At 57.1% G+C, this 57,671-nt stretch carries 55 protein-coding genes (1 of these 55 only partly in view); 23 read left to right on the top strand and 32 right to left on the bottom strand.

The annotated features are described in order from the left end of the window. The 5 genes from E1297_RS38015 to E1297_RS37995 all read right to left on the bottom strand — a co-directional run. A protein-coding gene (locus E1297_RS38015) for a DUF3422 family protein (RefSeq protein ID WP_155147449.1) crosses the window boundary here: on the bottom strand, nucleotides 1-68 show its 5' end (the start). 1,210 nt of this gene lie to the left of the window's left edge; 68 of the gene's 1,278 nt are visible here — the first part of the coding sequence; its start codon is at nucleotides 66-68; the stop codon falls past the left edge of the window. Nucleotides 69-175: 107 nt separating this feature from the next. After that, the gene (locus E1297_RS38010) at nucleotides 176-532 is read right to left on the bottom strand and encodes a VOC family protein (protein WP_155147447.1); all 357 of its coding nucleotides are present in this window, start codon (nucleotides 530-532) and stop codon (nucleotides 176-178) included. Between the two features lie 84 nt (nucleotides 533-616). Continuing rightward, nucleotides 617-2,071, bottom strand: a complete 1,455-nt coding sequence (locus E1297_RS38005; RefSeq protein ID WP_155147445.1) for an NAD(P)(+) transhydrogenase (Re/Si-specific) subunit beta — start codon at nucleotides 2,069-2,071, stop codon at nucleotides 617-619. A gap of 13 nt (nucleotides 2,072-2,084) precedes the next feature. After that, nucleotides 2,085-3,656, bottom strand: coding sequence for a Re/Si-specific NAD(P)(+) transhydrogenase subunit alpha (locus tag E1297_RS38000; RefSeq protein ID WP_368669811.1), 1,572 nt, complete (start codon nucleotides 3,654-3,656; stop codon nucleotides 2,085-2,087). A gap of 131 nt (nucleotides 3,657-3,787) precedes the next feature. Beyond that, complete coding sequence (locus E1297_RS37995) at nucleotides 3,788-4,237, bottom strand: isoprenylcysteine carboxylmethyltransferase family protein (protein ID WP_155147441.1); 450 nt, start codon at nucleotides 4,235-4,237, stop codon at nucleotides 3,788-3,790. 297 nt (nucleotides 4,238-4,534) lie between these two features. On the opposite strand from E1297_RS37995, the gene kynU reads away from it, so the two are divergent. Then, nucleotides 4,535-5,728 carry a kynureninase gene (gene kynU / locus E1297_RS37990; RefSeq protein WP_155147439.1) on the top strand — a complete coding sequence of 398 codons (1,194 nt, stop codon included), beginning with the start codon at nucleotides 4,535-4,537 and terminating at the stop codon, nucleotides 5,726-5,728. On the opposite strand, the gene E1297_RS37985 is transcribed toward kynU, so the two are convergent. After that, a complete protein-coding gene (locus tag E1297_RS37985; protein ID WP_155147437.1) occupies nucleotides 5,721-6,299 on the bottom strand; it encodes a TetR/AcrR family transcriptional regulator in 579 nt (192 codons plus the stop codon). The genes kynU and E1297_RS37985 overlap by 8 nt on opposite strands. Before the next feature lie 99 nt (nucleotides 6,300-6,398). On the opposite strand from E1297_RS37985, the gene E1297_RS37980 reads away from it, so the two are divergent. Beyond that, complete coding sequence (locus E1297_RS37980) at nucleotides 6,399-6,863, top strand: (2Fe-2S)-binding protein (protein ID WP_155147435.1); 465 nt, start codon at nucleotides 6,399-6,401, stop codon at nucleotides 6,861-6,863. Nucleotides 6,864-6,866: 3 nt separating this feature from the next. Further along, nucleotides 6,867-9,107: a xanthine dehydrogenase family protein molybdopterin-binding subunit gene (locus E1297_RS37975; protein WP_155147433.1), complete on the top strand. Its 2,241-nt coding sequence runs from the start codon at nucleotides 6,867-6,869 to the stop codon at nucleotides 9,105-9,107. Nucleotides 9,108-9,179: 72 nt separating this feature from the next. Here E1297_RS37975 and E1297_RS37970 read toward each other — a convergent pair whose 3' ends face one another. Continuing rightward, complete coding sequence (locus E1297_RS37970; RefSeq protein ID WP_155147431.1) at nucleotides 9,180-9,959, bottom strand: gamma-glutamyl-gamma-aminobutyrate hydrolase family protein; 780 nt, start codon at nucleotides 9,957-9,959, stop codon at nucleotides 9,180-9,182. 175 nt (nucleotides 9,960-10,134) lie between these two features. Here E1297_RS37970 and E1297_RS37965 point away from each other — a divergent pair, with 175 nt between their 5' ends. Then, nucleotides 10,135-11,088: a phosphatase PAP2 family protein gene (locus E1297_RS37965; RefSeq protein WP_155147430.1), complete on the top strand. Its 954-nt coding sequence runs from the start codon at nucleotides 10,135-10,137 to the stop codon at nucleotides 11,086-11,088. 8 nt (nucleotides 11,089-11,096) lie between these two features. On the opposite strand, the gene E1297_RS37960 is transcribed toward E1297_RS37965, so the two are convergent. Next, nucleotides 11,097-11,522: a heme-binding protein gene (locus E1297_RS37960; protein ID WP_155147428.1), complete on the bottom strand. Its 426-nt coding sequence runs from the start codon at nucleotides 11,520-11,522 to the stop codon at nucleotides 11,097-11,099. 61 nt (nucleotides 11,523-11,583) lie between these two features. Next, a complete protein-coding gene (locus E1297_RS37955; RefSeq protein WP_155147426.1) occupies nucleotides 11,584-13,719 on the bottom strand; it encodes a malate synthase G in 2,136 nt (711 codons plus the stop codon). A 217-nt stretch (nucleotides 13,720-13,936) separates the two neighbouring features. Here E1297_RS37955 and pepN point away from each other — a divergent pair, with 217 nt between their 5' ends. From pepN to E1297_RS37940, 3 genes are all read left to right on the top strand, one after another. Further along, nucleotides 13,937-16,489, top strand: coding sequence for an aminopeptidase N (gene pepN, locus E1297_RS37950; RefSeq protein ID WP_155147425.1), 2,553 nt, complete (start codon nucleotides 13,937-13,939; stop codon nucleotides 16,487-16,489). 30 nt (nucleotides 16,490-16,519) lie between these two features. Continuing rightward, nucleotides 16,520-16,948, top strand: a complete 429-nt coding sequence (locus tag E1297_RS37945) for a hypothetical protein (RefSeq protein ID WP_155147423.1) — start codon at nucleotides 16,520-16,522, stop codon at nucleotides 16,946-16,948. A 130-nt stretch (nucleotides 16,949-17,078) separates the two neighbouring features. Then, nucleotides 17,079-18,338, top strand: a complete 1,260-nt coding sequence (locus tag E1297_RS37940) for a hypothetical protein (protein ID WP_155147421.1) — start codon at nucleotides 17,079-17,081, stop codon at nucleotides 18,336-18,338. On the opposite strand, the gene E1297_RS37935 is transcribed toward E1297_RS37940, so the two are convergent. Beyond that, nucleotides 18,325-19,206 carry an NAD-dependent epimerase/dehydratase family protein gene (locus E1297_RS37935; RefSeq protein ID WP_155147418.1) on the bottom strand — a complete coding sequence of 294 codons (882 nt, stop codon included), beginning with the start codon at nucleotides 19,204-19,206 and terminating at the stop codon, nucleotides 18,325-18,327. The two genes, E1297_RS37940 and E1297_RS37935, sit on opposite strands and share 14 nt — an antisense overlap. Nucleotides 19,207-19,356: 150 nt before the next feature. On the opposite strand from E1297_RS37935, the gene gatB reads away from it, so the two are divergent. The 3 genes from gatB (at nucleotide 19,357) to E1297_RS37920 (ending at nucleotide 22,816) form a co-directional block, all read left to right on the top strand. Next, entirely contained in the window at nucleotides 19,357-20,910 is a 1,554-nt protein-coding gene (gene gatB / locus E1297_RS37930) for an Asp-tRNA(Asn)/Glu-tRNA(Gln) amidotransferase subunit GatB (RefSeq protein ID WP_155147416.1), read from the top strand. Between the two features lie 148 nt (nucleotides 20,911-21,058). Next, nucleotides 21,059-22,315: a peptidase T gene (pepT, locus tag E1297_RS37925; protein ID WP_155147414.1), complete on the top strand. Its 1,257-nt coding sequence runs from the start codon at nucleotides 21,059-21,061 to the stop codon at nucleotides 22,313-22,315. An 81-nt stretch (nucleotides 22,316-22,396) separates the two neighbouring features. Beyond that, a complete protein-coding gene (locus E1297_RS37920; protein ID WP_155147412.1) occupies nucleotides 22,397-22,816 on the top strand; it encodes a DUF4177 domain-containing protein in 420 nt (139 codons plus the stop codon). Nucleotides 22,817-22,899: 83 nt separating this feature from the next. Here the strand turns inward: E1297_RS37920 and E1297_RS37915 are convergent, their stop codons facing one another. Genes E1297_RS37915 through E1297_RS37905 form a run of 3 tightly spaced genes read right to left on the bottom strand, consistent with a single transcriptional unit; the run spans nucleotide 22,900 to nucleotide 24,736 of the window. Further along, nucleotides 22,900-23,607 carry a hypothetical protein gene (locus tag E1297_RS37915; protein ID WP_155147410.1) on the bottom strand — a complete coding sequence of 236 codons (708 nt, stop codon included), beginning with the start codon at nucleotides 23,605-23,607 and terminating at the stop codon, nucleotides 22,900-22,902. Continuing rightward, complete coding sequence (locus E1297_RS37910) at nucleotides 23,607-24,482, bottom strand: hypothetical protein (RefSeq protein WP_155147408.1); 876 nt, start codon at nucleotides 24,480-24,482, stop codon at nucleotides 23,607-23,609. Before E1297_RS37910 ends, E1297_RS37915 begins: the two co-directional genes overlap by 1 nt. Then, complete coding sequence (locus E1297_RS37905) at nucleotides 24,482-24,736, bottom strand: BolA family transcriptional regulator (RefSeq protein ID WP_155147405.1); 255 nt, start codon at nucleotides 24,734-24,736, stop codon at nucleotides 24,482-24,484. The genes E1297_RS37910 and E1297_RS37905 overlap by 1 nt, the downstream gene beginning before the upstream one ends. Before the next feature lie 107 nt (nucleotides 24,737-24,843). On the opposite strand from E1297_RS37905, the gene E1297_RS37900 reads away from it, so the two are divergent. Then, nucleotides 24,844-25,470 carry a J domain-containing protein gene (locus tag E1297_RS37900; RefSeq protein WP_155147403.1) on the top strand — a complete coding sequence of 209 codons (627 nt, stop codon included), beginning with the start codon at nucleotides 24,844-24,846 and terminating at the stop codon, nucleotides 25,468-25,470. 22 nt (nucleotides 25,471-25,492) lie between these two features. On the opposite strand, the gene E1297_RS37895 is transcribed toward E1297_RS37900, so the two are convergent. Further along, nucleotides 25,493-26,137, bottom strand: a complete 645-nt coding sequence (locus E1297_RS37895; protein ID WP_155147401.1) for a cation transporter — start codon at nucleotides 26,135-26,137, stop codon at nucleotides 25,493-25,495. A 64-nt stretch (nucleotides 26,138-26,201) separates the two neighbouring features. Here E1297_RS37895 and E1297_RS37890 point away from each other — a divergent pair, with 64 nt between their 5' ends. Next, entirely contained in the window at nucleotides 26,202-26,612 is a 411-nt protein-coding gene (locus tag E1297_RS37890) for a helix-turn-helix domain-containing protein (protein ID WP_155147399.1), read from the top strand. Between the two features lie 51 nt (nucleotides 26,613-26,663). On the opposite strand, the gene E1297_RS37885 is transcribed toward E1297_RS37890, so the two are convergent. Both E1297_RS37885 and E1297_RS37880 read right to left on the bottom strand, forming a co-directional pair. Continuing rightward, on the bottom strand, nucleotides 26,664-27,761 hold the full coding sequence (locus tag E1297_RS37885) for a hypothetical protein (protein ID WP_155147397.1): 1,098 nt from the start codon (nucleotides 27,759-27,761) through the stop codon (nucleotides 26,664-26,666). 329 nt (nucleotides 27,762-28,090) lie between these two features. Continuing rightward, on the bottom strand, nucleotides 28,091-29,083 hold the full coding sequence (locus E1297_RS37880) for a Hint domain-containing protein (RefSeq protein ID WP_155147395.1): 993 nt from the start codon (nucleotides 29,081-29,083) through the stop codon (nucleotides 28,091-28,093). Between the two features lie 296 nt (nucleotides 29,084-29,379). Between E1297_RS37880 and E1297_RS37875 the strand changes: the two genes are divergently transcribed. The 10 genes from E1297_RS37875 (at nucleotide 29,380) to E1297_RS37830 (ending at nucleotide 38,946) form a co-directional block, all read left to right on the top strand. Further along, nucleotides 29,380-29,985 carry an isoprenylcysteine carboxylmethyltransferase family protein gene (locus E1297_RS37875; RefSeq protein WP_155147393.1) on the top strand — a complete coding sequence of 202 codons (606 nt, stop codon included), beginning with the start codon at nucleotides 29,380-29,382 and terminating at the stop codon, nucleotides 29,983-29,985. Nucleotides 29,986-30,133: 148 nt separating this feature from the next. Next, the gene (gene cobS, locus E1297_RS37870) at nucleotides 30,134-31,120 is read left to right on the top strand and encodes a cobaltochelatase subunit CobS (RefSeq protein WP_155147392.1); all 987 of its coding nucleotides are present in this window, start codon (nucleotides 30,134-30,136) and stop codon (nucleotides 31,118-31,120) included. 14 nt (nucleotides 31,121-31,134) lie between these two features. After that, complete coding sequence (locus E1297_RS37865; RefSeq protein WP_155147390.1) at nucleotides 31,135-31,617, top strand: hypothetical protein; 483 nt, start codon at nucleotides 31,135-31,137, stop codon at nucleotides 31,615-31,617. After that, on the top strand, nucleotides 31,610-33,487 hold the full coding sequence (gene cobT / locus E1297_RS37860) for a cobaltochelatase subunit CobT (RefSeq protein WP_155147388.1): 1,878 nt from the start codon (nucleotides 31,610-31,612) through the stop codon (nucleotides 33,485-33,487). Before E1297_RS37865 ends, cobT begins: the two co-directional genes overlap by 8 nt. 246 nt (nucleotides 33,488-33,733) lie before the next feature. Further along, nucleotides 33,734-34,951, top strand: coding sequence for a winged helix-turn-helix domain-containing protein (locus E1297_RS37855; protein ID WP_155147386.1), 1,218 nt, complete (start codon nucleotides 33,734-33,736; stop codon nucleotides 34,949-34,951). A 71-nt stretch (nucleotides 34,952-35,022) separates the two neighbouring features. Next, entirely contained in the window at nucleotides 35,023-36,813 is a 1,791-nt protein-coding gene (locus E1297_RS37850) for an aminopeptidase P family protein (protein WP_155147384.1), read from the top strand. A gap of 63 nt (nucleotides 36,814-36,876) precedes the next feature. Beyond that, nucleotides 36,877-37,221, top strand: a complete 345-nt coding sequence (locus tag E1297_RS37845) for a DUF427 domain-containing protein (RefSeq protein ID WP_155147382.1) — start codon at nucleotides 36,877-36,879, stop codon at nucleotides 37,219-37,221. 55 nt (nucleotides 37,222-37,276) lie between these two features. Next, nucleotides 37,277-37,708 (top strand): hypothetical protein, encoded by a 432-nt coding sequence (locus E1297_RS37840; RefSeq protein ID WP_155147380.1) that lies wholly within the window; start codon nucleotides 37,277-37,279, stop codon nucleotides 37,706-37,708. A 39-nt stretch (nucleotides 37,709-37,747) separates the two neighbouring features. Next, nucleotides 37,748-38,203: a macro domain-containing protein gene (locus tag E1297_RS37835; protein ID WP_155147378.1), complete on the top strand. Its 456-nt coding sequence runs from the start codon at nucleotides 37,748-37,750 to the stop codon at nucleotides 38,201-38,203. Nucleotides 38,204-38,508: 305 nt separating this feature from the next. Continuing rightward, on the top strand, nucleotides 38,509-38,946 hold the full coding sequence (locus E1297_RS37830; protein WP_155147376.1) for a hypothetical protein: 438 nt from the start codon (nucleotides 38,509-38,511) through the stop codon (nucleotides 38,944-38,946). Nucleotides 38,947-38,984: 38 nt separating this feature from the next. Here E1297_RS37830 and E1297_RS37825 read toward each other — a convergent pair whose 3' ends face one another. From E1297_RS37825 to E1297_RS37750, 16 genes are all read right to left on the bottom strand, one after another. Continuing rightward, entirely contained in the window at nucleotides 38,985-40,670 is a 1,686-nt protein-coding gene (locus E1297_RS37825; protein WP_155147374.1) for a chloride channel protein, read from the bottom strand. An 89-nt stretch (nucleotides 40,671-40,759) separates the two neighbouring features. After that, on the bottom strand, nucleotides 40,760-42,409 hold the full coding sequence (gene recN, locus E1297_RS37820) for a DNA repair protein RecN (RefSeq protein WP_155147372.1): 1,650 nt from the start codon (nucleotides 42,407-42,409) through the stop codon (nucleotides 40,760-40,762). 36 nt (nucleotides 42,410-42,445) lie between these two features. Next, on the bottom strand, nucleotides 42,446-43,309 hold the full coding sequence (locus tag E1297_RS37815; RefSeq protein ID WP_155147370.1) for an outer membrane protein assembly factor BamD: 864 nt from the start codon (nucleotides 43,307-43,309) through the stop codon (nucleotides 42,446-42,448). A 125-nt stretch (nucleotides 43,310-43,434) separates the two neighbouring features. Then, nucleotides 43,435-44,355 carry a UDP-3-O-acyl-N-acetylglucosamine deacetylase gene (gene lpxC, locus E1297_RS37810; RefSeq protein WP_155147368.1) on the bottom strand — a complete coding sequence of 307 codons (921 nt, stop codon included), beginning with the start codon at nucleotides 44,353-44,355 and terminating at the stop codon, nucleotides 43,435-43,437. A 212-nt stretch (nucleotides 44,356-44,567) separates the two neighbouring features. Next, nucleotides 44,568-46,193 carry a cell division protein FtsZ gene (ftsZ, locus tag E1297_RS37805; RefSeq protein WP_155147366.1) on the bottom strand — a complete coding sequence of 542 codons (1,626 nt, stop codon included), beginning with the start codon at nucleotides 46,191-46,193 and terminating at the stop codon, nucleotides 44,568-44,570. Nucleotides 46,194-46,541: 348 nt separating this feature from the next. After that, complete coding sequence (locus E1297_RS37800; protein ID WP_209016245.1) at nucleotides 46,542-46,967, bottom strand: hypothetical protein; 426 nt, start codon at nucleotides 46,965-46,967, stop codon at nucleotides 46,542-46,544. Beyond that, the gene (ftsA, locus tag E1297_RS37795; RefSeq protein WP_209016244.1) at nucleotides 46,954-48,291 is read right to left on the bottom strand and encodes a cell division protein FtsA; all 1,338 of its coding nucleotides are present in this window, start codon (nucleotides 48,289-48,291) and stop codon (nucleotides 46,954-46,956) included. The genes E1297_RS37800 and ftsA overlap by 14 nt, the downstream gene beginning before the upstream one ends. A 5-nt stretch (nucleotides 48,292-48,296) precedes the next feature. After that, nucleotides 48,297-49,304: a cell division protein FtsQ/DivIB gene (locus tag E1297_RS37790; RefSeq protein ID WP_155147364.1), complete on the bottom strand. Its 1,008-nt coding sequence runs from the start codon at nucleotides 49,302-49,304 to the stop codon at nucleotides 48,297-48,299. Beyond that, a complete protein-coding gene (locus tag E1297_RS37785) occupies nucleotides 49,292-50,209 on the bottom strand; it encodes a D-alanine--D-alanine ligase (RefSeq protein WP_209016243.1) in 918 nt (305 codons plus the stop codon). The genes E1297_RS37790 and E1297_RS37785 overlap by 13 nt, the downstream gene beginning before the upstream one ends. Nucleotides 50,210-50,318: 109 nt before the next feature. Next, a complete protein-coding gene (gene murB, locus E1297_RS37780; protein ID WP_244328034.1) occupies nucleotides 50,319-51,275 on the bottom strand; it encodes a UDP-N-acetylmuramate dehydrogenase in 957 nt (318 codons plus the stop codon). A 24-nt stretch (nucleotides 51,276-51,299) separates the two neighbouring features. Then, nucleotides 51,300-51,542 (bottom strand): DUF2484 family protein, encoded by a 243-nt coding sequence (locus tag E1297_RS37775; RefSeq protein ID WP_155147362.1) that lies wholly within the window; start codon nucleotides 51,540-51,542, stop codon nucleotides 51,300-51,302. Then, nucleotides 51,539-51,787, bottom strand: a complete 249-nt coding sequence (locus E1297_RS37770; RefSeq protein WP_155147360.1) for a DUF2484 family protein — start codon at nucleotides 51,785-51,787, stop codon at nucleotides 51,539-51,541. Before E1297_RS37770 ends, E1297_RS37775 begins: the two co-directional genes overlap by 4 nt. A 78-nt stretch (nucleotides 51,788-51,865) precedes the next feature. Then, a complete protein-coding gene (murC, locus tag E1297_RS37765; RefSeq protein ID WP_155147358.1) occupies nucleotides 51,866-53,275 on the bottom strand; it encodes a UDP-N-acetylmuramate--L-alanine ligase in 1,410 nt (469 codons plus the stop codon). Then, nucleotides 53,272-54,369 carry a UDP-N-acetylglucosamine--N-acetylmuramyl-(pentapeptide) pyrophosphoryl-undecaprenol N-acetylglucosamine transferase gene (locus E1297_RS37760; RefSeq protein WP_155147356.1) on the bottom strand — a complete coding sequence of 366 codons (1,098 nt, stop codon included), beginning with the start codon at nucleotides 54,367-54,369 and terminating at the stop codon, nucleotides 53,272-53,274. The genes murC and E1297_RS37760 overlap by 4 nt, the downstream gene beginning before the upstream one ends. Beyond that, nucleotides 54,369-55,532: a putative lipid II flippase FtsW gene (ftsW, locus tag E1297_RS37755; protein ID WP_155147354.1), complete on the bottom strand. Its 1,164-nt coding sequence runs from the start codon at nucleotides 55,530-55,532 to the stop codon at nucleotides 54,369-54,371. Before ftsW ends, E1297_RS37760 begins: the two co-directional genes overlap by 1 nt. 150 nt (nucleotides 55,533-55,682) lie before the next feature. Continuing rightward, entirely contained in the window at nucleotides 55,683-56,486 is an 804-nt protein-coding gene (locus E1297_RS37750; RefSeq protein WP_196223493.1) for an arylamine N-acetyltransferase, read from the bottom strand. A 150-nt stretch (nucleotides 56,487-56,636) separates the two neighbouring features. Between E1297_RS37750 and E1297_RS37745 the strand changes: the two genes are divergently transcribed. After that, nucleotides 56,637-57,671, top strand: a 1,035-nt coding sequence (locus E1297_RS37745) for an aminoacetone oxidase family FAD-binding enzyme (protein WP_155147577.1), incomplete at its 3' end; no start/stop codon positions are given.

The raw sequence follows: 57,671 nt of genomic DNA, 5'->3' as shown, positions 1-57,671 counted from the left end.
GGAAAGGGGCGTGCGTGCAGTTCATTGGCCAGCGCATAGCGCAGTGGATGGTCGTCGATGGGTGTCATTTTGTGTTCCCTGAGTTCCCGGGAACTATACGCAGCGCCACAAATACATCAATTATCTTTTTATTTCATACACTTACGTGGATACCACAGTATACAAGCCTGCTATCTTATTGATTTGGTTGCCACAGCTCGATCGGGTTGCCTTCCGGATCGTGTATTCGAGCGAACTTGCCAACCTCACTATCCCACTCGGCACGGGTCTCTACGGCTATGCCGGCAGATTCTAACTGAGCGATCATGGCCTCCAGATCATCGACACGGAAGTTGATCATCCACTTCTGCTCGGGCCGACCGAAATAGTCGGTGTCCTGTGCGAAAGGAGCAAAGACTGTGTAGCCTTCGCGCTGTTTCCACGGCACCGGGACATAGTGATTTACGCCTAGGTGCTTTTCGTACCACGCGCTTAACGCTTCCGGGTCATGGGCTCGGAAGAACAGCCCGCCTATACCGTTCACTTTCTCCATTCGGCACCTCCTGTAAGGACAGGGTACACCAAAAACAGAAAAGGCGCCCATGTGGGCGCCTTTCCGAGCGTTATCCGAACCGGATCAGTCGATCATCGGCAGCAGCTTGTCCAGCGACTCCTTGGCGTCACCGTAGAACATCCGGGTGTTCTCTTTGAAGAACAGCGGGTTTTCGATGCCCGAGTAGCCCGTGCCCTGGCCACGTTTGGACACAAAGACCTGCTTGGCCTTCCAGCACTCCAGTACCGGCATCCCGGCGATGGGGCTGTTGGGATCTTCCTGCGCCGCAGGGTTCACGATGTCGTTCGAGCCGATGACGATGGCCACATCCGTGTCCGGGAAATCGTCGTTGATCTCGTCCATTTCCAGAACGATGTCATACGGCACTTTCGCTTCGGCCAGCAGAACATTCATGTGACCCGGCAGACGACCGGCAACCGGGTGGATCGCAAAGCGCACCTCTTTGCCCTTGGCGCGCAGCTTACGGACCAACTCGGAGACAGACTGCTGCGCTTGCGCCACCGCCATGCCATAACCGGGGATGATGATCACGCTGTCAGCGTCGTTCAGTGCAGCCGCTACACCATCTGCGTCGATCGCTACCTGCTCGCCCTCAACAGCCATTTGCTCGCCCTGAGGACCGCCAAAGCCGCCCAGGATCACGCTGACAAAGTGACGGTTCATCGCCTTACACATGATGTAGGACAGGATCGCACCGGACGAGCCCACCAGCGCACCGACCACGATCAGCAGGTCGTTGCCCAGCGAGAAACCAATCGCCGCAGCGGCCCAGCCCGAGTAGCTGTTCAGCATCGACACAACCACCGGCATGTCGGCACCGCCGATGCCCATGATCAGGTGATAGCCGATGAACAGTGCAGCCAGCGTCATCAGGATCAGCGGGAACAAACCACCCGAAGCTGTGTACCAGATCAGGCAGATCAGCGAGAGACCCGCCGCCGCCGCGTTCAGAGCATGACCGCCGGGCAGTTTGGTCGCTGCCGAGGTCACCTTGCCCGCGAGCTTGCCATAGGCCACGACCGAACCGGTAAAGGTGATCGCACCGATGAAGATGCCCAGGAACAGCTCGACATGCAGGATCGCTAGTTCGGCCGAGGTTTTCTTGGCGATCAGCTTGGCAAATGCACCCAGATCGGACAGGTCCGCCTGCGACGCGCTGTCGGCGATTGCCATAACCTGAGCCACGTTGCCGATTTCAAAATGCGCGTTGAAACCTACGAACACAGCCGCCAGACCAACCAGCGAATGCATCGCGGCAACAAGCTGCGGCATCTCGGTCATCTGCACGCGCTGCGCAACATACTGGCCGATAAAACCGCCACCGGCGATCAGCAGCAACGACAGCAACCACAGGCCCGAACCAGGCCCAACCAGCGTGGCGAAGACCGCCAGTGCCATACCGACGATGCCATACCAGACCGCGCGCTTGGCGCTTTCCTGGTTCGACAGGCCGCCGAGCGAAAGGATGAAAAGGACAGCCGCAACGACATAGGCGGCAGTAGTGAAGCCAAATTCCATGTGCCCGGCCTCCTTAAGATTTCTGGAACATGGCGAGCATGCGCCGGGTTACGAGGAAGCCACCGAAGATGTTAATCCCTGCCATGAAGACAGACAACGCCGCCAGCAGGATGACCAGGAAAGACCCCGATCCGATCTGCATCAAGGCCCCGACAATGATGATCGACGAGATCGCGTTGGTGATCGCCATCAGTGGTGTGTGCAGGCTGTGCGCGACGTTCCAGATCACCTGGAAGCCCACAAAGATGGCCAGCACAAAGACGATGAAGTGCTGCATGAAGCTGGCCGGAGCGATCAGACCCACCAGCAACATCAGCGCACCACCGACACCCAGCAGGGTGAACTGCTGCTTGGTCTGCGCCTTGAAGGCTGCAATCTCCTGCGCCTTCTTCTCTTCCGGGGTCAGTTCTTTGACCTCAGGCTTTTTCTGCGCCGCGATCGCCTGCACCTTGGGCGGAGGTGGCGGGAAGGTGATTTCGCCCTCATGGGTCACGGTCGAACCGCGGATCACGTCATCTTCCATGTCGTGATTGATCTGACCGTCTTTTTCGGGGGTCAGGTCAGTCATCATGTGACGAATGTTCGTCGCGTAAAGAGACGAAGATTGCGCGGCCATCCGGCTGGGGAAGTCAGTGTAACCGATGATAGTGACACCGTTGTCGGTCACGACCTTTTCGTCCGGCACTGTGCCTTCGACGTTGCCGCCACGCTCTGCAGCCAGGTCAACGATGACCGAACCCGGTTTCATCGCCTTGACCATATCCTCCAGCCACAGCTTGGGCGCCGGACGGTTGGGGATCAGGGCGGTGGTGATGACAATGTCCATCTCAGGCGCAAGCTCGCGGAACTTAGCCAACTGCGCGTTGCGGAATTCTTCTGACTGAACCGAGGCATAACCGCCGCTGGCTGCGCCGTCCTGCTGTTCTTCTTCAAAATCCAGATAGACAAATTCAGCACCCATGGATTCGACCTGCTCGGCCACTTCGGGGCGCACGTCGAACGCATAGGTGATCGCACCTAGCGACGTGGATGTGCCGATGGCCGCCAGACCGGCAACACCGGCACCGACAATCAGAACTTTTGCAGGCGGAACCTTACCCGCCGCTGTCACCTGGCCGGTGAAGAAGCGACCAAAGTTGTTACCCGCCTCGATCACCGCACGGTAGCCCGCGATATTGGCCATCGACGAAAGCGCATCCATCTTCTGCGCGCGCGAAATACGCGGCACCATTTCCATGGCGATGACGTTCGCGCCTTTGGACTTGGCCAGCTCCATCCCTTCTTCGTTGCCCGCTGGGTTGAAGAAAGAGATCAGGGTTTTGCCTTTGGTCAGACGTTTGAGTTCTGTCTCGGTGGGCACCCGAACCTTGGCAATGATATCCGCTGTCTTCCACAGCGATGCCGCCGTTTTGATGATCTCAACGCCAACGGCCTCATAAGACGCATCCGAAAAGCCGGCAGCCTCACCCGCTCCTTTTTCAATGACGCATTCATAGCCGAGTTTCTGCAGCTGCACAGCCGAATCCGGTGTCATTGCGACCCGGTTCTCACCATCCAGTATTTCTTTTGGTGTGCCTATTTTCACCGGCAGGTCCCCCTAATTGTCACTCTGATTGAGCGGGTGGTCGGTATTGTTTGTTAAGCAAAAGATACATCTTGCGCAACATTATTTCGCAGTCGCAGCAATTTTTACGTTGTGTCACGTTTTGATGCACCTCAAACCCAACGGCGTGTTTTCTGTTCGTATCGAGCAAAATCCGCTCGAAATGTCCGGCGCAACCGATCCTCTTCGGGCAGGATGAACCTGCGTTCGATGATCCAGACAAAGATTGGGATCAACACCAGTGAAGCGATTGCATCAAAACGCAAAATCAACCCGGCAAGGATCAAAACGTCGCCAACATAAATTGGATTTCGGCTACGTTTGTAGATACCGGACTGGACGAGTGCGGAAGGCGTTTCATGAGGTATGATCGTTGTGCGGTGTCGACGAAACTCGACCGCTGCCAAGACAACGACCAGAATGCCGCCACCAATCAATATTCCACTGAGAAGACCCGTAAATCCACCTTTCAGGGATAATCCCAAAGGCAGGTATTTGGCCTGTAGCCATGAAAGCAGCACAAAGCCCAGAAGCCAAACGGGCGGGACATCGATCCGGCGCATGAGCATTCCCTGTGAATGACGACATGCACCGACACATGTCGCTTCTGACAGACGTCCTACCGCTTTTGCGCTTATTTGGCAAAACATCAGGTTGTCGCATCGGGTTTTTTCTTTACCTGAAAGCGATAACAACCAAGGCAGAAGCTTTGATACTGTCAGAACGCGCCTGAAATTCGCGCTTAGCATTGCTTTCAACCATGCGATCTGCCCGTCAGCGCTGCGATAATGGACAGCTAAGGCCCAATCGGATACGTCAACCACAACAATAAATTCCGCCTAAAGCTTCAGGGAGCTTCCATGACAGATTTTGCCGCCACCAAGGCCATGTTCGAACTGCCCGAAGGGGTGCTGTATCTGGACGGTAACTCTTTAGGACCACTTCCAAAAGCCGCCGGAGAGCGCGTTCAGAATATGTTAAGCGCAGAATGGGGGCAGATGCTGATCACCGGCTGGAACAAGGCCGGATGGATGGGGCTGCCAACAGGCCTTGGCGACCGCATCGGTCGCCTTATCGGAGCAGAGGCAGGCGCTGTTGTGGTGGGCGACACTTTATCGATCAAAGTCTACCAGGCGGTCGCCTCAGCGCTCGAACTCAATCCACAGCGCAAGGTTGTACTATCAGACAACGGAAACTTTCCTTCAGATCTGTATATGGTTGATGGATTGTTACGCTCATTGGGGGCGGACTACGAACTGCGCGTTGTTGATCCCGAGCAGGTTGCTGAAAACATTACCGAAGATATCGCCGTTCTGATGTTGACCGAGGTGGACTATCGGACCGGACGCATGCACGACATGAAGGCGCTCACCGAACTGGCACATGCCAATGGCGTCGTTACGGTTTGGGATTTGGCGCATTCCGCTGGTGCGATCCCGGTTGATCTGTCAGGTTGCAACGCCGATTTCGCCGTTGGCTGTACCTACAAATATCTGAACGGCGGTCCCGGCGCGCCTGCATTTATCTACGTTGCACCGCGTCTTGCTCAATCCGTGCGCCCCGCCCTGTCCGGTTGGCTGGGCCATGAGGCACCGTTTGCATTCGATCTGGATTACCGCCCCGCGAGCGGTATCGAAAGAATGCGCGTCGGTACCCCACCGGTTATTCAGATGACCGCACTGGCGACAGCGATGGACATCTGGGACATGGCAGACATGGCCGATGTTCGTGCAAAATCCATCGAGCTGACCGAACTGTTCATCAAACGGGTTGAGGCAACCTGCCCCGAGCTAGAATTGGCCAGCCCCCGCAACCCCGAACAACGCGGCAGTCAGGTATCGTTTAAGTTCACCGATGGATACGCCGCCATGCAAGCCCTGATCGCTCGTGGTGTGATCGGAGACTTCCGGGCACCAGACATCATGCGATTTGGCTTCACACCGCTTTACGTTGATGAAAACGATGTTGAGCAAGCGGCTGAAATCGTTGCCTACATCATGCGCAACAGACTGTGGGATGTTCCGGAATACAAGGTCCGTCAGCGGGTTACCTGACTTCCAAACCAGCACCGATAAGCGCTGCCAGTTGAGCAGTGCGCTTTTCGAACTCGTCGGCGCTCGAAGCGGTCATCTTGATCCCTTTGAGCGTCGCAGTGATGGTTTTGGCCGTCTCATGCGCTTCATCAAGCAGCCTTACACGCCCGTCTGCATGTTCCCGGGTTAGCCAGTTTGCGAACAGATCCGTAAGTTCCGTTTCACCCTGCTCGACAATATCGATGGACATGGATTTGGTCGTATCGAGCATCTCAAGACCATGCGGTGACGCCAGAATAGCGGCCATGCCATCAATCTGCGCGTTGATCGCCTTCTCCAGAATCTGCGACACGGTACCTTCACCATTCAGTGCGTCTGCAACAGAAGCGGTCTTTTCGACGTAGTGCAGCTCGGTGAGCTTACGAACAATCGCCTCTTTGTTCTTGTAGTGCAGATAGACGGCAGGCCGCGACATTCCGGCCCCGCGCGCTATGTCATCCATCGAGGTTTTGCGAAATCCATAAGCTGAAAAGGCCTGAAAGGCCGACGTCAGAATGGCCTTTTGCCGCGTATCGTCGATCAAATCCGTCATAACCGAACCTCTGACATTTTTTGTATATTTTGTCAATTGACACACTGACATTTTTCACCAATTATGTCAGAAACCAGCCACAGCCAAGAGAGGTGCGCCATGGCGACGACCCTGAAGATCAACGGAACATCACATCAGGTCGACCTGCCCGATGATGTGCCCCTTCTCTGGGTACTGCGGGATGAAGTTGGCTTAACCGGAACGAAATTTGGCTGCGGAGTGGCCGCGTGCGGGGCCTGCACCGTCCACATCGATGGCGAGGCGGTACGTTCATGCCAGGTAGCACTGTCTGATGTCTGGGGTGACGTTACCACAATCGAAGGCATCGGCTCTCCGGATTCGATGGCGGCAATTCAGCAGGCCTGGGTTGACCACCAGGTGGCGCAATGTGGCTACTGCCAGTCGGGCCAGATCATGCAGGCGGCCGCGTTGCTTGCCGAGAACCCAAGCCCCTCAGACACTGACATAGACGACGCAATGCAGGGAAACCTCTGCCGCTGTGGCACCTATCCTCGTATTCGCGCGGCGATCCACGACGCCGCTGCAAAACTGAAGGAGGCATAATCAATGGCACGCATTGGAAAAATCCTTCGCCGTACATTCCTGATTGGTTCTGCCGCAATCGCCGGAGGCGTGGCCTTTGGCGTCTACTACGTCAATCGCCCTGCACCGAACCCGTTGAAACCAGGCGAAGGCGAGGCCGCACTGAATCCATTCGTTTTGATTGATCAGAACGGCGTCACCCTGTTCGCCCCACGCGCTGAAATGGGTCAGGGTGTCAAAACCACTTGGGCCGCATTGATTGCTGAGGAGCTGGATGTGGATCTTGACCAGGTCACCGTTCTGCACGGCCCGGCAGCCGCCGCCTACTACAACTCGGCCCTGATGGGTGAGAGCCTGCCAAACAAGGGCTACGATATCTCGGACTTCCAGCACAATCTGGGTGAGGCACTGGGTGTTGTCGGCCGGGCGCTTAGTTTGCAGGTCACCGGCGGCTCTACGTCGATGAAGGATGGCTATGAACGCATGCGCGAGGCAGGCGCTTCGGCCCGCGAAACGCTGAAACTGGCGGCGGCAGAACGTCTGGGTGTTGATCCCACGCAGTTGAAAACCGCCTCAGGTCACGTGATTGCACCGAACGGAGACAAAATCGCCTATACCGAACTGGCGGCGGATGCGGCCACACTCGAACCGGTTGAGGCACCACTGCGCGACCCGTCTGAATGGCGTTATCTGGGTCAATCCCAACCGCGTCTGGACATGGCCGAAAAAGCGACCGGTACCGCCGAGTTTGGTGTTGATGTGCGCCTTCCCGATATGAAGTTCGCCAGCGTTCGGATGAATCCCAAACTGGGTGGCACCATGAACGGCTTTGACGACAGTACGGCAAAAACCATGCCGGGCGTGGAAAAGGTCGTTGATCTTGGTAACGGAGTGGCCGTCATCGCCAACAACACGTGGCTTGCCAACCAGGCTGTCGAAGCGATTGACGTGGACTGGGGCGATGCGCCCTACCCGCCCGAAACCGACGCGATCTTTGCCAGCATTGCCAAGGCATTCGACGACGCTCCAAATTCGACCATGCGCGACGACGGAGACGTTGACACCTTGCCCGAAGGCGCAACGGAAATCACCGCCGAGTATCAACTGCCTTATCTGGCGCATGCCACGATGGAGCCAATGAATGCCACTGCGCTTTTCACCGGGACAAAGCTGGACCTGTGGTGCGGAAATCAGGCACCCACACTGATCCGGATGCGGGTGGCAAATGTCGCCAATCTGGACACCGAGGCGGTTGAGATACACACCACCTATCTTGGCGGTGGCTTCGGTCGGCGCGGTGAACTGGATTTCGGCGAAATCGCAACCAAGGTCGCCATGACGATGCCCGGAACGCCGGTGCAAACCACATGGAGCCGCGAAGAAGACATGCGCCACGACTATTACCGCCCCGGAGCGCTGGCGCGGATGCGTGGTGCGATTAAGGACGGAAAGGCTGTTCTGATTGATGGCAAGGTTGCGGCACAATCCTGTACGCAGCAAGCGGTCGGACGCTACACCGGCTTGCCAGCAGGCGGGCCAGACAAGGTGCTGGTCGAAGGGTTCTTCAATCAGCCCTATGCGGTTCCGAACTACCGTATGAGCGGGCATATCGCTGCGCTTGATATCCCGGTAGGTTTCTGGCGTTCGGTCGGCAATAGCCACAATGGCTTCTTCCACGAGACCTTCATGGATGAGATGGCACATGCCGCGGGTCGTGATCCACTGGAATTCCGGCTGGAGCTTATGAAAAACGAGCACGCCCCTTCAGCCGGATGTCTGGAAGCTGTGCGTGAAATGTCAGGCTGGACCGGTAAGACACCCGATGGCGTTGGTTGCGGAGTGGCCTTTACCTACAGCTTTGGCACGCCTGTCGCGCAAGTGATCGAGGTCGTCGATGAAGATGGCACCATCCGCATCAACAAAGCCTGGATTGCCTGCGACATGGGTCTTGCGCTGGATCCGGAAAACGTCAAAGCGCAGATGTTCGGCGGCATGATGTATGGCCTATCGGCGGCCTGTTTCGGTGAAATCACATTCTCGGAGGGCGAAGTCGAACAGTTCAACTTCCCTGATTATGAGGCGATCCGAATGCACACAGCGCCGCAGGTCGAAGTACGCGTGCTTGAAACCAATCGGCATATGGGTGGCGCAGGTGAACCGGGCACACCACCATCGATGCCGGCTTTGGGCAACGCTCTGTTTGATCTGACAGGTGAGCGCGCACGCAGCCTGCCGCTCATCAATCAATTCGACATCTTGATCTAGTCTGAACAGATTGCATCGGCTCTACCCTCATCGGGGCCGATGCAAAAAGCTGCTGGTTGCTTGAGAACTAGCTTACGCCATGCGCTTGATCAGCGGAGCTTTCGAGCCGGCTGACCATGCCTGAACAGCAGCGCCGAAGGCTTCGAACAGCGGTCGGGATACCGGGTCATTGGCAGCGTCCCATTCAGGATGCCACTGTACTGACAGCGTAAATCCGGGTGCATCCTTGATGTAAATCGCCTCTGGCGTTCCGTCAGGTGCATGACCGTCAATCACGACCCTTTGACCGACTGTCTTGATGCCCTGTCCATGCAACGTGTTGGTCATGACTTCGCACGCACCGAATATCTGCTGGAATACACCGCCCTCTTCCAACGTAACAACGTGGCGCAAAGCGAACTTTTCTTCCAGCGTACCGTCCGGCGGCATACGGTGGTTCATGCGCCCGGGCAGGTCCCGAATTTCCGGGTACAACGTACCGCCCATGGCGACGTTCACCTCTTGAAATCCACGGCAGATTCCCAAAAACGGCTGGCCCCGTTCGACGCAGGCACGCACCAGGGGCAAGGTGATCGCGTCACGTGCGCGGTCGAACTCACCATGCGCTTCGGTCTCCGCTTCACCATATTCTTCGGGATGCACGTTTGGGCGCCCTCCCGTCAGCAGAAATCCGTCACAAACTTCCAGCAACTCGTCCACCGACACATATCGCGGATCGGCCGGTATCAGCAGAGGAAGGCAATTCGATACATTTGCAACCGCGTCCGAATTCATAGTTCCGCCCGCATGTGTCGGATACTGATCGTTCATCAAGTAAGAATTTCCGATAATGCCGACGACCGGACGCACCATGCAAACCTCGCTAATCTTTGAAACTGCTCAAGCATTCATGCCAGTTTCACACAACTAATCAAAGTGCGTGGGCGCAGCTTGCACTGTGAATTTCTCAACAACTGTCGCCCAGCGCCCAAGATATGCCACAAATTTGGACAATGCAGGCAAAAAGCAAGTGATTGAGCGGAATACGATGACAACCAGCGTCCAAAATCGGAAAGCATCCGAACGGTTTGTGCTCAAAGGGTGCCTCAGTCGACCAGAGATCATTCTCGTCTCGATGCTGGTCTTGTCGGTGCTACTGTCGTTGTTGCTGTCTGTATTGAAAGCTCAACCGATTGCTTGGGGCGGTTTTGCGATGGGTCTGGCGCCGACGGTTGGGTTGCTTGCTGCCGGCCTTTATATTCGCCAATTCAAAAATCAGCCGCGCATCGCACAGCTTGCAATCGCCAACAGCCTGTTTCTCGGATTCATGGGGATTACAACCCTGCTGATCTATCTGCGCTTTCCGATAGCCGAATTGTCATTCGACAAGCTTTTGATGCAAATGGACGCGGCACTTGGGTATTCGTGGCCACAATTCCTTGAGGTGCTTGCAGCCTATCCCGATATCGGTCGGGCGCTGAGCTATGTTTACCACAGCTCATTGCCCCAACTGTTTATCATGGTTGGCTATCTGGCGCTGACCGGACGGTCCGACGCATTGGACCGGGCCCTGATGGCGGGCACCTTCGGCCTGCTCCTCACAACGCTGATCTGGTGGATTGTACCCAGTGTCGGGCCGTCGGTCTTTTACGACCTGCCTGATGGTTTGGAAAAAAAGATCGACCTGGTGACCAACAGCACCTACTCACAAATCCTCCGCACGCTATCGGATCAGGGGCTTGCCGTAATTGCACCCTCAGACATCGTCGGGACGATTGCCTTCCCGTCCTATCACACGATCATGGCATTGCTGGTTGTGTGGTATCTGCGCGGTACGGCGCTGTTCATTCCTGCGTTGATCCTGAACGTGGCCATGGTTCCCGCCATCCTGTCACACGGAGGTCATCACCTTACGGACATGATCGGGGGAATAGTCGTTTTTGCTGTTTCAGCGTGGCTTGCGGCGCGTCCCATGTTGCGAGGCGCCGCAGACCAAGACTAAAGGGCTGTTTAGATCTCGCCTGTAAGGCCAGCAGCCTCGATACCCGCCATCGCAGCGGCGGCGTCATTGTCTGAAGTATCCCCGGTCACACCAACGGCACCGATGATCGCACCCTTGCGATCACGCAACAAAACACCACCCGGGACGGGAATGACTTGCCCGCCATAGACGCCATTCACTGCAGCCATGAAATAGGCTTGCCCCTCAGCACGCTGCATCTGCGCTGTACCCGCCATGCCCAGCATCACCGATCCATAGGCCTTACCATGCGCAATCGCGAAACGACCCGGCGCTGCGCCATCTTCACGCTCGAACGCGATCACGTGGCCACCCGAGTCCAGAACGACCACGGAAAGAGGCTTCAGCTCCATCTCGCGTCCTTTTTCCAAAGTTTTGCGAATGATGGTCCGCGCCTTGCGAAGTGAAACTGACATGTCCTGCCCTCTTGGATGAAAGTTCTGTTGGTGCTGCGGGGAACAACCCCGCAGCCGGGATTTAAGCGCTGGCCGCTTTCAGTTCCAGACGGCGTGCATGAAGTACCGGCTCGGTGTAACCCGACGGCTGCACGCGACCTTTGAAGACCAGATCGCAGGCGGCCTGAAAAGCGATACCGTCAAAGTTCGGCGCCATCGGGTTGTAGGCCGGATCATCTTCGTTCTGACGATCCACTACGGCAGCCATCTTCTGCATCGCCGCCATCACCTGCGCTTCGTCAACGACGTCATGATGCAACCAGTTGGCCAGCGCCTGGCTTGAGATACGGCAGGTCGCGCGATCCTCCATCAGGCCGATATCGTTGATGTCCGGTACCTTTGAACATCCGACGCCCTGATCTACCCAACGCACGACATAACCCAGAATGCCCTGAGCATTGTTCTCGATCTCGCGGGTGATTTCCTCGTCGCTCAGATTGCGGCCATCCAAAAGCGGAATGGTCAACAGATCACCCAATGTCCCGCGAGCACCGCCTGCGGCGATCTCATCCTGCCGCGTCAGTACATTTACCTTGTGGTAGTGGGTCGCATGCAAGGTCGCCGCTGTGGGGGACGGAACCCAGGCACAGGTCGCCCCAGACATCGGATGCCCGATTTTCTGCTCAAGCATATCACCCATACGGTCGGGCATCGCCCACATGCCCTTGCCGATCTGAGCCTTGCCCTTCAGCCCGCAGGCAAGGCCGATATCCACATTGCGGTCTTCATAAGAAGCAATCCATGGCGTGTTCTTGATGTCCCCTTTGGGCAGCATCGGCCCCGCTTCCATCGAGGTGTGGATTTCATCGCCAGTCCGATCCAAAAAGCCGGTGTTGATGAAAGCTACACGCGATTTCGCGGCTCGGATGCATTCCCTGAGGTTCACCGAAGTCCGACGCTCTTCGTCCATGATACCCAGCTTTACAGTGTTGCGCGGCAAACCCAGAATGTCCTCGACCATGTCGAAGATCTGAACCGAGAACGCGACCTCTTCCGGGCCGTGCATCTTGGGTTTCACAACATAGACCGACCCGGCGACCGAGTTGCCACCTTCGCGCTGCAGGTCGTGCATTGCGATCAATGTGGTGCAGAGCGCATCCATCAGCCCTTCGCCGATCTCGTTGCCGTCGGCATCCAGAACCGCAGGGTTGGTCATAAGATGCCCAACATTACGCACCAGCATCAATGAACGCCCTTTCAGGGTATTCTGAGCTCCGTCAGCGGCGGTGAAGTCAAGATCGCCTGCCAGTTTACGGGTAAAGGTGTTTCTACCTTTGGTTACTTCCTCGGTCAGGTCGCCTTTCATCAGGCCCAGCCAGTTTCCGTAGGCGACAACCTTGTCGGCAGCATCAACACAAGCGACTGAATCTTCACAGTCCATGATCGTGGACAGCGCGGATTCCAGTCGTACATCCGCGATACCAGCAGGATCAGAGGCGCCGATATTGCTGAAGGCGTCAATCGTGATCTGGATGTGTAGTCCGTTGTTATTAAGCAGGACGAATTCGGGGGCAGCTGCCGAACCTCCAAAGCCAACAAACTTAGCGGGGTCTGCCAGTGCGGGTACCAGTGACCCGTCTACGACACTCAGACCGCCGACATCGGCCCAGGATCCGGAAGCAAGCGGTACGGCGTCATCCAGAAACGCTTTGGCCCATGCAATCACGCGCGCGCCACGTTCAGCATCGTAACCGCCACCCGATGGCAAATCGCCCATGGCGTCGGTTCCGTACAAGGCGTCATACAAGCTGCCCCAGCGGGCATTTGCAGCGTTCAGGGCAAAACGGGCATTGGTGATTGGCACAACCAACTGCGGACCCGGTGTGAGCGCGATTTCCGGATCTACACTCTCGGTTTCGATCTGGAATTCATCGCCTTCGTCTACGAGATATCCGATCTCACGCAGAAAAGACTGGTACTCTGCCGGATCAATGTTCTGCCCCTTGCGCGCTATGTGCCAGCCATCGACGCGGCCCTGAATGTCGGCGCGCTTGGCCAGCAACTCTCGGTTTTTGGGGCCAAGTTCGGAGACCATCTTTGCAAGGCCAGCCCAGAACACATCCGGAGCTACACCTGTTCCCGGCAGCGCCTGTTGCTCGATAAAATCGGCCAATATCTGATCAACCTGCAGCCCGTTCCGGGTTTCTCTGCCGCTCATATTCCGAATCTCCCGCAATTGTGTGCCGTTGTATGCGCACATCAGTTAGGGCGAAAGTTTCCGATAGGCAACTTGCGCCCTTACGTTTTGATTTTCAGACAGGATTGGAAACTGCTTCAAAAGCAGCAAGGCAATGCCGCACCCAAATCGCTCTGGTTGCAGCCACCGGACGAAGCTCATAACGTCGAGCCAGACATGAACCGATGCGAGGCCCCCGATGCGCGACGCCGCCCCCACCACGATCTATCTGAAAGATTACACGCCGTTCGGTTATTTGGTGGACAGCGTGCATCTGACATTCAACCTTGCTCAGCACGCAACCCGTGTCACCTCCCGCATCGCTTTCCGTCCCAATCCGGACGCAACCGATCGGACGTTTTTTCTGCATGGAGAAGAGCTGACGTTGATCCGGGCAGCCATCGACGGCGAGGTTATCTCTCCTGACATTTCCGACAAGGGCCTGACTGCTCAGGTTCCTGACGCCCCCTTTATCTGGGAGGCTGAAGTTGAAATTGATCCCGGCAACAACACAGCGCTCGAGGGGCTTTATATGTCCAACGGCATGTACTGCACTCAATGTGAAGCAGAGGGCTTTCGCAAGATTACATACTATCCGGATCGCCCCGATGTGATGTCCACCTTCACAGTCCGCATAAATGGCGATCTTCCGGTTCTGCTCTCCAACGGTAATCCAACCGGCAGCGGCGAAGGCTGGGCCGAGTGGACGGATCCCTGGCCCAAACCTGCATACCTGTTCGCCCTGGTTGCAGGGGAACTGGTTGCACATCCCGATAAATTCACAACGCGTTCCGGGCGCGACGTCGAACTGAACCTGTGGGTCCGCCCCGGTGATGAAGGCAAATGCGCCTTTGGAATGGAAGCGCTGAAACAGTCGATGAAGTGGGATGAGGATGTTTACAGTCGCGAATACGATCTTGACGTGTTCAACATCGTGGCAGTCGACGATTTCAACATGGGAGCGATGGAGAACAAAGGGTTGAATATCTTCAACTCCTCCGCCGTTCTGGCCAGTCCCGAAACCTCGACAGATACCAATTTCGAACGCATCGAAGCCATCATCGCGCATGAGTATTTCCACAACTGGACCGGTAACCGCATCACCTGCAGGGACTGGTTCCAACTATGCCTGAAAGAGGGCCTGACCGTCTTTCGCGACGCCCAGTTTACGTCAGACATGCGCTCTGAGCCGGTCAAACGCATTCATGACGTGATCGACCTGCGTGCCCGTCAGTTCCCCGAGGATAACGGCCCGCTGTCGCATCCCGTTCGCCCCGAGAGTTTTCAGGAAATCAACAACTTCTATACTTCGACGGTCTACGAAAAGGGTGCTGAGGTTATTGGCATGCTCAAGCGGCTGGTAGGTGATGACGCCTATGCCAAAGCGCTTGATCTGTATTTCGAACGCCATGACGGTCAGGCCTGCACCATCGAAGACTGGCTGCAGGTGTTCGAGGATACGACTGGTCGCGATCTGAGCCAGTTCAAACGCTGGTACAGCCAATCGGGCACCCCGCGCGTGAAAGTGGCCGAAGATTGGGCTGATGGAACCTACACCCTGACACTCAGCCAATCGACGAACCCGACGCCTGGACAATCGGAGAAGCTGCCGCAGGTAATCCCGGTCGCCGTCGGCCTGCTTGGAGCCAATGGTGACGAAGTCAGAGGTACCGAGGTTTTGGAACTGACGGAAGCAGAGCAGAGCTATAGTTTCACAGGCTTGGCTTCAAAACCTGTGGCTTCGATCCTGCGCGGCTTTTCGGCTCCGGTGATCCTGGAACATGACCACGGCAACGCCGAACGCGCGTTTCTGCTGGCGCAGGACACGGATCCATTCAACAGGTGGGAAGCCGGGCGTTCGCTTGCGCAGGACACGCTGCTGCGGATGATCACGGAAGATGCCGCGCCAAATGCCGATTATCTGGATGGGCTGTTAGCCGTTCTGCGCGACGGTGACCTCGACCCTGCCTATCGGGCGCTCATGTTGGGCTTGCCAACACAATCCGAACTGGCTGCAGCACTGCATGAGAGTGGCACTACACCAGACCCGTTGGCGATCTGGGCTTCCGTAGAAACGCTGCGCCAAGCGACGGCGCAACATGTGCAAGACCTACTGCCTCGTCTGCATAGCGAGGCGGTTATCGACGCCCCCTATGACCCCGGCGCAGCACAATCCGGCAAACGCGCATTGGGCGGTGCAGCTCTGGCGCTGACTTCACGATTGGATGGCGGAGCAAAAGCGGCCGAGGAATATGCCAAGGCCGATAACATGACGCTGCAGCTGACTGCGCTCTCCTGCCTGCTGCGCGCCCGTAAGGGTGAGGCTGAATTGGCAGCATTCTACGATCAGTGGCGACATGACCGTTTGGTCATGGACAAATGGTTTGCGCTACAGGTTTCAATGGCAGCGCCAGAGGCAACACCTCAAACCGCCCAATCGCTGACAGAACATGCCGATTTCAATTGGAAGAACCCAAACCGCTTCCGCGCACTGATGGGATCACTGGCCATGAACCACGCCGGCTTCCATCAGACCGATGGGGCTGCCTATCAATTGCTTGCAGATTGGTTGATCCGGCTGGATCCGGTGAACCCGCAAACAACTGCGCGCATGTGTTCGGCTTTCCAGACATGGAAACGCTACGATGCCGACCGTCAGGATCTGATGCGTCACCAGCTGACCCGCATTTCGGAAACTCCAAACCTGTCGCGGGATACGACAGAAATGGTCACACGGATATTGGGGGCGTAAGCCCCCTATGGTCTCGGCTGAACACAACAAATGACTCCGTTTACCTTCACTCGCCAGAACCGCTCGCCCAGAACCGTGGTGATCCTGATCTGCGTCTACGCGGCGCTCATCGGATTGGTGATCTTTTTCAATGCAGCACTTTGGCTGGTCGGATTGCTGGCGCTTGGCACGCTTCCAGCGGTCTGGGATCTCGTCCAGGACAGTAGCGCAGGCCTGAACCTGGATCAGCATAAGCTGAGTTGGCATTCAGGGCGAAGACAGGGCGATATCAGCTTGGATGAAATCGATTTTTTCCGCTTCGATACCCGTTGGGACTTTTCTGTAAGGGTATCTATGGTACTGAAAACTGGTAAACGCCTGCGCCTGCCGGATGAAGCCTTGCCCCCTCATCGGGACTTCGAACAGTTACTTCAGCAAGCTGGTTTCAAAGTTGAGCGGCATCATTTCACTGTATTTTGAAACGATCAGCCGCGAATCCCCAAGATTAACTCCAAACACGCAGATTTCCCCCCTAATGCCTTGAATTGGGCGCAAATTGCGGCCAGACTTCGAAGTCAGTTTACGAGTTTGTACAGTTTCGAGTTTCACCATGTTCTGGTCGTTCAGGGCAGCCGCTGCCCGTATATCAGGTTCCCGAAAGCAGATTGCGCCGGAAAGACGCGCGCAAAATGCTGTTGCCGCAGTAACCCTTACGGATACGGGGCAGCTCAATATTCCTGTGGCACAATTAGGTCCAAGTGACCTTATCGGTCGTGATGTAATCGAACGCGGGCGCTATCTGGCCCGTCAGGATCTGTGGACACAATTGTCCGCCGAGATGTACGCAGCGGATGCTGCAAGAGAGGCAGCCCCCGGCGGCCTTCCGATTGCTGATCTGCTGGCCTTTGGCGCACGCTCTGATGTTGTACTTGCCGCCGAACACGCTTTGACAGATGGCAAAGCGATATCGGACTATGATCTGCTGGGCGGCATCGCGGAACTTGAGAACGAACTGCGCGAGCATCCTGACGACCCGATGATAGGACTTGTGGTTGCTCTGGCTCACGTCGACTTGGCCTGGGCATGGCGGGGAACTGCATGGGAGACTACGCTGCCTCCGCTGCATCGGTCACGCTGCGCGGCGCATTTTGACCGTGCTGCCGCAATTCTTCCGAATTGCCGTCGTGCCGCGCCTAACAGCCCGGCAGTTGCAGCCGCCGATTGCGCCCTTCTTGCAGGTCAACGCAAAGCTCAGGCACGTGTTGCTGATCAATACGAGAAACTGATCGCGCTCGACCCGCGCAATCATCGCCACATGCGGGCGATGGGCAGTCATTTGCTGCCGCGCTGGTTTGGCAGCTATCAGGAGCTGGAACTGCAGGCTTTGCGCAACGCGGCGCAAACGCAGGACATCTGGGGTGCTGGTGGATACACTTGGGTGCAATTCGATGCCATCGCTCTGGACGAAGAGGCCTGCGCGCGCGTGGATGTCGAATACTTCATTGAAGGCCTGCGCGACATCGTTCAACGGCAATCTGATCAGCAAACAATCAACCTTCTGGCCGCCTATTGCGCAATCACGCTGCAAAACGGGCTTGGACTGGATGAACGGGCAGATCTGGCCCGAACTCAGATCGGTGAGGCTGCCGACTGGCTGATCCGTGATCATCTGACAGAGTTGCATCCGCTCATTTGGGCCCACGCTGCGGACGGGTTCAACAACAGCGTCCGCATCAATTCGCCCGAGCGTTTTGCAGCACGCGGACAGCGCGATGCCCTGCGCGCCATCAGCAACCTGCTGCGTGATGAGCTGGGTAGCGGCAAGAGCGTGACGTTCACGCCAAACGGGTTGCAGTTCACGCACCAATAATTGGTGCGAGGGCCTTTCTGAAATCATCGTAACGCGGCGTCCAACCAAGATCTTTTAACCGGCGCCCTGAAACCCGTTGGCTGAGCATCGGCCCCTCTGAGGAGCCGTATTTCGCAAGCGCTTCCGACCGTGGAACAACATGCGTCCGGTATGGAACCTCACGTCGGGTCGACAAGGCGAGCACGATGTCTTTTACCGCAACCCCTACCTCGGTCACTGCATTGAAATGCCCCGACAGATCGCGGTTTTCGCAAAGCAGAACATAGGCCATCGCCAAATCTTCTACATGAACAAGTGGCCAGAGCGTTTCAGCGCTCCCCCAGATTTCAACCGGTTGCCTGTGCTGAATTTGCGCGTCGAAACGATGGAACATTCCTCGGGCGTTGCTGTCATAAACCAGACCCGGATGCAAAACCGCCAAGTCCATCCAATCATCAGCTGCGAGCACATTTGCTGTTTCCAGCATCCACGAAAACTCGGGAATTGGTGAAAAGGCGCTGGTTTCATCGACAACGTCACCGCCCGTATCCCCATAAAGCCAGACACCGCCGGTATAGATGCAACGCGTAGCTTGCCCCCGCCGCTTTGCCGCCCGTCGCAACGCCTCCATCGCCAGAAAATCAACCTGTGCCATTTCTTCATCGAACGTGGCTGCAATCTGCAAAACAACATCCGATGCAATCGCCCGATCAGCCCAGCCCTCTGGTTGCCGCAAATCTCCACGACAAACCTGTGCTCCCACTTGCTGCAATTTTGCACAAGATGCAGAGGACCGGCACAAACCGGTCACACTGTGCCCACGTGCCAGAAGTTGCGCGGTGACCTGCGAACCAATCAATCCGGTTGCACCCAATACAAATATGTTCATCTGGTTCTCCGAGGGTTTGAATGACTGTGGCCTTCGGTTCTGGCGTCTCAAGTATGGTTGAGATCAAGCACAAAGATTCATTCCCCCTTGCCCCCTAGCGCGCACGGGCATAATACGCAGGCCTAGACTTCTGCGGATAAGAGGCGCGCCATGCTCGACCTGACCTATGAAATGCCCAAACCCAAGACCATTGCCGGTGCCAAGCACGACTGGGAGCTGGTGATCGGGATGGAGGTGCATGCGCAGGTCTCATCCAATGCCAAGCTGTTCTCGGGCGCATCGACCCAATTCGGGGCCGAGCCGAACTCGAACGTGGCCTTCGTGGACGCCGCGATGCCGGGAATGCTGCCGGTGATCAACGAATACTGCGTTGAGCAGGCGGTACGAACCGGTCTGGGCCTGAAGGCAAACATCAATCTGAAATCGGCCTTTGACCGTAAGAACTATTTCTACCCTGACCTGCCGCAGGGATATCAGATTTCCCAGCTTTATCATCCGATTGTGGGTGAAGGCGAAGTGCTGGTCGAGATGGGTGACGGAACCGCACGTATGGTGCGCATCGAACGCATCCACATGGAGCAGGACGCCGGTAAATCGATCCACGACATGGATCCGCATATGTCCTTCGTCGACCTGAACCGGACTGGCGTCTGCCTGATGGAGATCGTGTCGCGCCCCGATATCCGTGGCCCAGAAGAAGCCGCAGCCTATATCGCCAAGCTGCGTCAGATCATGCGTTATCTGGGCACCTGCGACGGCAACATGCAGAACGGCAACCTGCGGGCGGATGTGAACGTCTCGATCTGCTTGCCGGGCGCGTACGAGAAGTATCAAGAAACGCAGGACTTTTCGCATCTGGGTACCCGCTGCGAAATCAAGAATATGAACTCGATGCGCTTTATCCAGCAGGCGATCGAAGTCGAAGCGCGCCGCCAGATCGCCATCGTCGAAGCTGGTGGAAAAGTCGATCAGGAAACCCGCCTGTACGATCCGGACAAAGGTGAAACCCGTTCGATGCGGTCCAAGGAAGAGGCGCATGACTATCGCTACTTCCCCGACCCCGACCTGCTGCCGCTTGAGATTGAACAGGCATGGGTAGATGACATCGCCGCCAAGTTACCCGAGCTGCCCGACGATAAAAAAGCTCGCTTTATCAGCGAGTTCGGACTGACTGACTATGACGCGTCGGTGTTGACCGCCGAAGTGGAAGCTGCAGATTATTTTGAACAAGTCGTCGAAGAGGTTGGTTCTTTCGATACCAAATCCCTAAAAGATATCCCTGCAGTTCCACAGAAATCTGCGGCGAATTGGGTTGTCAATGTTCTATTTGCTGCCCTCAAGAAAGACGATCTGGATATTTCGCAATCACGAATATCCCCCAAGCAACTTGCATCACAACTCAAACTGGAATGGTCGGGCGATATCTCGGGCAAGATCGCAAAAGATCTGTTCGAAATCGTTTGGACCGAAGGCGGCGACCCGGCGCAGATCGTCGAAGAACGCGGCATGAAACAGGTGACCGATACCGGTGCCATCGAAGCGGCGTTGGATGAGATCATTGCCGCCAATCCGGCGCAGGTCGAGAAGGCCAAGGTGAACCCGAAACTGGCAGGCTGGTTCGTGGGTCAGGTCATGAAGGCGACCGGCGGCAAGGCAAACCCGAAGGCCGTTAACCAATTGGTCAGCGCCAAGCTGGGTCAGTAAATCTTGTATTTTGTACAAACCGGGCGACAGGATTTGTTCGGTTTGTACAATTCTGATTTCCCATTTCTTAACGTTTCAAGGGGCTTGCCATGTGCTTGACTCCCCTTTGAATTGCGCTCTTTCTTCCGGATCAGAGAGGTAAGGTTTCATGCAGAAAAGATTTGATCAGGAACTCGAAGATCGCTTGGTTCGCTACGCGTCCATCGACAGCCAGAGCGATGAGAATTCGCCAACTACACCCAGCACGGAAATTCAGCTCAACATGCTGAACCTGCTCAAGCAGGAACTGACCGAAATCGGCGCACAGGATGTTGAGCTGACCGGAGACAGCGTCGTTGTGGCCACCATCCCCGGTACAGTTCCGGGACCGACCGTGGGTTTTCTCGCCCATGTCGATACTGCACCGCAGTTCAATGCGACGGGTGTCAAACCGCGGGTGATCAAAGGTTACAATGGTGGAGACATCAGCTTTCCCGATGACCCGGAACTGGTTCTGTCGCCTGAAGAGCATCCCTATCTGGCCGAGAAAATCGGACATGACCTGATCACCGCCTCGGGTACCACACTGCTGGGTGCTGATGACAAGGCGGGTGTTTCGATCCTGATGACGATGACCCGGCATCTGCTCGAAAACAAGGACATCCCGCACGGGCCGATCCGCATTGCCTTTACCCCGGATGAAGAGATCGGGCGCGGTGTTACCGAACAATTGCCCAAGGATCTGGGTGCTGATTTCGCATACACTCTGGACGGTCAGGAAGTCGGCGAAATCGAATATGAGAGCTTTTCGGCCGACCGTGCCGTGATCCGGATCGAGGGCGTCTCGATCCATCCCGGGCTGGCGAAGGGCAAAATGGTCAACGCAGCCCATCTGGCGGCTAAGATCGTCCAAACCCTTCCGCAGGCCACCATGACCCCCGAGGTCACTGACGGGCGCGAGGGCTTCATCCATATCACCGACATGAATGGCGGTTCCTCTGAGATGGAAATCAAGCTGATCCTGCGCGATTTCGAAATGGAAGCGCTGGAGGCGCAGGGCGATCTGGTCCGGCAGGTCTGTGCCACCGTTCAGGCCACAGAGCCGCGTGCGGTGATCACCTGTGAGATTTACCATCAGTACCGCAACATGCGCTATTGGCTGGAAAAAGACATGACCCCGGTCGATCTGGCGCGCAATTCTTGCCGTGAACTGGGGATCGAGCCGCTTTCCGTACCGATCCGCGGCGGTACCGATGGCTCCCGACTGACCGAATTCGGTACGCCCTGCCCTAACCTGTTCACCGGCATGCAGTGCATTCACGGGCCTCTGGAATGGGTATCGGTGCAGGACATGGCCCTGGCCACCGAGCTGTGCCTGTCCGTCGTGCAAAAGGCTGCGGGGACTGACGGCAACAGTGCAGGCTGAATTCTGCCGTCCGGCCATGCTCTCTTTTACCCGGCGGCCAACGTGATAAGTTGGCCGTGACAGGCATTTTAGGAACTATTGATGCAGCGCTACGAATACAAAGTTGTCCCCGCCCCGCAGAAAGGCACCAAAGCCAAGGGCGTGAAGACACCCGAAGGACGATTTGCCAATTCGATCGAACAATTGCTGAATCAGATGGGCAAGGACGGCTGGGAATATCAACGCGCCGAATTGCTGCCGAGCGAAGAGCGGACGGGTCTGACCGGGTCGGCAACGAACTGGCGCAATGTTCTGGTGTTCCGCCGGGCTGTTGAGACCGACATCGATGCCGCATCAGTGGCGACCCCCGCTGCAGAGGATGAGGCGCCATTGGCGCAGCCGATTCCCGGGCCGGAAGAGGTCAAGGCACCCGCCCCGATTGCCGAAGAGGCAAAAGATCCGCCTTTGTCACTGAAAGGTGCCGAAGAAGAGACCGATCAGGCCGAGAAAAGCAAAGAGTGAAGATAGCCGGAACGAGTGTTCGGTTCCGACCCCGCGGCAGCTAAACGCCCTTGAGCGCTTTCAGTCAGGCTGTAACTGTCTGCTTAACCTGAATTATCCTCTGACAATACCACTATTTTGAAGCGCCAGATTGTCAACTCTATCCAATCTTTTTTATGGTGGTCAGATACCAGAAGGAGCCAGTCGCTGTTGATTCCCAAAGAGAGGACACCAATTACCTCGTCTTCGGGAAGCCCTGCGGGCAGATCGAAACCAGCAGGTTTTCCGCGGCTATACCATTTTTGAATATCAGGTATACCCGCGATTTGCGCACGGTACCACATCCTTGCAGGGGTATACTGTTCAAATGGATCGCTGAGAGCGAATTTAGTTGGCGTCATAACGGCAAATCCAAGATCACCTGACAGAGTTAGATACCCTGACCGAACCAGAAAATGCCTGCGGAAAACACATCCCTCAACTTCAAGTAAAGCCGATAGATTAGCATCTTCAGCATTGCGATCCTTTGCCATTTTGGTGGAGAGGAGGTGCTCAGAGCTCCTGGTCTTGGTCGAAAGAGTTCCATGTTCCCGAAGGTTGATTTCTTCTAAAATTCGTACGGGTCTGAACCGCTCTGGGCAGGGCTTGCTGCCAATTTCCAGCTGCATCGGTTGCAAATGCGCGAAGACCAGTTGTTCTTGCTCAAATTGCATCTCCCAAGCGCGTGCGGAGACACTGTTGCTGGATATAAAGACGAACATGCCAGACACCAATAAAACACAGAACAGATGCCAGAAAGCGCGAAGTAGCATTATGGAGTTGCCCCGATTATTGGAAATGTAATGTCGCTGGATAGTTTCAAATCAGCCAAGACTACACCTTTGCCCTGCTTCAATTCAAATGGCAGATCTTTGAGGCGCAAAGTCAAATCCAACACTCCGACAGCCTCAGAAGCCCCCTCATCAATATCTGTTTGGCTTGGTCGATACTCGTTCGAGTTATAGCTCAACGACAGAGCCTGATTGACGTCCGGACCCAGCACATCTTTGTAACGAATGACTAAGTTTCCGATTTCACCTTCAAGCTTGTAAGTAAGCCCTACGAATTCGGGGTAGCCATTGTAGTCGCAAAAGAAAATTGTGGTCAAAATTTCGACACTGGACGTCGTCACTAGCTGATCAATAGAGTAGTTTCTCGCAACGAACCGCGCACCTGTTTCTTCGCCTTTGTCACCTTGTCCGATCTGACCACCACGTCGCACAGTAACCCGCTTTGTGGCCCTTTCCGCCTGAAAGAGCTTTGTCAACCCGGACCGGGTTGGATGCAATCGATAGCGCATGTCTACCTTGACTGGCCGTTCCGGCTGCTCGCAAGTATACGCCTCACCCGGGTCGACCGGTTTCATTTGTGAAGAAACAGACCCTGTCCAGACCAGTAACTGGGGCTTTGCAGAATCGGCGAGAAGCGTCGAACAACATGTACAAGCCGCAAATAGGCCGCCTAACACACGTTTCATTGATTGAGCGTTCATATTCCTAATGAGATAAAAGCTATTGTATTCAAAACAATAGCCTCGCTGTTGAAGTTTGTCGATCTGCCACCGTGCGACCCTGACCTTCAACCGAGTGGAGCTGTTTTCTTGGCGCAGGCGATTTTCGCTGAGTGAAATCGGTCCAGGCAGATACACTAAACTCCGATATCCAGCGCCAGTGCGTGGATGCGCGGGACGATATCACCCAGCGCTTTGTGCACAGCGCGGTGGCGGGCAACGCGGGACTGGCCTTCGAAGGCTGAGGCGCGGATGCGGACGTTGAAGTGGCTCTCGCCCCCGTCCTGATATCCGGCATGGCCCCGGTGGCTCTCGCTGTCGTCGATCACTTCCAGCTCGCGTGGATCAAAGGCTGCCTGCAGGCGGTCGCGGATTTCGTCAGTCACGCTCATTTTTACGCTCAACGGCAAAATAAATGCCGCTCCCCTCTTCTACTTTCGGCTGCTTAGATTAAACTGCTGCCTCCGAGTCGAAAAGATGCGTTCGTGAGGATGAGCACATGGTGAAGTCAGACCCCTTCGGATTCGATATGTCCGTTTCCAGCGCTAAGAAAAAGAACCCGCGCGGGCGCCGGGGCATGTCAGGTGCGTCGGAAACTTCGGTCCGAATCTGTGATCATGAAGGTTGCAATGAACCGGGCAAGTTCCGCGCGCCCAAAGCGCCGGACGTTCTGGATGATTTCTACTGGTTCTGTCAGCAGCACGTGCGCGAATATAACCAGAAGTGGAATTTCTTCGACGGCACCACCGAGGCCGAGCTGAACGCGCAGCGGTCCAAGGACAAGGTATGGGAGCGGGAGACCAAACCCATGGGTGATCCCGAGGCCCGCGCATGGGCCAGACTGGGCATCGAGGATCCGCATCAGGTTCTGGGCGCAAACAGCACCCAGAACAAGGGCCGCACCTCTGGCGGCGGCGGTCGTCGCCTGCCTCCCACCGAACGCCGTGCAATCGAGATTCTGGAAGCCAACGACAGCTGGACCAAGGCAGAGGTGCGCAAGGCCTACAAGAAGCTGATCAAGGTGTTGCACCCGGACATGAACGGCGGCGACCGTTCGCAGGAAGAGCAGTTGCAAGAGGTCGTCTGGGCCTGGGACCAGATCAAGGACAGCCGGAACTTTAAATAAGTCAGCATGGCCCCTTCCCGTTTTAAGGTGTGGTTGGGGCCTGCGTTTCTTTGTTTGAGTGTTTCAGTTCGCCCAGTGCCTGCCGGATAACAGTGTCTGCACCTTGCAGGGCAAGCAGAGCCATAACACCAGCAACTAAGATATCAGGCCAGCCCGTGCCTGTGCCGAACACGCCCAGAGCCGCAGCGAGGACAGCGCAATTGGCGACCACGTCATTGCGTGAGCAGATCCAAACCGAGCGCATGTTGGAATCGCCGTCGCGCCACGTAAAAAGCAGCGCCAGACAGGCGGCGTTTGCGATCAGGGCTACCATTCCGACAACGCTCATTGTTCCCCATGATGGCACGGTTCCGTTCAGGGAATGCCAAATGACGCTACCAATGACCCACAATCCGAACAGCCCCATTGAGGCGCCCTTGATCAGCGCCGCGCTGGCGCGCCAACGCAGGGACATGCCCAGAACGAACAGGCTGATGCCGTAGTTGGCAGCATCAGCAAAGAAATCCAGCGCATCCGCCTGCAAAGCGGCCGAACCGGCAGCGAGGCCGGCAATGATTTCAACCAGAAACATGGTCGCGTTAATCACCAACACGATCCAGAGAACGGTGCGGTACTTACCCGCAGCCACCGCGCCCGAGGCGCAGGTATCATGTGAACAGCAAGGCAAATTGAGGTCCTTTAATCAGGGTTCACATGAGGTATAGTGTCTATAGCAACTATAGGGTCAAGCAATGAAAACCGAGGCCTTCAGAATTGGTGATCTGGCCCGTGACACGGGCACCAAGGTCGTCACCATCCGTTACTATGAGAAGATCGGCTTGCTGCAGAACTCTGGCCGCAGCGAAGGGAACTACCGGATTTATGGTGCCGCAGAACTGAACCGCTTACGCTTTATCCGGCGTTGCCGGGCGCTGGGGTTCTCGCTGGATCAGATCCGGGAATTGGCCGATCTGGCCGAGGATACTGAACGCTCGTGCGCTGAAGTCGATGCGTTGACAGAAAGGCATCTGCGGGACATTCAGACCAAGATCGCGGATCTGCAGGCACTGGAAGAAGAACTACAGAGCATTTCCAGCCAATGTCAGGGAAGCGGCACGATTTCCAGTTGTCGTATCGTTGAGGCGATCAGTCCGGCGGCGTGACTGATGCGCTATACTTCAACAGGATCAGCGCCTAAAGAGGCGCAATCCCTGTCAGTCACTTGTTGCGAGTTCCAGAATACTGAGCAGGTTATTGGCGCCTTCAACCAAAGTCAGTCCCGCATCTGCCTTTTCCATCGCGGTCAGGCTTGACCACGTACGACCGGTGTATTCGCCTTTGAGCAGCACGGCATCCGCTTCACCCGTCTCGACATCCATGGTCATGCTGAGATCTTCGGTTTCCATCTGAAGTGCGGCAGAGCCGTGCGTCAGCTGTTTGAGCGCTTCGGTTCTTTCTCGTTGAAGCTCGGCTATACGTTGTTGCCTTTCGGCTTCGTTCAGCTCACGCGCATCGTTCATTTCGTTGCGCCATGCCCTCATCGCGGCAAGCACTGCGCCGCCCGCGGTGAGCGGCAACAGAGGTGGGCACAGAACCCCGACGATTACCCCCAAACCAACGCCAGCGCCTACACCATGCTCCAGAGCGCGACCACTCGCCTTCAATCGCATCGAAATCGGCTTTGAGATGTTGTCGGACAGTGTTCCGGACAGTGATTTCTGAAAATTTACGGCCAGTTTGGGAACAGAGGCCGCGCGCGACACGGTGTCGGACACCCCCTCTTGCAGATTCCCCACAATACCGGGAACGGCGGTCGCCCCTGACTTGGCACCGTCCCAAACGCTCTCGGAAACCGAAGCAATACTGTCGAAGGCACGCGTGAATCTCGAAGCCTTCTGAAAGGGTTTCGCAGGTTGTGGCGCATATTCAGCCAGCACCTCGATTTCGACTTTGGCATCCGTCAGATTTGCCTGCTCAATACGCTGCCGCGCGTCCTTGGCCAGCGAAGCCGCGCGATTTACCGAAGCCAGAACCTGATGCACCTCATCTTCGGTGACCGACGACATCTGATCAATCTCGTCAAGCATCGACATGACCGCGATGAAGCTTGGCACATGAATAAGGTGGAACGCCCGGTTCATGCGCCACGATTCGGGATCATTGCGCAACGTATCAGCGACGAAATCCAGATCTTCCGACAATGTGCCCACGGCCCTTTTGAAGTCACGGCTGGATGAAACACGTGCTGTGACAAGCCCGATCAACGTGTCCAGATTCTCCAGTCTTTCAGGATTGGTAACAGTCTTATTCAATTGCGTTTGGTCCTTGAAATCACTTCGAACAAACAAGTCATATCGGCTGATATCGTGATATTCGAGCGGATAATCTATACCCGACGATTTCGGCGCATGTGAGAGCAGCGTCACCTCATGGTCGGACTGACGCCAGAGTGCCTCAACTTGTTAAAAAGCCTTGTTACCGCCTGTCACATGGGTCGCAGACAGGGCCCATATCTGAACTGTACTGGATTGGCCCAAATGGAACGCGATATGGAGCATCCGATTTCGCCGATACATACGACTGCTCTTTTGGTCGCCCTAACCTCGGTTCTTTCCTGCTGAGCTATTAAGGAAATCGGATCTCAAACACAGCGTTCTGCCGCTGAAGTTTCTGAGACCAACACTCTGGCCTCGTACGATCTGAGCGCCCGGCGCGCGAGAGACGGGAAACCCTGCTGCAGACTGTCCAGCTTTGATCCGAATATCTCACCCAGTTCCTGCAGGCCCTCGGAGCTCATGACAACAAGCGCCTCATCACCAAGATACAGGCTTTCTGACGGTGCGCCCTCGGCGAACAGTATTTCATGATCATCCAGCAAAACATGAACATATGTCACGCCGTCTTGCGGCTTAATCATGCGTATCCCAGGCAGCCCAACCAGATGACAAGCTGCGACCAGCGTTTCCGTTTCCCCGAACAACAGCTCGACAAGGGGACCGTTCACCAGCATACGATGCTGTGGTGATACGCGCAGGGTTCGGGACGGTAAGTTTGGACCCAAAGCTCCTTTCGCGATCTCGACCGGGCACAACTTCGGATTCTCCGCCAAGCGCTCCGGGCCGAGATGGGCGGATTCCACCCATCGGATCGGTTGCGCCCCCCGATCCATCGTCAGCACGAGGTCGTCCGGTTCGAGCCGCTCGACAGGTACAGGGCCTATTGGTGTATCGATCAACGTTCCAGATGCGAAACAGACAACCTCGATCTGAATTGTGATTGTTTGAAATGCTTCGCCTCCAATAAGATTGCCGCCTGGATTGAGCGCAACCCCTACGCCCCGAACAACAAAGGTATCGGTTACGATATCTCCGGGATCGAGACTATCGTAGTAAGCGGGGTCAACTTCATAGGTCCATTCGCCCGTGAAGGGGTTAATCGATGCTGTACCAAAATCCGGAGGATCCGATATTTCCCAGAATGTTCCGATTGGCGTCCAGTTTTGATTTGGAACACCGATGGTACCGTCGAGATCTCCGGTCGCAGGCAGTGGGGGGTCGCCGGTTACCGTCCCCGTTGTATCACCTGATATCGTGAGGATCACCGCGTCAAACGGATCAATAGGAGTCGAAACCATGACCAATACCCAACATTACCAGCACCAAGTTTGGGCCGCCGGAAACAACAGCGTCAGATCGAAGGCATATGTGCCACCGCCATAAAACCCAAAAGATTAATCTATTTGAATTTATGATATAGAATTTTGGGCTAATTGACAAATTTGCGCGCATTGTCCGGCGCATACCCGACTGGCTTCAGGTCATCGCCGTGGTCGTCCTCAACTTGTTACAAAGCCTTGTTACGGCCTGTCACATGGGTCGCAGACAAGGCCCATATCCGAACTATACGTGACTGGTCCAAATGGAACGCGATATGGAACATCTGATTTCTTCGGTACATACGACTGCTCTTTTGGTTGCCCTTTGCTCGGCCGTTTTGCTGAGCGGATATCTAGCCCTCAATCTGCGTCTGCCTCGCCTTGGGCTTTGGCCCAGCGCCAGCGGATGGCGGCACCATACGGCCTTTGGTCTGTTCAGGCTGTTTTGCGGTGCAACCGTTGTGTTCGCGCTAAGCGAGGTCTGGATGAACGGCTGGGGTCATTGGATACGCTATGTGATCGGAGTTCCGATCATGGTGCTGTCCTTTGGGATCACCCTGTGGGGCTATCGATTTCTGGGGCTCGACAACACCTACTGCGAAAGCGAAGGACTGGTGACCGGCGGTATGTACGCCTATTCGCGCAATCCCCAATACGTGACCTCGGTCCTGGCCACGGTTGGTTTAGGGATTGCCAGCGGGTCGTGGGTTACCCTGGCGTTGGCGCTGATCCTTTTTGTGATCTATTTCCTGTTCGTGCTGAACGAAGAGCGTTGGTTGCTGCAGGGCTATGGCCGCGCGTTTCAGGATTATATGCGTTCGACCCCACGATTTGTTGATGAGCGCAGTCTGGTTCGGGTGCGCGAAGCCATTCTTGAATGACCAATATCGCATGACGATAAGGCCAGTTTGAAAGAAACACCCTGCTAGGCCAATGCGTGCGCCGCTTTCCCTTGCCCTTGTCCGCAATATGTTGCACCACACACGGGTTCATACCCGGTGAACGGGCCAAAGGATAAGGACAAGGCATATGGCTGACGGATCGATTGATATCAACGCAAAACCCACCGAAGAAATCTCGGTCCGTGAAGTGTTCGGTATTGATACCGACATGGCAATCAAAGGCTTTGCCGAGCGCAGCGACCGCGTGCCTGCAATTGACCCGACCTACAAGTTCGACCCTGAAACCACACTGGCGATTCTGGCGGGCTTTTCGCACAATCGCCGCGTGATGATTCAAGGTTATCACGGCACAGGTAAATCGACCCATATCGAACAGGTCGCTGCCCGCCTGAACTGGCCTGCCGTACGCGTGAACCTCGACAGCCACATCAGCCGGATCGACCTGATCGGTAAAGATGCGATCAAGCTGCGCGACGGCAAGCAGGTCACCGAATTCCACGAAGGCATCCTGCCCTGGGCGCTGCGCAACCCCGTTGCCATCGTGTTCGACGAATACGACGCGGGCCGTGCGGACGTGATGTTCGTTATCCAGCGCGTGTTGGAGCATGACGGCAAGCTTACCCTGCTGGATCAGAACGAGATCATCACGCCGAACCCAAACTTCCGCCTGTTCGCCACCGCGAACACCGTTGGTCTGGGCGACACAACTGGCCTGTACCACGGCACGCAGCAGATCAACCAGGCGCAGATGGACCGCTGGTCGCTGGTTTCGACCCTGAACTACCTGAGCCATGATGCGGAAACGATGATCGTTCTGTCGAAGGCGCCGCTTTATAACACCGCCGAGGGCCGCAAGACCGTTAGCCAGATGGTTACCGTTGCCGACCTGACCCGGACCGCCTTCATGAACGGTGACCTGAGCACCGTTATGAGCCCGCGGACCGTGATCAACTGGGCCCAGAACGCCGAGATTTTCCGCGATGTAGGCTATGCCTTCCGCCTGTCCTTCCTGAACAAGTGTGATGAGCTGGAGCGTCAGACCGTGGCCGAGTTCTATCAGCGCTGCTTTGACGAAGAATTGCCGGAAAGCGCGGCGAGTGTCAGCTTGGGATAATGTCGGAAGGTACCTTGGCATCTTCCAGTACCACGTCTTTTTTAATCAACTCACGAGTTCTCTCTGAGTTGGTTGAAGACGGTCTCCTGATCGACATTCGCGTTACGGGTACGACCAAACTGGAATGGAACCGGGTTCTAGAGTTTCTACACACATCAGATCTGACAGACAGAACCAACCAAACGATCGAAGACCAGGAACACCTCGATGTCTCCCGTGTTTTCGAGGATGCTAGCGAAGAAAGCCTTATAAACCTAAGCCTCAAACTTCATGGACCGATAATTCTGACCTGCAATTTCTACTGTGAAGATGAAATCGAGTTTAGTATTGATCCAAGGCAACTCTCGCTGCCGACTGATATCGACAGGGTTCTCAATTTGATGAGACAATTGGGAAACTTACTTAACAAACCAGTTGGCCTTGCTCCTGAGGGCAAGTCTGACACGAACTTGATCTTGTACCAACCTGCTCTGGGGGAGTTTCTTTGCGATGAGTAAACCAAACGACAACCCCGCCGATCCGTTCAAAAAAGCGCTGGCCGAAGCCACCAAGGTCATGGCTGACGATCCTGAGCTGTCGGTAAGCTATACGGTCGACCCGTCGGGCCTGTCGGGTGAATCGATGCGTCTGCCTCAGGTCAGCCGCCGGATGACCCGTGAAGAGGTATTGCTGGCGCGCGGTACGGCGGATGCTCTGGCGTTGCAGCGCAGATACCATGATGACGCGACCCATAACCGCTATGCGCCTCCGGGTGATATGGCGCGGGATCTCTATGAAGCGATGGAGACCGCTCGGTGCGAGGCGATGGGTGCCCGGGATATGCCCGGCACCGCGTCCAACATTGACGTCAAGATCGGGCATGAAGCGTTGCGGCGCGGGTATGACCAGTGCAAGCAGCCTGCCGAGGCGCCTTTGTCCGTTGCTGCGGGCTATCTGATCCGACATCTGGCGACTGGGCGCGACCTGCCCCCTGCGGCTGAGAATGTCATGAACCTGTGGCGTGGTTTCATCGAGGAACAGGCCGGTGGCGTGCTGGAGAACCTTGACGAGGTGCTCTCGGATCAGGCCGAATTCGCCAAATTCGCCCGCCAGATGATCAAGGATCTGGGATACGGCGATCAGCTGGGCGACGACCCGGATGAGCTGGATGAGGATCAGGAGGATCAGGCCGAGGACGACGCCGAAGAACAACCCGATCCAGACAGCACCGGTCAGGACGATCAGGACGAACAGGAAGCCGACGCCTCTCCTGAGCAGACTCAGGAAGAGCAGCAGGATCAATCTCAGGCACAGGTCTCGATGGACGAGATGGCCGAGGATGAGATGGGCGAAGAGGCTGAGATGCCCGAGGGTGAGGCCCCGCTGGAGCCACCTGCCCCGCCGCCAGCATCCGAGGCTGATCCGGACTACAAAGTCTATCTGAGCACCTACGATGAGGAAATTGCCGCTGAAGATCTGGCCGAACCGGCAGAGTTGGAGCGGTTGCGGGCCTATCTGGACCAGCAGCTTGAGCCGCTAAAGGGTGCGGTAAGCCGTTTGGCCAACAAACTGCAGCGCCGGTTGCAGGCGCAACAGAACCGCAGCTGGGAGTTCGACCGCGAGGAAGGCATTCTGGACGCAGGCCGTCTGGCACGTGTCGTGGCGAACCCGACCACGCCGCTAAGCTTCAAGGTCGAAAAAGACACCGAGTTCCGCGATACCGTGGTGACGCTTCTGCTGGATAACTCGGGCTCGATGCGGGGACGCCCGATCTCAATCGCCGCCATCTGTGCCGATGTTCTGGCCCGGACGCTGGAGCGGTGCAATGTGAAGGTCGAGATTCTGGGCTTTACCACGCGGGCGTGGAAAGGCGGTCAGGCGCGTGAGGCCTGGCTGAACGATGGACGCCCACAGCAGCCCGGTCGTCTGAATGACCTGCGCCACATCATCTACAAAGGTGCGGACGCCCCTTGGCGTCGTGCGCGACCCAATCTGGGTCTGATGATGAAAGAAGGCCTGCTGAAGGAAAACATCGACGGCGAAGCCCTGGAATGGGCCCATCGCCGGATGCTGGCGCGGCGCGAGCAGCGCAAGATTCTGATGGTAATCTCAGACGGTGCGCCGGTTGATGATTCAACTCTGAGCGTTAACCCTGCGAATTATCTGGAAAAACACCTACGTGACGTGATTGCGATGGTTGAAAAACGCAAGATGGTCGAACTGCTTGCGATTGGTATCGGTCACGACGTGACCCGCTATTACGATCGTGCGGTCACGATCACCGATGTCGAGCAACTGGCGGGTGCGATGACCGAGCAGCTGGCGGCTCTGTTCGACAGCGACCCGCGGGCGCGAGCTCGGGTTATGGGAATGAAGCGGGCCAGCTAGATCCGTTGACGCCGCCCTGCCGGGCGGGATAGCATTCCAAGTAACCAGCCCCAGATTGGCGATCCGGTTGTCGGAGCGTTTCGGGGCTGGGTATTATTGTGCCTGTGGCGAACGGCCTTGTGGTGCAATAACGCGATATCGAAGGGTGGCATCATCTGAAGCTCCTGTTTGTTGCCTCTAATTTGGCAACGGCGCTGCCCTATCGCTTGAAGACAATCCTGAGAAACCCCCGAGAAACCTTTGGGAATGCCATTGAACCTTGTGGCCCCAATCGAAACGGAGTGTATTCAGCCCATGCGCTATGAGTTTGCAGATTGTATTCTGGACGTTGACCGCCACGTGCTGTTGCGCGGGGGCGAAGCGGTTCCAGTTGAACCTCAGGTTTTTGATCTGCTGGAGTTGCTGGTTGAAAGCCCCGGCAAGCTGGTTGCACGCGAAGAGATCATCGAGCGGGTCTGGCATGGTCGCTTTGTCTCGGAATCCACCATAAGCGCCCGCATCGCTGCAGCACGCAAGGCGGTGGGTGATGATGGCAAGACGCAGCGGATCATCCGGACAATTGTGCGTCGTGGCCTGCAGATGGCGGCTGAAGTCAGCCGTGATTCAGAACCGGTACAACACAGCGAACATAAGACCCAGCAGCTGAGATACACTCGAGGTCACGATGGTCAGGCAATTGCCTTTGCCGTGTCGGGAGAGGGCCCTCCGGTTCTGAGGGTTGGATCTATTGTCTATGATCTTGAGGCAGAATGGCGGCTGGCCTCCGAGCGCACCTACATTAGTGCGATGGACGCAAAGTTCACGATGTTGCGTTACAACAAAAGCCACCAATCCCATTGGGGCGACCCATGCCGGGCCAATTACGAGGGGGTGGCAGAGGATATTCTGGCCGTGACGCAGGCCGCAGGCTTTGATCGCTTTGCCATTGTTTCCGAGTTCGGCGGCATCTTCTCAGCCCTGCAGTTCGCCACGAAGTATCCCGAACGTGTCAGCAGGCTGGCAATAGTTGGTGGCTGGGCCGAGGGGCGTGATCACCGCGAAGGCGTCGCTGGGCCGGATTCGATCCGTAACCTGATCATCGAGGGCTGGAAAAACCCCGGCAGCGGATATGCCGTGGGATCACTGCTGAGCTATTTCCCAGAAGGGCCTTTGGAAACCGTTCGTGAAATTGTGGGCGAGATGCAGGCGCTCTATTCCGTCGAGCAGAAACTGTATCAGCGCGACAGCGGCAACACGGCCTCGGTTCTGCATCTGTTGCCGCAGGTGCAATGCCCTACTCTGGTCCTGCATGGGCGCAACAGTGCGGTACATCCCCTGTCCGAGGCGCGAAAGCTGGCGGCAGGCATTCCCGATGCATCCTTGGTCATTCTGGAAACCGCAAATCACATCCCCCTGCCCGGCAATGACGTCTACGACACCTATATCGAAACGCTGCAAGGCTTCCTGAGCGCCGCAAATGAGTGACGGGCCGTGGTGCTGGACATTTTCCGCCGCAGGCCTCAGGTTCGCCGCATCGAGACAAGAATGAGGCCAGCATGTTCCAGTCCTTCGAAGTTACCGCACGCCCGGAACAGGGGCCGCCACGTCTGGCTGCCCTGCGCGAAGAACTGGCGCGTGAGGGTCTGGACGGGTTCCTGATCCCCCGTGCGGATGCGCATCAGGGGGAATATGTGGCCCCCCGGGATGAACGGCTGGCCTGGCTGACTGGCTTTACAGGTTCTGCCGGGTTTTGTGCAGCGCTTACACATATCGCCGGGGTTTTCATCGACGGGCGCTATCGCACTCAAGTCAAGGCGCAGGTAGCGAGCGACTATACCCCGGTACCGTGGCCTGATGTCAGTCTGAGCGCTTGGCTGAAAGAACAATTGCCGCAAGGTGGCAAGGTTGGATTTGATCCGTGGCTGCATTCTGCCGGGCAGATTTCTGGCGCGCAGAAAGAGCTGAATGGCACCGGCATCGAACTGGTCCGCTGTGACAATCTGGTGGACCAGGTGTGGGAGGATCTGCCTACCCCGCCGATGAATCCGGTCAAGGCGCACCCGATCGAATTCGCCGGAGAAAGCGCAGACAGCAAGATCAGCAGGCTGGCCACAGCCTTGAAAGAGAACGGGCATTCCGCGGCGGTCATTACACTGCCTGATTCAATCATGTGGCTGCTGAACATCCGGGGCTCGGATATCCCGCGCAATCCGGTGGCACATGGGTTTGCGATCCTGCACGAGGATGGCCAGGTTGATCTGTTCATGGCCGCGCAGAAACTGGCTGAACTGGGGGACCATTTCGGCCCCGAAGTAAAGCAACACGAGCCGGGCGAGTTTCTGGATGCCGTCGGCAATCTGGCAGGCAAGGTTCAAGTAGACCTCGGCACCCTACCTCAGATCGTTGCGGACGCACTGGGTGAGCGCATGGTCGATGGTGGCGATCCCTGTGCCCTGCCCAAGGCCTGTAAGAACGAGGCTGAAATTGCCGGCAGTGCCGAGGCGCATTTGCGGGATGCGGCTGCCGTGATCGAGCTGCTGTGCTGGCTGGACAAGCAAGCGCCCGGAACCCTGACTGAGACACAAGTTGTCACGCGGCTGGAAGAAAGCCGCCGCAGAGACAATGCGCTTCAGGACATCTCATTCGAAACGATCGCCGGCACAGGGCCAAACGGGGCGATCATGCATTACCGTGTGACCGAAGAGACCGACAGCCGGCTGGAGAACGGACATCTACTGGTGCTGGACAGCGGCGGTCAGTATCTGGATGGCACCACCGACATCACCCGGACCATCGCGATCGGTAATGTAGGAGTTGAGGAAAAGACCTGCTTCACACGCGTCCTCAAAGGCATGATCGCTATGTCCATGCTGCGCTGGCCTGTTGGTCTGGCGGGCCGGGATATCGAATGTGTCGCGCGACTGCCGCTGTGGCTGGCTGGACAGGATTTCAACCACGGTGTTGGCCACGGTGTCGGAACCTATCTGAGCGTACATGAAGGACCACAGCGCCTGTCTCGGGTCAGTCACGTTCCGCTGGAACCCGGCATGATCCTGTCAAATGAACCCGGATATTATCGCGAAGGCGCATTTGGCATCCGCATCGAAAACCTTGTGGTGGTCGAAGAGGCCCCGGCCCTGCCAGGTGGCGATGATGAGCGTGCGATGCTGAACTGGCGCACATTGACCTATGTGCCGATAGACCGGCGACTGATCGTGGTGGACATGCTGACACGTGAAGAACGGTCTTGGCTTAACGCCTACCATCAGGTCGTTGCAGAAAAAATCAGGCCAAGGCTGGGCGATGACGCGCAACTGTGGTTGGATGCCGCAACCGCGCCGGTCTGACACCGGGCTGTTACATAGAAAGGGCAAAGGAGAGGCCCTGATACGACGAAGGAAGGAGCAGGAATGACTGATCACATCACGATACGCAAAGCGCCGGGTAAATGGAGTGTACGCTCGGGCGGTGCAATTCTGGGCGAGACGACCAATGCGCTGGAGTTGCTTGAAGGCGATCTTGAACCCGTGATCTATTTCCCGCGCTCGGACATTGCGATGGCCTTTCTGGATCGCACCGACAAGGTGACCCACTGCCCGCACAAGGGCGATGCCGCGCACTTTTCCATCGTGAACAAGTCGTCCGTGACTGAAAACGCCGTCTGGAGCTATGAAGATCCGATCCCGGCAGTTGGTGAAATCAAGGATCATCTGGCCTTTTATGCCGGAGACTCGGTGAAGGTCGAACAGCTGTAATCTCTATGCACAGTCATAAGGCGGTTTCGCGTCCTATCCGCTTGACGGAGGAACTATGGCTGAGTTGACCTTTCTTCACCTCAACGAAACCTGGAACGCGGAACCAAACGCACCCTGCCCCAGAATCCAGGCCTCGGGTGCGCTGGTTTCGGTGACATTCTTTTTGAACCCTTTTGCCTATTCAGCCGCTGAAGGTGAGAAAGCAGAGCTTGTTTTCGAGGGCTGTAGCCGTTGGCGCATCGACCCAACAAACGATGAAGCTTGGTATTCAGGGCGCGGTCGGTTTTCAGGAGCAGCCCCTCAATGGGGCGAGTTTTTTGAAATAGTTGGTCATGACCCCTCTGCAGACGAATTTGAGTGGAGTATCACCAACGAAGACCCTGAGGCCCAAAGGCACTTCATATTCTATTTTCGGGATAAAGCCTTCGAATGCTATGCTCAAGACTGGTCCTTGAAGCGAGCCGGGTCAGAACAACGCGCCAGTTAGCACACATCATCGCGTTTCGGCTTCGGTAGGGAGATAGCGATGCAGACAGTCAAAGGTGATTTGATCCAACTCGCGCTGGATGGCGAGTTCGACGTCATAATCCATGGCTGCAACTGCTTTCACACGATGGGTGCGGGGATTGCCAAGCCAATTGCGCAGAAGTTTCCCGAGGCCTTGGAGGCGGACAAAACGACCCCTTATGGCGACAGGGCAAAGCTGGGCACTATATCGACAGCTCAGATCCAGAGGGCAGATACCCGGTTCACCATTGTGAACGCCTATACCCAGTTCAATTGGAAAGGGCGTGGACTGAAGGCCGATTACGATGCAATCGAAAACTGTTTTCGGCTTGTGGCACAGGATTATGCAGACGCGCGGATCGGATATCCATTGATCGGAGCGGGGCTTGCAGGCGGTGACTGGTCGACCATTGCACCGAGGATCGAAGACGCGCTTGCAGGGCTTGATCACACTCTGGTGGAATTTGCGCGTTGAATTCCAACGGCTTGACATCATTTCGTTGAAGATGGCCATATGGCGCGATCCACCAAATAGAGGACAACCAGATCAAAGCGCAGGCCATTCTTTTTTGGGCGACATACGTCGCATCGCTCCTATTCTGCGCGTACCAAGAAATTGAGCGCGGCATAATCCTGTTCTACCATCCGATGGCATCATGGGGAGATCTGTTCTTTCCCTTTCGCAGATGGGCAGTGCCTGTATTGTTCGGCCTTGGCATCGCGTTGGCGGTTGTTCTTAGGCTTAGAGTATTGCCACAAAGAAGAGCCTAACCGATCGGGTTGATCATTGTCGTTCTGGCCGTGTCTTCTCAGTTCTTGCCCAGATGGGATAGTGGCTATCGTCAGACCTATTGGCTGGGCTCCTCGGACAAGTACGAAATTCCATGGCAATACGGACCGTACAACGGAAGCCTTACAGCGGGTGGGACGTATTTTCTTGTTCGCGTGTCAGGGCACGATCTTACGCCAATTTATGAAATGCGAAGTCCGTATATCATTGTAGGCAAGGCTACCAATTTTGACTTGGGCAAGAATGTTGACGCTCCTGGCCAAACCTGTACGGAGGACGCCATCAACGTGCGTTGCCAGTGGAAACATGGCGAATTTGTCTACGATGTATCTGGCAGCATTGTAGACTTCCCGAAAGACCGCCAATCGCTGATGAACTCTGTCGCGAACTTGCTGGACAGTTTCATGGTCTCAGAAGAACAAGGCTGATTGCAACGACCGAACTCGCAATCCGGTGGAGCATACTCCTAGGAATGCTCTTCCGCTGCGGTCGCGGCCAATGCGCGATTGTAAGCTTTGAGTGCGTCCACGTGATAGAGTGCGCCTACGGGGTCTTCGGCACCGTCTTCGTCAACGATCACAACCGGGATGCAGGGGATGTCATCGCGGTCGAAATAGGGCATCGCTGCTTCGAGTGTCGCGCTGGCCTGCACGCAGAGACCCTGATCGATCAGTTCCTGCGCCTCTTCCTTGCTGATTGAGCGTGCATCACCCAATGGGCGCATCACGGCACCGGCACGCATCATCGCCAGAAGATAGGCTTGCGGACCGGCCGCAAGGTGGACATTGCGGCGTTCAAGCTGCGTCAGGAAGAAGGACCGGTCCACAAGGCGCGAGGCCAGTGCTGTGGACATCGAAACCGATACCATCACGGCCAGACCAATCTGCCAGTCCCCTGTCAGTTCGAAGACGATCAGCGTGGTCGAGATCGGCGCTCCCAGTACTGCCGCAGCTACTGCACCCATGCCAGCGAAGGCATAAAGCGTATGGGTGCCGGAAACATCAGGAAGCAACCCAGTTGCGATCAGGCCAAAGGCCAAGCCGGTCAGGGCCCCGATCATCAGCGAGGGTGAGAAGACGCCACCACCCATGCGCCCACCCATCGTGATCGCAACAGCTACGGTTTTTATGACGGCGAACAGGATTGCCGTGGTCAGCACAAGATCACCGGTCAGCGCGCGAATCGTGGTCTCATACCCCACGCCGATAATGTGCGGGAACCAGACAGCAAGAACGCCGAGCATTGCACCGGACACCGCCGGGCGAAGCCATCGCGGCAGCGACAGGCGATTTTGCACATGCGTTCCGATATCTTCGGCAAAGAAGATCGAGCGCATCAGCAGCAAGGATACCAAACCGCAGATCAGGCCGAGGATCAGGAAGGCAGGCAGTTCGACGTAGAATTGCAGCGATCCCGGCGTTTCCAGTGTGAATTCGGTGACGTCACCATATTCGAGACGGTTGATGACCGTGCCCGCTACCGATGCGATCACGATCGGGGCAAATGCATGTACTGCAAAGTGGCGCAGCACCACCTCAAGCGCGAAAAGCGCGCCGGCTATTGGGGCATTAAAGCTGGCCGAGACTGCAGCGGCGACCGCACATCCCAACAGATCACGACCGGTTATGCCGTCTGCGTGGATCCGGTTGCTGACCCAGGTAGAAATGACCCCTGCCATATGAACCACCGGCCCTTCCCGGCCCGTCGATCCACCCGAGCTGAGCGTGATGAGCGAGGCGAAGAAGGAGGCGATCCCCGCCTTGGTCTCGACCCTGCCGTCGGTGACGGCAGCCCCTTCGATCACATCGGCGACCGATCTTACGCGCCCGTCATCGGTAAACCGGTGCAGGATGATACCGACAATCAGCCCACCGATTACCGGCGTAATGAAGATCAGGAACCAAGGCAGCTTTTCGGCATGGCTGTGCAGCAGCAGGATATCTTCGGTCTGATAGACATAGGCCTGCAACGAGCGGATGGCCTTGCGGAAGCCGAGCGCCATGAACCCGGCGGCGATCCCGATGGCCAGAGCGATGAACCAGAACTGTATCTGACTGGGGCCGCGCCGCCGCATGACCCGCCAAGCGTCCTTGATCGCGGCCAGAGCCTGATTGAGCTGGTTGCGCAGAACGGTGCGGGTCGACTGGGTCATTGGCCCTCTGGGAATACCTTATGACCCTTAGTAAGCTACGGAGCACGCATATAAAAGACGGTTAACGACAGTCTGCGAACCAGGAAACGTCAGGCTTGCAATAATGCACGGGCTGCAGCGCGGGCCTCATCCGTGATGGTGTCCCCGGCGACCATGCGGGCGATCTCATCCACGCGATCCGGGTCGGCCAGAGGAATCACCGTTGATAGGGTCTGGCCGTCAGTTACTTGTTTCTGCACCCGCCAGTGGTGCGCGGCACGGGCGGCTACCTGCGGCGAATGCGTAACCACAAGCACCTGACCACCCTGAGCCAGTGATGCGAGGCGCCGCCCAACCGCATCCGCAGTCGCGCCGCCAACACCACGGTCAATCTCGTCAAAGATCATGGTTCGGGCGCTGTCGTCACCGCTGAGGCAAACTTTCAACGCCAGCAGGAAGCGGCTGAGCTCACCCCCTGATGCGATCTTGTTCAACGGACCTGAGGGGGCGCCGGGATTGGTAGCGACGGTGAATGCAACTGCATCACACCCTTCGGGGCCGGGCTCTGCCGGTGTGATTTCAGTCTGAAACACCGCGCGCTCCATTTTCAGCGGCGCCAGTTCCGCCATTACTGCCGCGTCCAGCTGACCTGCAGCCGCCCGACGCGCATTGCTGAGACCTTCAGCAGCCGCGTCATAAGCAACCTGAGCCGCTTCGACTGCAGCCCGCTTGTCCACCAGATCGGCGTCACCCGCCTCAAGCCGGTTCAGCCGGTCACGCAGGGTGTCTGCAAATGGCCCCAATTCATCCGGGGCGACATCATGCTTGCGCGCCAATGCGCGGATCGCAAACAGGCGTTCTTCGGCGGCTTCAAGCTCGGCCGGATTGAAATCCAGTGCCTGCAGGCAGGCATTTACACCATCCTGTGCCTCGCCCAGCTCGATCATCGCACGCCCAAGAGCCGCGATGGGATCTTCCAACTGGCCACCGGCACTATCGGATACGCCTTCCAGCCAGCGTATCGCGTCAGACATTGCGCCCTCGGCCCCTTCACCGCCCAAGAGACCAAAGGCTCGGGCAACGTCATCGCGAATACGTTCGGCCCCCTGCATCATGCGGCGGCGCGCATCAAGATCAGCGTCCTCACCCGGTTGCGGATCGAGCTGGTCGAGTTCAGCAACGGCGTGACGCAGGAATTCTTCTTCGCTGCGCACAGCCTCAAGCGCGGCTTCGGTTTCAGCCAGCGCCTTTCGGGTGCGCGACATCTGAGACCATGCAGCGCGAACAGCGGCGAGGTGATCCCCCGCCCCGGCATAATCGTCCAGCATCGCGCGGTGACCACGCGGATTGAGCAACCCGCGGTCGTCATGCTGGCCATGCAGCTCGATCAGCGTTTCTGACAAAGCGCGCAGCACCTCGCCCGAGCATCGACGGTCATTGACCCATGCGGTCTTGCGCCCTTCGGCTGTGTTCACGCGGCGCAGGATCAATTCCTCGCCACCGGGCAAACCGGCCTCGGCCAAAATCTCATGTGCAGGATGATCTTTGGAGAGTTCGAACTCGGCCACGACCTCTCCCTGAGCGGCACCTTGCCGGACAAGTTCGGCTCGACCGCGCCAGCCCAGCACAAAGCCCAGCGAATCCAGAAGAATGGACTTGCCCGCGCCGGTTTCGCCAGTCAGTGCGTTCAGACCCGGCTGAAACGAGAGTTCCAGCCGGTCAATGATCAGCATGTCGCGGATATCAAGGGCGCGAAGCATCGGGTCTTTAGCGTCCCAAGCCTTTAGCCATGGCGACTACAACCACTCACCCTTGACCGTCTGGCGATAGATCTGGCTGAGCCAGTTGTTGCCACGGCTCTTGAGATCCAGACCACGAGAGGTCAGCAGTTTGTAACCGGCATCGTACCATTCGGAAGACTGGTAGTTGTAACCCAGAATCGCACCTGCCGACTGTGCTTCATCCACCAGACCAAGGGACAGATAAGCCTCGATCAGTCGATAAAGTGCCTCGGCCGTATGCGAGGTGGTCTGGAAATCCTCGACCACGACGCGGAATCGGTTGATTGCGGCGGTATAATGATCCTGACGCAGATAGTAGCGCCCGATCTCCATTTCCTTGCCCGCCAGATGGTCGAAGGCCAGATCGAATTTCAGGACCGCCGAAGTGGCGTATTCGCTGTCGGGGTAGACTTCGATAACGGTACGCAGCGACTGTAGTGCCTGGAAGGTCAGGCCCTGATCGCGACCAACCTCGTCGATCTGGTCATAATAACTGAGTGCCAGCAGGTACTGGGCGTATGCAGCATCTTCGTCGGTAGGATAGAAATCGATGTAGCGTTGTGCCGACGCACGGCTTTCTTCGTAGTTCTTGTCCGAATGGAACGAGAACGCCTGCATGATCAGCGAACGCTTGGCCCAGTCCGAATACGGATACAGACGCTCTACCTCGGAGAAATACCACGCGGCATCGTCCGGGCGACTTTGCGCCAGTTCGTATTCACCGCGGGTGTAAATCTGTTCGGGTGTATACCCTTCAAGATTCTGCGTGCGATCTGCGCCTTTATTGCCAAACAGCCCGCCTGCATTGCCGCATGCTGTCAAAGTAGCCGCCAGAAGAATCGCACTCGCAAGCCTGACTGCCGCTTTGCTGCCAACCATACCGCCCATCCTAGTCGTCTTGTCTCTTTGGGTAACCCCGGATTGGGCTTCGGTCTAGCACATAAAATTCCGGTGCAAAACGCCTTATCCGCGCTCTGGCATAATTGTCGCCAGAGTTGATCAGATCACGCTACTTCGGGGATTTCGCCCATAACAAGGCCTTGCCCAGGCAAACGGGCAGCTTGTTCCGGCGTACAAAGAACCGGACGAACCGCGCCAGGCGTTTCGAACAGCTTACGCAGCAGCGTATTTGTCATCGAATGCCCGGATTTTTCACCGACGAAATGGCCGAGAATCGGTCCGCCCGCCAGATAGAGATCACCCAGCGCATCGAGCATTTTGTGGCGCACCGCCTCATCCGCGTGGCGGAAGCCACCGGGGGTCAGTACTTCGTCGCCCTGCACAACGACAGCATTATCCAGCGTACCACCCAAAGCCAGGCCGTTGTCACGCATTGCTTCGACATCGGTGCGACGGCAGAAGGTCCGGCAATCGGACAATTCGCGTGCGAAAGCACCGTTACGCATATCCAGCGTCTTAGTCTGGCTGCCGATCGCATCATCTTCGAATTCGATGTGGAATTCGATCTCAAGCCCATCGGCAGGGCGGATCGACGCACGCGCACCTTCACGCTCGACCGTAATCGGCTTGAGCACTTCGTAGGCCAGAACCGGGCTGGCCTGACGGCGGACGCCTTTCGACATGATGCCACGCACAAACTCGATCGACGACCCGTCCATGATCGGAACTTCGGGTCCGTCGATTTCGATCAGCGCGTTGTGCACGCCGCAACCGGCCAGCGCGGCCATGATATGCTCGATTGTTGAAACAGACACACCGGCATCGTTCACGAGGCGGGTGCAGAGCGGGGTCCGCTCGACCACGTCATAGATCGCAGGGATCAGCGCATTGCCCAGTTCGATATCCGTCCGCTTGAACCAGATTCCATGCCCGGCGGCTGCCGGTTTCAGGACCATGGTCGCAGGCTTGCCGCTGTGCAGCCCGATGCCTTTGAACGTGACCGAAGATTTGAGCGTATGTTGCAAAATGAACCTCAGCGAGTGGTGTCCAGCCTGTACGACTGTGTTGGACCCTCAGTTAAGGAAGCGCGGATCAAGGCTCAACTCACTCTTTGTAACTGAATGAAACAGTTCTGCAACAGATCGGCAAAACCCTGCTTACACCCCCTTACAAGCCTGTAAACAAACAAAAAAGAGCCGCCAAACGGCGGCCCTTTGTTAAGATTTTGTTACCGCGATCAGTTGGCCTGACGGCGCAGGAAAGCCGGAATTTCGATACGTTCCTGCTCGGGATCGGCTTCATCATGCGCAGGTGCCGTAGCGTCAGCCTGGCGCATCACGGGCTGCTGACGCACTGGTTGAGCCGGTGTGTCAGCCGCATGACCTGTCATGCGATCGATCAGACGATTGAACCCGAAACGGGGGCGATCATGGCTTTCAGCCTCTGGCTGACGCGGCGCTGCATCAGCCACTGGCTGTTGCGCAACCCGCGGGCGATGCCCGTTTGATGGGGCGTTCTGAACCGCTGCCTGCAGACGCTGCAGAGCCTCTGGCGAAGGTGTACCAGGCGCCGGTGCACGAGGGGCAACATAGCTTTCCGGTTCAGGCTCTACCGCCTCGGGCTGCGGTTCGAATTCAGCCACGCGCGGTTGATAGGCCGGCGGCGGAAGCCCGTCGTCATCCTGCTGTTGAGTAGTTGAAGGCTCGAAATGCGATGTGGTCGGCGCAGGCTCCTCGCTCGCTTCAAACAAGGAAGGTTCGCGGTTTACTTCGGGCTGCTGAACCGGATCGGCAACTTCGATGGTTACCTCGTCCTGTGCCGGCTCTTCGGCAGAAACGGTACGGGTCAGCGGTGCAGACATCGAGCGGCGCGCGACCGGAACTTCTGCCTGCGTTTCGCTTGCGTCGATACCGGTTGCAACAACCGAAACCCGCATCTTGCCTTCCATCTCGGTGTCGAGCGTCGAACCGACGATGATGTTTGCCTCGGGGTCCACTTCCTCGCGGATGCGGTTTGCGGCTTCGTCCAGCTCAAACAGGGTCAAGTCATGCGAGCCGGTGATGTTGATCAGAACGCCTTTGGCACCCTTGAGGCTGATCTCGTCCAGCAGCGGGTTGGCAATCGCCTTTTCCGCGGCCTGGATGGCGCGATCTTCGCCTTCGCCTTCGCCGGTTCCCATCATGGCCTTACCCATCTCGTCCATCACCGCGCGAACGTCGGCGAAGTCGAGGTTGATCAGCCCTGGGCGGACCATCAGGTCGGTTACACCTTTGACACCCTGATGCAGAACGTCGTCCGCCATCGAGAATGCCTCGGTGAAGGTGGTCTTTTCGTTGGCAAGACGGAACAGGTTCTGGTTGGGGATGATGATCAGCGTATCGACAACCTTTTGCAGCGCCTCAACACCGTCTTCGGCCTGACGCATGCGCTTGGCGCCCTCAAACTGGAACGGCTTGGTTACGACACCAACGGTCAAAACCCCCAGCTCGCGCGCTGCCTGCGCGATGATCGGCGCGGCGCCGGTCCCGGTGCCACCGCCCATGCCGGCAGTGATGAAGCACATGTGCGCGCCCGCCAGGTGGTCCACGATCTGTTCGATGCTTTCTTCGGCAGCGCTTGCACCCACCGAAGGACGTGCGCCTGCACCCAGACCTTCGGTAACTTTCACGCCCAGCTGCACCCGCGCCGACGAACGGCTTTGCTGCAGCGCCTGCGCGTCCGTGTTGGCGACCACGAAATCGACGCCGTCCAACTGTTTTTCAATCATGTTATTGACGGCGTTTCCGCCCGCACCGCCAACGCCAAATACTGTAATCCGAGGCTTCAGTTCGTCGTGCCCGGGCATCGAAAGATTCAATGTCATGCTCTGTCCGCCTGTATTTATGTTCCCGCCAAAGCGGTGTTTTTCTTACCTATCCGCCTTTGATTCTACCTTTCGAATCCACAAAGGTCACGCCAAAAATCGCGCGAACCCACAAAATATGGAAGAAATAAGGCCTGATCCGGCGTCATTTTGCTGTGATGCGCAAATGTTGCGGTTTTGCAACCGGACAACACAAAGCAACCGACCGGCGCAGCCTGCAAAACCACAGACATGCGACGCTTCGGAGCATCTGTCATATTGCGGAAAACTGCTCAGTCCTGCCGCCAGGCCTCTGACGGGCCCTGTGGATATCTTGAGGGATAAAATTCGATACCGCAACCCGAATCTTTAGCTGATTGGGGTACTTGGACAGTTCACACCATCCTCGGTGATGCTGCGCACCTCCTGCGTTTCGCTGTTCAGGAACGTGGCCAATCGAACCAGCAGACGATCTTCGTACAGGAACGGCCACCAGCAAACCGGGATGCCGTCGGGATCATCATCGTACAGAAAACAGATCTGACCATTCGGAGTGGTGATCTGACCATAGACACACCCCCGCCCCTCCATTCGCCAGACCGAAGTTGATCGGTTCAGAAACTGTTCGGTCCCAACAAGGAAACCGCTGCGAACCTCATAGAACTTGATGGTTTTACCCACGACCGCATCCAGAAACTCGTCCGGTGTTATTACGGTCTGCGCCGGCGCCTGAGCGGGCAGCAGGGCTGCCAGCAACCCCGCGAAGGCCCGACGGATGACCCTACCAGTTGTCACGGAACCAGCGCACGGCGCGCTTGAAAGGGCGTGCCGCGTAGGTGTCGACCGGGATCTCGAAATCCCACCATTCATCCTGCGGATGCGCTGCAAACAGGCTGAGACCCACGGCAGACGAAAAACCCGGCCCCGTTGCAGACTGAGGAAGCCCATGAACCCTCAGCGGGCGGCCAAGGCGAACGCGCTGCCCCAGAATACGGCTGGCCAGACCGTCCAGCCCCATAATCTGGCTGCCGCCACCAGTCAGTACGATCTGCTGGCTGGGCATATGCTCGAATCCTGCGGCATCAAGGCGGACGCGTACCTCTTCGAGGATTTCCTCGACACGTGGACGCATGATACCGATCAGCTCGGCACGACTTACGGTGCGGCGATCGTGCTCCCAATCACCGGTGTCACCACCGATATCAATCAGATCGCGGTCATCCGCGCCCGTGGCATGAACCCCGCCATTGAAGGTTTTGATCCGCTCGGCCACCGATGCAGGAACACCCAGACCCATCGAGATATCCGATGTGACGTGATCACCGCCCATGCGCACGCAATCGGCGTAGATCATGTGTTTCTTCATGAAGATCGACACGCTGGTGGTACCGCCGCCCATGTCGATACAGGCCGCCCCCAGTTCCTGCTCATCCTCGACCAGTGCCGAGACACCCGAGACATAGGCCGAGTTGGCGATACCCGCGAGCTCCAGATCGCAGCGTTTGATACAGCGGACGATGTTCTGGATCGCCACAGCGTCAACCGTGAGCATGTGCATGTCCACCGCCAGCGACTGGCCCAGCTGTCCGCGCGGGTCGATCAGGCCCGAGCGGTTGTCGAGCGCGAAATTTACCGGTTGCGCGTGCAGCACCTCGCGCCCTGCCCCGTAGTCCGGCACATCGCAGGCGTTCAGCACCCGGCCGATCTCGGCCTCGGTGACCAGCTGACCTTCGAGATCAACTTGCGCATCCAGACCGTAGGAACGCGGGTTGGCGCCTGAGAAACATGCAATGACGTGGTCAACACGAATATCGGCCATCTTCTGTGCCGCCTGCAAAGCGGTACGGATTGCGCGTTCGGTTTCCTGCATGGCGGTGACTTCGCCAAATTGCACTCCGCGGGATCGGGTGGTTGCCGCGCCGATGACACGAAACCCCGTCTGACCGGCCATGGAGCCGATCGAATTGTCCTCACTCAGCCGACCGGTCCCATCGAAGCGCAGCACGAGACAGGCGATCTTGGAACTGCCCACATCAAGAATGGCAACGACCCCGCGTTGCATCGCCTGTCTGCGCATCTGCCGCATGGCCCGCTGGGACTGATAAAGATCGGTCATCATATTCGTTACTGCCCGTTACCCACTGTCACTTTTGTATTCCACCAGTCTTCGCTGGCGGCTTTGGTCATTCTGATTGTCGGTCGCTGTCCGAGGCGCATATCAACAACCGCCACGTCGCGCTCCAGAAGGTCCTGTACCTCGTTCACAGCCAGCACCCGTTCGAGCGCACGCACCGGGCGTTCAACCGGCAGCATGATGCGCTGCCCCCTGTCCAGAACCAGATCCCAGCGCCGCTCGCCAATGCGGACGAGGCCGCGCACGCGATCCCCAAGGCTGCGCGAAGTCGCGAGGATTTCCATCGCTTCAGAAACGTACTGATCCGCTCCCTTCCCTGCGATCAGTGGAAGGCCCGCATGATCGGCCCGGGACGTGACCGGCTTTACATGCGCACCGGTTTCGTCCAGCAGTTCGACCCCATTGCGGGTACGCCAGACGATAACCGGCTGACGTTCGACAACATCAACTTGCAGAACACCGCCCGGACGAATACGGACCGTTGCCGATTTCACAGGATCGAGACCGGTGATCACATCGCGGATCTGTTCGACATCCAGATCCCAGGAACTGATCGGGAAATCCAGTGGCACGACCTCACGAATATCCTCGGACAGGCCCGTACCTGCGCCATCTATGGCCATCAGATTGACCATGAATTCCGGGCGTTCCTGAATTGAGGTGCGGATGTCCGCGATATAGGCGGTAACCGCCTCTCGCCGATCATTGGATGCAAAATACAGTCCCATAGCCGCGGCTATCGCGCAAAGTGGCAGGCCGACCTTCACACCAAGGCGAATGCCCGGCGTCAGCATCCACCGTTGAAAACGATAGCTGAAACGCGATGGAGCTGGATCAGAGCGACTTGAGTTGCGACCGAACAGACCCGCACCACGCAACCGTAGCTTCGGCGCGACATCACTGTCCTGCTGAGGGGCATCATTGAAATCGGCGTCCGGCCCTGCCAGCTGTTTGGATCTGTGGATCACGGGGGCCCGGGTGGCGGTCAGCGGTCGCATGAGGCGTCCTCCACCATCCAGGCGCAGAGCTGACCAAAGGTCATACCCAGATGCGCTGCTTGCTCGGGCACCAGAGACGTTGGCGTCATGCCGGGTTGCGTGTTGGTTTCCAACAGGAACAGCCCATCCGCGCCCAAGCTGTCATCCCAGCGATAGTCGGTACGGCTGACCCCCTTGCATCCCAAAGCGTTATGGGCGCGCAGGGCATAGTCCATGCAACGATCAAAGATGTCTTGCGGAATCTCGGCTGGCAACACATGCCACGAGCCACCGGGCTTGTACTTGGCGTCGTAATCGTACCAGCCACCATCCGTCATGATTTCTGTCACGGTCAGTGCGCGGTCACCCATAACCGTTACGGTCAGTTCACGACCCGCGACGTATTTCTCGACCATCACCTGATCCGGCATATCCTCGGACAGCTGCGGAGGGCCATTCGACCCTTCGTGCACGATGTAGATGCCGACGCTCGAGCCCTCGTTATTAGGCTTGGCCACATAGGGCGGCTCCATCACGTGAACTTCGATCACCTCAACCTTGGGAACGATCACGCTCGGCACAACAGGCAGGCCTTCGGCCTCGTACACCTCTTTGCTGCGCTGCTTGTCCATGGCCAGAGCCGAGGCCAGAACACCTGAATGCGTGTAGGGGATACGCATCCACTCCAGCAGGCCCTGTACACAGCCATCTTCGCCCCAGCGGCCATGCAGGGCGTTGAAAACTACATCCGGTTTGATGTCCAAAAGGCGCGCATATAGGTCGGGACCTGCGTCCAGTTCGACCACTTCATAGCCTTCTCCCCTGAGGGCGGTTGCGCATTCGCGCCCGCTGCTGAGAGACACCTCGCGTTCCGCCGAGGGTCCACCCATCAATACCGCCACTTTGGGGTTTGTCCTGCTCGACATACCCAATGTGCGCCTCAATGTCCCTGGACCTTATGTGGTGGTCCATACTGCGTTTATGCCTTTGATCCGTCGCCTTAAATTGCCTGTTATTGGTCTGACGGCCAGGGCTTTATTCTTTCAGCGGTTCACCGACCCGCATGATTTCCCACTCTAGCGTGATGCCGCTTGTTTCGTAAACCTTTTTTCGCACCTCTTCACCCAGACCTTCGAGGTCGGCGGCGGTGGCTTCACCGGTGTTGATCATGAAATTCGAGTGCTTCGGGCTCATCTGCGCCCCACCTTTGGTCGCACCACGCATCCCCGCATCATCGATTACCTTCCACGCCTTGAGGTCGTGGACGTCATCAGCGCGGCCAGTAGATGAGAAACCGGCCGGATTTCGGAATGTCGAGCCAGCGCTGCGATCTTTGGTCGGTTGCGTCTCGTCACGTTTTTGCAGCTGTGCTGTCATGCGTGCATGCAGTTCTTCCGCGTCTCCGGACGGCCCTTCGAGCGTGGCAGAAACCAGAACCGCGCCTTCGGGCAGATCGGACTGACGATAGCGGAAATTCAGTTCTTCGGGGGAAAGATCCACGACCTCTCCTTGTCGGGTAACAATCGTGGCCTTACGCAGCACGTCCGCTGTGTAGCTGCCGTAACAGCCCGCATTCATCCGCACCGCACCGCCGATCGAACCCGGAATGGTGCGCAGAAAGGTCAGGTCAACACCTGCATCCGCTGCTTTGCGCGCCACATGCGCATCCAATGCGGCGGCACCCGCCGTAACCGTATTATCTTCGACCGAGATGCCGTTGAAGCCACGACCAAGACGGATCACTACAGCGCGCAACCCACCATCGCGAACGATGAGGTTCGAGCCAACACCCATGGGAAAGATCTGTATGCCCCCAGGCAGGTCGCGCAGGAAGTTTTGCAGGTCCTCAATATCAGCGGGCTGGAACAGATAGTCCGCAGGGCCGCCGACCTTGAGCCATGTCAAGCCGTTGAGAGGTTTGTTTTCCGTCAGTTTGCCACGGGTATTGGGTAAAGTGATCATGTCGGCTAGATCGCGGATTTGTTCAGACAAGGCAAGCCATAACGGCTTGGGGGCTCAGATCCGCTTGCGCAACCACCGACTTAGATAGATCACCGGCCAGCGCAGTACGGACATGCCTGCGGCCAAAACAATTAGACCGATCCACGGACCGTTTTCGTAGGTGACATAGCCAAGTATCGGGATGCCGACAGCGATCAGGATATAGGCGCGGGTCCAGTGGTTGTCCTTACTAGGGATCATCGCCAATACGTTGGCCGCAATTCCCCACAGACCGGCTAGCGCGATAGACCAGCTCATTCCATCACCTCCCCGCGCACCCATTTGCGCCAGTAATAGCGAAGTGGATTGCGGAACATCGAGGCAAAAGCCGCAAAGGCCAGCGCTGATATGATCCAGCCGAAATCAAATCCCAGCCAGATAATCAGCATAGGCGCGCAAATCAGAAGAACGATGCCGGGCGGGAATTGCAACCGCATCGGCAGCATGGCCACGATTGTGGCGCAGATCACCCAAAGGGCTGAAAAGACGACAGATAGTTGCATGCGCGCCTCTGAGACCGTACCGGATTTCGCGTGTACGAAACCACATCCTGAAGTTGTGCACCTAAATGGTATACAACGTCAAACGGCTTGTCTCCTTTGCAAACGCTCGGGCAATCCGTTGGCCCACGCACTGATCGTACCTGCCCCGAGGCACACAACCATATCGCCCGGGCGGGCCTGTTCGCGCACCAGACGCTCCAAATCATCTTCATTCAGGATCGCCCGCGCGTGGCGGTGGCCATGGCGGATAAGACCTTCGACCAGATCATCGCGGCTTGCGCCTTCGATCGGGTCTTCACCGGCCGCGAATACTTCGGCGATCGCCACGACGTCAGCATCGTTGAAGCAGGTGCAGAAATCATCAAACAGGTTGGACAGGCGAGAATAGCGGTGCGGCTGATGCACTGCGATGACCCGGCCTTCGGTCGCCTGACGCGCGGCTTTCAAAACTGCCGCGATTTCGACCGGGTGATGACCATAGTCGTCGATGATGGTGACGCCATCGATCTCTCCGACCTTGGTGAAGCGACGATTAACGCCACCAAAGTTAGCAAGGGCTTCGCGAATTTCAGAAGCCTTCATGCCCAGATGACGGGCAACGGCCACGGCACTCAGCGCATTCGAGACGTTATGATCACCGGGCATCGGCAAAGTGCAGCCCTCGATCACCTTATCCTCATGGCGCAGATGAATGTCAAAATGCGCCACCCCGCCCTTGTAAGTCAGGTTCACGGCCCGCACATCGGCCTGTGCATTGAATCCATAGGTCCGAACGCGCCGGTCTGAGATGCGACCGACCAGCGTCTGCACTTCGGCATGGTCCGTGCAGCAGACCGCGAGGCCGTAGAACGGGAGGTTCGAGACAAACTCGTAAAAGCCGTCGCGCAGGGTGTCGAAGTCACCCCAATGCTCCATATGCTCGGGGTCGATATTGGTAACGATAGCGATGGTTGCGGGCAGTCGGTTGAACGAGCCGTCGGATTCGTCCGCTTCGACCACCATCCATTCACCCTGCCCCATCCGGGCGTTCGAGCCATAGGCATGGATGATGCCGCCGTTGATCACGGTGGGATCAAAGTCGCCTGCCACCATAAGTTCGGCCATCATCGTTGTGGTGGTGGTTTTGCCATGCGTCCCCGCGATGGCGATGTTCGATCGCAGGCGCATCAATTCCGCCAGCATGTCGGCGCGGCGCACGACGGGCAAGCCTTGCGCCCTTGCCTCGTCCAGTTCCGGGTTACCCGGTTTGATTGCAGTCGAAACAACAACTACGGCCGCATTCTTCAGGTTTTCGGCCCGCTGACCAACAAAGATTTCAGCACCCAGACCTGCCAGACGATCCGTAATCTTGGACGCCTTCAGGTCCGAACCCTGCACCTGGTACCCCAGATTGAGCAGCACTTCGGCAATACCGGACATCCCGATTCCACCAATCCCTACGAAATGGATCGGCCCTACGTCCTGTGGCAGTTTGGTTGCTGGATTCATTTGGTCTCCTTCTGCGCCAGTTGTTCGACAAGGGCGACCAGACGCTCGGTGGCATCAGGTGCCCCAACCGACAAGGCGGCATGGGCCATTTTCTGTGCGGCTTCGGGGTTCGTCAGAACCGTGGTCATTTGCTCGGTCAGCGAAGGAACGTCAAGCGCGTTTTCTGGAATCATGATCGCGCCACCGGCCTGAACCAGCCCGCGGGCATTGGCGGTCTGGTGGTCGCCTGCAGCGGCGGCAAACGGGATCAGGATCGACGGGCGCCCGATAACCGAGATGTCAGCGACACTTGACGCGCCTGAGCGTGAGATCACCAATTGCGCCTCGGACATACGGCGTGGAACATCCTGAAAGAACGGTTGCACGTCAGCCTTGATACCGTGTTCGGCGTAGAAGGCCGAGACCCGCTCACCATCTTCATCGCGTGCCTGATGGGAGACGCGGATATATGAGCGCAGAAACTCTGGCAGAGCGGCAATGGCACCCGGCACCACGTCACTGAGGATGCGCGCGCCCTGCGAACCGCCCATCACAAGGACTGACATCGGATATTCGCCCGGCGGGATATAACCTGCCGCTGCACGCTCGAGCACAGCCGCACGAACGGGATTGCCCGTGTGAATCCCATTCGCACCTTCAGGCAGGTCCGTCGGCCAGACACCGCAGGCCACATGAGCGACACGTGTTGCAAACAGTTGGTTTACGCGGCCCAGAACGCCATTCTGTTCATGGATCATCCGGGGGATACCCAGCATCGTCGCAGCACTCAGCGCCGGGATCGAAGGATAACCACCAAAGCCCACGATCACATCCGGTTTGTCACGCAGGAGCTGAAACGCCATACTGGTCACACCACCGGCGATCTTTGGCCCGGCCAATGCTTTGGCGGCCAGACCACCACGGGCGAAGGTCGCCGAAGAGGCTTCGACAATCTCGGTCGTGTGCGGGAAGCCGCTGGTATAACGCGCGCCGCGCGCATCGGTGGACAAGCGTACACGCCAGCCCTTTTGCAGCATCGCCTCGGCCAGTGCCTGTGCCGGGAACATGTGGCCCCCGGTACCGCCAGCCGCAATCAACAGGTAAGGTTTCCCCATTATCCTCTTCCGCGCAGAATATCGCCAAGTTCGCCCTGTGGGCGTGTTCGGGTGAAGGCCAGCAGCATGCCGACCGCGATGCCGCCCGCGATGAGGGAGGAACCGCCATAGCTGACAAATGGCAGCGTCATGCCTTTGGCGGGCAGCAGGCGCACAGCCACGCCCATGTTGATCATCGCCTGAACACCAAACATGCAAGCCAGACCGGTACCGGCCAGACGCACGAACATGTCGCGTTCCCGCATCAACCGCAGCAGCGAACGCACCACGATGATTGAATAAAGCGCGATGATGATCAGAACCAGGATCAAGCCGTATTCCTCTGCCGCAACAGCAATGATGAAATCGGTATGCGCATCAGGCAGCGACCATTTCACCTGCCCCTCGCCCACGCCCACGCCAAACAAACCGCCCTCGCGGATTGCGTTGGTGGCATAGCCAAGCTGGGTGGTCGGATCGACCTCCTGGTTTAGAAAGCCATCGATGCGGCGAGCGAAGTGTTCAGAATTCGAATACGCGAACATACCGCCCAGCACGACAAAGCCTGCCATACCAACCAGCAGCAGCATCGGCGCCCCGGCAACAAAGTACATCACGCCCCAGCCGAAAAGGATCAGACAGGCCTGACCAAAATCAGGCTGCATCACCAGCATGCCTACGATGGCCATACACAGCGCGAAGGACCAGATCCGCCCCGGAGGGCCGTTGATTTCCTGCGATGCGGCCAGCAGCCATGCTGCAACGACGACAAATCCGGGCTTGAGAAACTCGGATGGTTGCAATGATGCAAAGCCCAGCGAATACCAACGCACGGCGCCTTTGCCGAAATCGGTGCCGAAGATCGGCAAAAATGCCAACGCCACAAAGGCTGCCAGAAAACCCAGCACAGCCAACCGTCGCACCAGCGTGGGCGACATCATCGACGTCAACAGCATCGCGATCAGCGCCAATCCGCCAAAGAATGCCTGACGTTCGACATAGTGAAACGGGTCGAACCCGTTGCGCCCGGCCAGTGGTGGCGATGAAGCCAGCCCCAGCAACAAACCGATGACAAACAGGATCAGAACGCAGGACATTGTCCAGCGATCAATCGTCCGCCACCACTTTGGTAGAATCGGTTCTCCGCGCTGGTCCTGGACCGCGCCATACACCATCTCAGTCATGAGATACCGCCACTCTCTGCCTCGCTCGCGCCCCGTTTTCGGGGTCTGATTGAGACTCTACAGTGATTTTTACGTTTGGGCTAGCGGAATGAGAGGTGATGGGTAAATCCGCTCAGCTGTGTAGCCGGTCGCGGATCAGCCATCCGGACATCAACTCACAAAGAGGTCCTCGTGCCGCTGCTTGATCCGGGGCCAACTGTTGGCAATTGCCGGAATTTCGAGGCCAAAGTCATACTTCAGGCAATCCACCAAGGCTTTTGGTGACGCAAGTACGTCCTCACGGGTTCCCGCAGAATCCAGTGTTCGCTTGACCAGACCACGCAGGACAACATGCCTGCTGGCGTAACGTCGTTGGGCCGTCAATGTGCGCAGAAACGGCGAGTCCGGGTCAGTTTGCAACTTCTTACTGGCGGGCAGAAATACGCTTGGGTCTACGTCATCCAGTGTAAACCAGTAGCCGGCTTCGCTGCCCCCTGCATTCTCTGAATATTGAATGAAGCCATTATGTTGGGCGGCAAGGCTAATGGTATAGGGTCGCTGAGTAACCGTATCGGGCTTGAGCGGGATCGGGGCAGACATCGCACCCCCGAAGCCGACATCGACAAGCAATGGCTCGTCACAATCTACCCTCAGCAACATATGATCGGACGCCTGATCCAAGGTAGGTCGATCCGGGCCGACATAGCCGGCCAGAAAGGACACGTTGAATCCAACCTCTTGCAGCGCCCAACTGAAGAGAGTGTTCAGCTCAAAACACCACCCTCCGCGCTTTTGAAGGACAATCTTCGCATAGATGTCGCTCAGATCTCCCGATACCGGCACGCCCATCTGCTGATCGAGATTTTCAAAGGCAACTGTGGCCAATTGGGCTGCGAACAGATCGTCGAGCGTGGCGCGATCAGGTTTCAGAGCGCCCGAGTATGCGATGCGTTCGAGGTAGTTTTCCAGATTCATCTCTGCACCTTCCAAGTCTTTTGTGCCGAAACATCGTGACAAGTATCTTTGTAATTCCTCAAGTTGGGTTGAGCTCAAGCTAAAACTTCGGAGCCCTTGTCTCGGCTTTGCCCCCTTGCCTTCACCCCCAATCCACGCCATGCGCAGCATATGAGATTTGACACGATCATCCTTGGTGCCGGTGCAGCCGGTATGATGTGCGCCATGCATTGTGGCGGGCGTGTGTTGGTGATCGATCACGCCAAAGCGCCTGGCGAAAAAATCCGCATCTCAGGCGGCGGGCGCTGCAACTTTACCAACATGTATGCGGGACCTGCCAATTTCCTGTCGCAGAACCCACATTTCTGCAAATCAGCGCTCGCCCGCTATACGCAGTGGGATTTCATCGATCTGGTAAACCGCCACGACATCGCGTGGCATGAAAAGACGCTTGGGCAGCTGTTCTGTGATGGGTCGTCGAAGCAGATCGTTTCGATGCTGGTCAATGAGATGCAGCGCGTAGGCACCGAGCTTTGGTTGCAAACCTCACTGCGCGATCTGCGCAAGACCGAGGATGGCTTTGCGCTGGATGTCGAAAGAGAGGGGCAGCGCATTGATCTGACCTGCACCAATCTGGTGCTGGCCACGGGCGGCAAATCGATCCCCAAGATGGGAGCCACAGGGTTGGCTTATGACATCGCAGATCAATTCGGGCTTAGCATGACCGAGACGCGCGCAGCGCTGGTTCCGTTAACGTTCTCGAACGGTGAATTCAAGGATCTGTCCGGTGTTTCCCTGCCCGCGCGCCTGTCCAATGACCGTACCAGCTTTGACGAAGCACTGCTGTTCACGCATCGTGGACTGAGCGGGCCATCAGTGCTGCAATTATCATCCTTTTGGCGCGAAGGCGAAACGATCCGGGTCAATCTGATCCCGGATTTACCGCTATTCGACCTGCTGAAGGAGCAACGGCAAAGCGGTGGTCGCAAGGCACTGACCACAGAACTGGCAAAACACCTACCCGGGCGACTGGTCGACTATCTGGGCCAGCATATTCCGATGTCAGGGAATCTGGCCGATCAGTCGGATGCAAAACTGACAGATCTGGTCACTGCCCTTTCCGGGTGGAGCCTGCTGCCATCAGGAACGGAAGGGTATCGCACGGCCGAGGTGACCCTGGGCGGCATCGATACCGATAATCTGTCG

This window comes from Roseibium sp. RKSG952 (genome assembly GCF_009711355.1).
This window is presented reverse-complemented; position numbering and strand designations above follow the sequence as displayed.

Coding starts and splice junctions, on each gene's coding strand:
- E1297_RS38010 (WP_155147447.1), bottom strand. CDS start 532: ATGGAGAAAGTGAACGGTATAGGCGGGCTGTTCTTCCGAGCCCATGAC.
- E1297_RS38005 (WP_155147445.1), bottom strand. CDS start 2,071: ATGGAATTTGGCTTCACTACTGCCGCCTATGTCGTTGCGGCTGTCCTT.
- E1297_RS37995 (WP_155147441.1), bottom strand. CDS start 4,237: ATGCGCCGGATCGATGTCCCGCCCGTTTGGCTTCTGGGCTTTGTGCTG.
- kynU (WP_155147439.1), top strand. CDS start 4,535: ATGACAGATTTTGCCGCCACCAAGGCCATGTTCGAACTGCCCGAAGGG.
- E1297_RS37985 (WP_155147437.1), bottom strand. CDS start 6,299: ATGACGGATTTGATCGACGATACGCGGCAAAAGGCCATTCTGACGTCG.
- E1297_RS37980 (WP_155147435.1), top strand. CDS start 6,399: ATGGCGACGACCCTGAAGATCAACGGAACATCACATCAGGTCGACCTG.
- E1297_RS37975 (WP_155147433.1), top strand. CDS start 6,867: ATGGCACGCATTGGAAAAATCCTTCGCCGTACATTCCTGATTGGTTCT.
- E1297_RS37970 (WP_155147431.1), bottom strand. CDS start 9,959: ATGGTGCGTCCGGTCGTCGGCATTATCGGAAATTCTTACTTGATGAAC.
- E1297_RS37965 (WP_155147430.1), top strand. CDS start 10,135: ATGACAACCAGCGTCCAAAATCGGAAAGCATCCGAACGGTTTGTGCTC.
- E1297_RS37960 (WP_155147428.1), bottom strand. CDS start 11,522: ATGTCAGTTTCACTTCGCAAGGCGCGGACCATCATTCGCAAAACTTTG.
- E1297_RS37955 (WP_155147426.1), bottom strand. CDS start 13,719: ATGAGCGGCAGAGAAACCCGGAACGGGCTGCAGGTTGATCAGATATTG.
- pepN (WP_155147425.1), top strand. CDS start 13,937: ATGCGCGACGCCGCCCCCACCACGATCTATCTGAAAGATTACACGCCG.
- E1297_RS37945 (WP_155147423.1), top strand. CDS start 16,520: ATGACTCCGTTTACCTTCACTCGCCAGAACCGCTCGCCCAGAACCGTG.
- E1297_RS37940 (WP_155147421.1), top strand. CDS start 17,079: ATGTTCTGGTCGTTCAGGGCAGCCGCTGCCCGTATATCAGGTTCCCGA.
- E1297_RS37935 (WP_155147418.1), bottom strand. CDS start 19,206: ATGAACATATTTGTATTGGGTGCAACCGGATTGATTGGTTCGCAGGTC.
- gatB (WP_155147416.1), top strand. CDS start 19,357: ATGCTCGACCTGACCTATGAAATGCCCAAACCCAAGACCATTGCCGGT.
- pepT (WP_155147414.1), top strand. CDS start 21,059: ATGCAGAAAAGATTTGATCAGGAACTCGAAGATCGCTTGGTTCGCTAC.
- E1297_RS37920 (WP_155147412.1), top strand. CDS start 22,397: ATGCAGCGCTACGAATACAAAGTTGTCCCCGCCCCGCAGAAAGGCACC.
- E1297_RS37915 (WP_155147410.1), bottom strand. CDS start 23,607: ATGCTACTTCGCGCTTTCTGGCATCTGTTCTGTGTTTTATTGGTGTCT.
- E1297_RS37905 (WP_155147405.1), bottom strand. CDS start 24,736: ATGAGCGTGACTGACGAAATCCGCGACCGCCTGCAGGCAGCCTTTGAT.
- E1297_RS37900 (WP_155147403.1), top strand. CDS start 24,844: ATGGTGAAGTCAGACCCCTTCGGATTCGATATGTCCGTTTCCAGCGCT.
- E1297_RS37890 (WP_155147399.1), top strand. CDS start 26,202: ATGAAAACCGAGGCCTTCAGAATTGGTGATCTGGCCCGTGACACGGGC.
- E1297_RS37880 (WP_155147395.1), bottom strand. CDS start 29,083: ATGGTTTCGACTCCTATTGATCCGTTTGACGCGGTGATCCTCACGATA.
- E1297_RS37875 (WP_155147393.1), top strand. CDS start 29,380: ATGGAACATCTGATTTCTTCGGTACATACGACTGCTCTTTTGGTTGCC.
- cobS (WP_155147392.1), top strand. CDS start 30,134: ATGGCTGACGGATCGATTGATATCAACGCAAAACCCACCGAAGAAATC.
- cobT (WP_155147388.1), top strand. CDS start 31,610: ATGAGTAAACCAAACGACAACCCCGCCGATCCGTTCAAAAAAGCGCTG.
- E1297_RS37855 (WP_155147386.1), top strand. CDS start 33,734: ATGCCATTGAACCTTGTGGCCCCAATCGAAACGGAGTGTATTCAGCCC.
- E1297_RS37850 (WP_155147384.1), top strand. CDS start 35,023: ATGTTCCAGTCCTTCGAAGTTACCGCACGCCCGGAACAGGGGCCGCCA.
- E1297_RS37845 (WP_155147382.1), top strand. CDS start 36,877: ATGACTGATCACATCACGATACGCAAAGCGCCGGGTAAATGGAGTGTA.
- E1297_RS37840 (WP_155147380.1), top strand. CDS start 37,277: ATGGCTGAGTTGACCTTTCTTCACCTCAACGAAACCTGGAACGCGGAA.
- E1297_RS37835 (WP_155147378.1), top strand. CDS start 37,748: ATGCAGACAGTCAAAGGTGATTTGATCCAACTCGCGCTGGATGGCGAG.
- E1297_RS37825 (WP_155147374.1), bottom strand. CDS start 40,670: ATGACCCAGTCGACCCGCACCGTTCTGCGCAACCAGCTCAATCAGGCT.
- recN (WP_155147372.1), bottom strand. CDS start 42,409: ATGCTTCGCGCCCTTGATATCCGCGACATGCTGATCATTGACCGGCTG.
- E1297_RS37815 (WP_155147370.1), bottom strand. CDS start 43,309: ATGGTTGGCAGCAAAGCGGCAGTCAGGCTTGCGAGTGCGATTCTTCTG.
- ftsZ (WP_155147366.1), bottom strand. CDS start 46,193: ATGACATTGAATCTTTCGATGCCCGGGCACGACGAACTGAAGCCTCGG.
- ftsA (WP_209016244.1), bottom strand. CDS start 48,291: ATGATGACCGATCTTTATCAGTCCCAGCGGGCCATGCGGCAGATGCGC.
- E1297_RS37790 (WP_155147364.1), bottom strand. CDS start 49,304: ATGCGACCGCTGACCGCCACCCGGGCCCCCGTGATCCACAGATCCAAA.
- E1297_RS37785 (WP_209016243.1), bottom strand. CDS start 50,209: ATGTCGAGCAGGACAAACCCCAAAGTGGCGGTATTGATGGGTGGACCC.
- E1297_RS37775 (WP_155147362.1), bottom strand. CDS start 51,542: ATGAGCTGGTCTATCGCGCTAGCCGGTCTGTGGGGAATTGCGGCCAAC.
- E1297_RS37770 (WP_155147360.1), bottom strand. CDS start 51,787: ATGCAACTATCTGTCGTCTTTTCAGCCCTTTGGGTGATCTGCGCCACA.
- murC (WP_155147358.1), bottom strand. CDS start 53,275: ATGAATCCAGCAACCAAACTGCCACAGGACGTAGGGCCGATCCATTTC.
- E1297_RS37760 (WP_155147356.1), bottom strand. CDS start 54,369: ATGGGGAAACCTTACCTGTTGATTGCGGCTGGCGGTACCGGGGGCCAC.
- ftsW (WP_155147354.1), bottom strand. CDS start 55,532: ATGACTGAGATGGTGTATGGCGCGGTCCAGGACCAGCGCGGAGAACCG.
- E1297_RS37750 (WP_196223493.1), bottom strand. CDS start 56,486: ATGAATCTGGAAAACTACCTCGAACGCATCGCATACTCGGGCGCTCTG.